41 protein-coding genes and 1 pseudogene (1 of these 42 running past the window's edge) are annotated in these 57,671 nt (G+C 61.9%); 11 read left to right on the plus strand and 31 right to left on the minus strand.

From position 1 onward, the window contains the following. Window positions 1–327: 327 nt before the first annotated feature. From MLC59_RS12605 to MLC59_RS12655, 11 genes are all read right to left on the minus strand, one after another. Window positions 328–1,410, minus strand: a complete 1,083-nt coding sequence (locus MLC59_RS12605; RefSeq protein ID WP_248234654.1) for a TRAP transporter substrate-binding protein — start codon at window positions 1,408–1,410, stop codon at window positions 328–330. 132 nt (window positions 1,411–1,542) lie between these two features. Further along, the gene (locus MLC59_RS12610) at window positions 1,543–2,523 is read right to left on the minus strand and encodes an MBL fold metallo-hydrolase (protein WP_248234655.1); all 981 of its coding nucleotides are present in this window, start codon (window positions 2,521–2,523) and stop codon (window positions 1,543–1,545) included. A gap of 68 nt (window positions 2,524–2,591) precedes the next feature. Further along, window positions 2,592–4,145 (minus strand): class I adenylate-forming enzyme family protein, encoded by a 1,554-nt coding sequence (locus tag MLC59_RS12615; protein WP_248234656.1) that lies wholly within the window; start codon window positions 4,143–4,145, stop codon window positions 2,592–2,594. Window positions 4,146–4,255: 110 nt separating this feature from the next. After that, window positions 4,256–5,695 carry a DHA2 family efflux MFS transporter permease subunit gene (locus MLC59_RS12620; protein WP_248234657.1) on the minus strand — a complete coding sequence of 480 codons (1,440 nt, stop codon included), beginning with the start codon at window positions 5,693–5,695 and terminating at the stop codon, window positions 4,256–4,258. Window positions 5,696–5,703: 8 nt separating this feature from the next. Beyond that, a complete protein-coding gene (locus tag MLC59_RS12625) occupies window positions 5,704–6,492 on the minus strand; it encodes an enoyl-CoA hydratase (protein WP_248234658.1) in 789 nt (262 codons plus the stop codon). Window positions 6,493–6,706: 214 nt separating this feature from the next. After that, complete coding sequence (locus MLC59_RS12630) at window positions 6,707–8,119, minus strand: alanine/glycine:cation symporter family protein (RefSeq protein ID WP_248234659.1); 1,413 nt, start codon at window positions 8,117–8,119, stop codon at window positions 6,707–6,709. A gap of 182 nt (window positions 8,120–8,301) precedes the next feature. Then, on the minus strand, window positions 8,302–9,939 hold the full coding sequence (locus MLC59_RS12635) for a methyl-accepting chemotaxis protein (RefSeq protein ID WP_248234660.1): 1,638 nt from the start codon (window positions 9,937–9,939) through the stop codon (window positions 8,302–8,304). A 208-nt stretch (window positions 9,940–10,147) separates the two neighbouring features. Next, window positions 10,148–10,789 carry an MBL fold metallo-hydrolase gene (locus tag MLC59_RS12640; RefSeq protein WP_248234661.1) on the minus strand — a complete coding sequence of 214 codons (642 nt, stop codon included), beginning with the start codon at window positions 10,787–10,789 and terminating at the stop codon, window positions 10,148–10,150. 74 nt (window positions 10,790–10,863) lie between these two features. After that, window positions 10,864–11,802, minus strand: coding sequence for a sensor domain-containing diguanylate cyclase (locus tag MLC59_RS19950; protein WP_282450984.1), 939 nt, complete (start codon window positions 11,800–11,802; stop codon window positions 10,864–10,866). Between the two features lie 167 nt (window positions 11,803–11,969). Further along, entirely contained in the window at window positions 11,970–12,875 is a 906-nt protein-coding gene (locus tag MLC59_RS12650) for a chemotaxis protein (RefSeq protein ID WP_248234662.1), read from the minus strand. Window positions 12,876–12,999: 124 nt separating this feature from the next. Continuing rightward, the gene (locus MLC59_RS12655) at window positions 13,000–16,221 is read right to left on the minus strand and encodes a bifunctional cytochrome P450/NADPH--P450 reductase (RefSeq protein ID WP_248234663.1); all 3,222 of its coding nucleotides are present in this window, start codon (window positions 16,219–16,221) and stop codon (window positions 13,000–13,002) included. 120 nt (window positions 16,222–16,341) lie between these two features. On the opposite strand from MLC59_RS12655, the gene MLC59_RS12660 reads away from it, so the two are divergent. Continuing rightward, window positions 16,342–16,959, plus strand: a complete 618-nt coding sequence (locus tag MLC59_RS12660; protein ID WP_248234664.1) for a TetR/AcrR family transcriptional regulator — start codon at window positions 16,342–16,344, stop codon at window positions 16,957–16,959. A gap of 30 nt (window positions 16,960–16,989) precedes the next feature. Here the strand turns inward: MLC59_RS12660 and MLC59_RS12665 are convergent, their stop codons facing one another. From MLC59_RS12665 to recC, 6 genes are all read right to left on the minus strand, one after another. Beyond that, on the minus strand, window positions 16,990–17,877 hold the full coding sequence (locus tag MLC59_RS12665; protein WP_248234665.1) for an SDR family NAD(P)-dependent oxidoreductase: 888 nt from the start codon (window positions 17,875–17,877) through the stop codon (window positions 16,990–16,992). A gap of 137 nt (window positions 17,878–18,014) precedes the next feature. Continuing rightward, window positions 18,015–19,316, minus strand: a complete 1,302-nt coding sequence (locus tag MLC59_RS12670) for a type II toxin-antitoxin system HipA family toxin (protein ID WP_248234668.1) — start codon at window positions 19,314–19,316, stop codon at window positions 18,015–18,017. Window positions 19,317–19,319: 3 nt separating this feature from the next. Further along, on the minus strand, window positions 19,320–19,568 hold the full coding sequence (locus MLC59_RS12675) for a helix-turn-helix domain-containing protein (protein ID WP_248234670.1): 249 nt from the start codon (window positions 19,566–19,568) through the stop codon (window positions 19,320–19,322). Between the two features lie 102 nt (window positions 19,569–19,670). Then, entirely contained in the window at window positions 19,671–21,914 is a 2,244-nt protein-coding gene (gene recD, locus MLC59_RS12680) for an exodeoxyribonuclease V subunit alpha (protein WP_248234671.1), read from the minus strand. Beyond that, entirely contained in the window at window positions 21,911–25,603 is a 3,693-nt protein-coding gene (gene recB / locus MLC59_RS12685; RefSeq protein ID WP_248234673.1) for an exodeoxyribonuclease V subunit beta, read from the minus strand. The genes recD and recB overlap by 4 nt, the downstream gene beginning before the upstream one ends. After that, entirely contained in the window at window positions 25,600–29,190 is a 3,591-nt protein-coding gene (gene recC / locus MLC59_RS12690; protein ID WP_248234674.1) for an exodeoxyribonuclease V subunit gamma, read from the minus strand. The genes recB and recC overlap by 4 nt, the downstream gene beginning before the upstream one ends. A 275-nt stretch (window positions 29,191–29,465) precedes the next feature. On the opposite strand from recC, the gene MLC59_RS12695 reads away from it, so the two are divergent. The 4 genes from MLC59_RS12695 to MLC59_RS12710 all read left to right on the plus strand — a co-directional run bounded on the left by MLC59_RS12695 (window position 29,466) and on the right by MLC59_RS12710 (window position 36,093). After that, window positions 29,466–31,184, plus strand: coding sequence for a VRR-NUC domain-containing protein (locus MLC59_RS12695; protein WP_248234675.1), 1,719 nt, complete (start codon window positions 29,466–29,468; stop codon window positions 31,182–31,184). Next, window positions 31,181–33,433, plus strand: a complete 2,253-nt coding sequence (locus MLC59_RS12700; RefSeq protein ID WP_248234676.1) for an ATP-dependent DNA helicase — start codon at window positions 31,181–31,183, stop codon at window positions 33,431–33,433. The genes MLC59_RS12695 and MLC59_RS12700 overlap by 4 nt, the downstream gene beginning before the upstream one ends. A 113-nt stretch (window positions 33,434–33,546) precedes the next feature. Continuing rightward, a complete protein-coding gene (locus MLC59_RS12705) occupies window positions 33,547–34,272 on the plus strand; it encodes an HNH endonuclease family protein (protein ID WP_248234677.1) in 726 nt (241 codons plus the stop codon). Window positions 34,273–34,458: 186 nt separating this feature from the next. Further along, a complete protein-coding gene (locus tag MLC59_RS12710; RefSeq protein ID WP_248234678.1) occupies window positions 34,459–36,093 on the plus strand; it encodes a long-chain-fatty-acid--CoA ligase in 1,635 nt (544 codons plus the stop codon). Between the two features lie 100 nt (window positions 36,094–36,193). Here the strand turns inward: MLC59_RS12710 and nfsA are convergent, their stop codons facing one another. The 6 genes from nfsA to MLC59_RS12740 form a co-directional block, all read right to left on the minus strand. Further along, window positions 36,194–36,925, minus strand: coding sequence for an oxygen-insensitive NADPH nitroreductase (gene nfsA, locus MLC59_RS12715; RefSeq protein ID WP_248234679.1), 732 nt, complete (start codon window positions 36,923–36,925; stop codon window positions 36,194–36,196). Window positions 36,926–37,006: 81 nt separating this feature from the next. Further along, window positions 37,007–38,587 carry a hypothetical protein gene (locus MLC59_RS12720; RefSeq protein WP_248234680.1) on the minus strand — a complete coding sequence of 527 codons (1,581 nt, stop codon included), beginning with the start codon at window positions 38,585–38,587 and terminating at the stop codon, window positions 37,007–37,009. Window positions 38,588–38,687: 100 nt separating this feature from the next. Further along, on the minus strand, window positions 38,688–39,512 hold the full coding sequence (locus tag MLC59_RS12725; protein WP_248234681.1) for an ABC transporter ATP-binding protein: 825 nt from the start codon (window positions 39,510–39,512) through the stop codon (window positions 38,688–38,690). After that, window positions 39,509–40,510 carry a FecCD family ABC transporter permease gene (locus MLC59_RS12730; RefSeq protein WP_248234682.1) on the minus strand — a complete coding sequence of 334 codons (1,002 nt, stop codon included), beginning with the start codon at window positions 40,508–40,510 and terminating at the stop codon, window positions 39,509–39,511. Before MLC59_RS12730 ends, MLC59_RS12725 begins: the two co-directional genes overlap by 4 nt. Window positions 40,511–40,517: 7 nt before the next feature. Next, entirely contained in the window at window positions 40,518–41,540 is a 1,023-nt protein-coding gene (locus MLC59_RS12735) for a FecCD family ABC transporter permease (RefSeq protein WP_248234683.1), read from the minus strand. Then, window positions 41,540–42,487, minus strand: coding sequence for an ABC transporter substrate-binding protein (locus tag MLC59_RS12740; protein ID WP_248234684.1), 948 nt, complete (start codon window positions 42,485–42,487; stop codon window positions 41,540–41,542). The genes MLC59_RS12735 and MLC59_RS12740 overlap by 1 nt, the downstream gene beginning before the upstream one ends. Window positions 42,488–42,633: 146 nt before the next feature. Between MLC59_RS12740 and MLC59_RS12745 the strand changes: the two genes are divergently transcribed. From MLC59_RS12745 to MLC59_RS12755, 3 genes are all read left to right on the plus strand, one after another. Next, window positions 42,634–43,584: a LysR family transcriptional regulator gene (locus MLC59_RS12745; protein WP_248234685.1), complete on the plus strand. Its 951-nt coding sequence runs from the start codon at window positions 42,634–42,636 to the stop codon at window positions 43,582–43,584. 94 nt (window positions 43,585–43,678) lie between these two features. Then, the gene (locus MLC59_RS12750) at window positions 43,679–45,724 is read left to right on the plus strand and encodes a TonB-dependent receptor domain-containing protein (RefSeq protein WP_248234686.1); all 2,046 of its coding nucleotides are present in this window, start codon (window positions 43,679–43,681) and stop codon (window positions 45,722–45,724) included. Between the two features lie 29 nt (window positions 45,725–45,753). Beyond that, window positions 45,754–46,620, plus strand: a complete 867-nt coding sequence (locus MLC59_RS12755; protein WP_248234687.1) for an ABC transporter substrate-binding protein — start codon at window positions 45,754–45,756, stop codon at window positions 46,618–46,620. A gap of 72 nt (window positions 46,621–46,692) precedes the next feature. On the opposite strand, the gene MLC59_RS12760 is transcribed toward MLC59_RS12755, so the two are convergent. Next, on the minus strand, window positions 46,693–47,439 hold the full coding sequence (locus tag MLC59_RS12760; RefSeq protein ID WP_248234688.1) for an SDR family oxidoreductase: 747 nt from the start codon (window positions 47,437–47,439) through the stop codon (window positions 46,693–46,695). A gap of 291 nt (window positions 47,440–47,730) precedes the next feature. Here MLC59_RS12760 and MLC59_RS12765 point away from each other — a divergent pair. Together MLC59_RS12765 and MLC59_RS12770 are read left to right on the plus strand one after the other, a co-directional pair. Next, a pseudogene (locus tag MLC59_RS12765) lies at window positions 47,731–49,254 on the plus strand (putative bifunctional diguanylate cyclase/phosphodiesterase); the annotation flags it as partial. Between the two features lie 105 nt (window positions 49,255–49,359). Then, on the plus strand, window positions 49,360–50,367 hold the full coding sequence (locus tag MLC59_RS12770) for an Ldh family oxidoreductase (protein ID WP_248234689.1): 1,008 nt from the start codon (window positions 49,360–49,362) through the stop codon (window positions 50,365–50,367). Window positions 50,368–50,376: 9 nt separating this feature from the next. Here the strand turns inward: MLC59_RS12770 and MLC59_RS12775 are convergent, their stop codons facing one another. The 7 genes from MLC59_RS12775 to MLC59_RS12805 all read right to left on the minus strand — a co-directional run bounded on the left by MLC59_RS12775 (window position 50,377) and on the right by MLC59_RS12805 (window position 57,126). Next, window positions 50,377–51,321, minus strand: a complete 945-nt coding sequence (locus MLC59_RS12775) for a branched-chain amino acid ABC transporter permease (RefSeq protein WP_248234690.1) — start codon at window positions 51,319–51,321, stop codon at window positions 50,377–50,379. Window positions 51,322–51,325: 4 nt separating this feature from the next. After that, window positions 51,326–52,216 (minus strand): branched-chain amino acid ABC transporter permease, encoded by an 891-nt coding sequence (locus MLC59_RS12780; RefSeq protein ID WP_248234705.1) that lies wholly within the window; start codon window positions 52,214–52,216, stop codon window positions 51,326–51,328. Between the two features lie 49 nt (window positions 52,217–52,265). Next, window positions 52,266–53,486, minus strand: coding sequence for an ABC transporter substrate-binding protein (locus MLC59_RS12785; protein ID WP_248234691.1), 1,221 nt, complete (start codon window positions 53,484–53,486; stop codon window positions 52,266–52,268). A 69-nt stretch (window positions 53,487–53,555) separates the two neighbouring features. Continuing rightward, a complete protein-coding gene (locus MLC59_RS12790) occupies window positions 53,556–54,275 on the minus strand; it encodes an ABC transporter ATP-binding protein (protein WP_248234692.1) in 720 nt (239 codons plus the stop codon). Continuing rightward, window positions 54,265–55,038, minus strand: a complete 774-nt coding sequence (locus MLC59_RS12795; protein ID WP_248234694.1) for an ABC transporter ATP-binding protein — start codon at window positions 55,036–55,038, stop codon at window positions 54,265–54,267. Before MLC59_RS12795 ends, MLC59_RS12790 begins: the two co-directional genes overlap by 11 nt. A gap of 543 nt (window positions 55,039–55,581) precedes the next feature. Then, window positions 55,582–55,914: a GreA/GreB family elongation factor gene (locus MLC59_RS12800; RefSeq protein WP_248234695.1), complete on the minus strand. Its 333-nt coding sequence runs from the start codon at window positions 55,912–55,914 to the stop codon at window positions 55,582–55,584. A gap of 450 nt (window positions 55,915–56,364) precedes the next feature. Then, window positions 56,365–57,126 (minus strand): SDR family oxidoreductase, encoded by a 762-nt coding sequence (locus MLC59_RS12805; RefSeq protein WP_248234696.1) that lies wholly within the window; start codon window positions 57,124–57,126, stop codon window positions 56,365–56,367. 255 nt (window positions 57,127–57,381) lie between these two features. On the opposite strand from MLC59_RS12805, the gene MLC59_RS12810 reads away from it, so the two are divergent. Beyond that, window positions 57,382–57,671, plus strand: the 5' portion of a protein-coding gene (locus MLC59_RS12810; protein WP_248234697.1) for a methyl-accepting chemotaxis protein. Its footprint extends 1,075 nt past the window's final position; the window shows 290 of its 1,365 coding nt (coding positions 1–290); its start codon is at window positions 57,382–57,384; the stop codon falls past the right edge of the window.

Here is a 57,671-nt window from a genome sequence, read left to right on the forward strand (position 1 = left end):
ACTCTATTCGGCTGGATATTGTGGATACGTTCTCGGGCCGAACTGTGATTCGACGCGGCGGGGTCACTTGCTCAAAACACTTCTGCCGCGCAGACTCCTAGCCCGTTATCAATCAGTCTGAGCCATCGCATGATGAATCCTCGTGCTCCGGGAGTACGGCCACCCGGCTTCAGGTTCCGGTTCGGGACAGGCCTGTGAAAAAAACGCCGGTAGTTTACGCGAACGCGGTGTCTTTTTCACAAACTTCCCCCACAGATAACAACGCCGGAGCTCGCGGGGAGGCTCCGGCGTCGGGCATGGCAACCTGTGCCTGCCTTGTCAGATTGCTTACTCGACTTCGGCCATGTTGTTCAGGTAGGCACGGTCAGCGATGTCGATGTAGGCGCGGGCATCCTGCAGGTATTTCTCCTGGGACTCGATGATCTTCGCGGCCAGTTCGTCACCCTCGGCGGCTTCCTGAAGCAACTTCTGGTTGGCTTCGACCATCGCCTGGAATACCTCGTCCGGGAAGTTCTTGACCTTCACGTTCGGGTGTTCTTCCTGGATAGAGGCCCACGCCTTTGCGTTTTCGTGAACGGACTGGATCATCATGTCATAGGCTGCGGTGCGCATGGCCACCCGGAGAATCTGTTGCAGGTCCTTGGGCAGCTTTTCCCAGACGTCCTTGTTGATCAGGAACTGCAGCTCGGTGGCCGGCTCGTGCCAGCCGGTGTAGTAGTACTCGGCGATCTGCTGGAACCCGAGGCGCAGGTCCAGCGCCGGGCCGACCCACTCCACCGCGTCGATGGTGCCACGCTCCAGGGCGGTGTACAGCTCACCCGGCGGAATGTTGGTGGGGTTGACGCCCACTTCCGCGAACACCTCGCCGGCAAACCCGGGGATGCGCATTTTCAGGCCTTCCAGGTCTTCCAGGGAGTTGATCTCATTACGGAACCAGCCGCCCATCTGGATGCCGGTGTTACCACCAGGGAAGGACAGCATATTGTGGGGCTCATACACTTCCTGCATCAGGTCCATGCCGTCACCGTAGTAGAACCAGGCGTACTGCTCCTGGGCGGTCATGCCGAAGGGCATGCTGGTGAAGAACAGGGTATTGGGTACCTTGCCTTTCCAGTAGTAGGAGGCGGAGTGGCCCATGTCGTACTGGCCGGCCTTGACCATGTCGAAGACGCCCAGCGGGGCCTTGTGCTTGTTGGCAGAATCGATACGGATCCGCAGGCGCCCATCGGACATCTCTTCGGCCATCTTGGCCATACTCTTGGTGGCTTCACCGAAGATGGGGAAGTTCGGCCCCCAGGTTTCTGCGAGGCGGAGGGTGAATTTTTCCTGGGCGGTGGCCAGCGGAGAAGCAATAAGGGCAGACAGTGCTACCGCCGCGGCGGCGCGTTTGAACAATGAACGACGTTTCATGGTGCGCGTTCCTCTGTTTGTTGTTGTTCAGGATTGCGAACGTGTAACCCCAACCTTGGGGCCGGGATCTTCACTCTTACGCGCTAAACGTAGCATGGATTAGGTGAAGGGTGAATTGATTCAGGGTGCTACCTAGACTTTGGTCGTAGGTGATGCCTTGAACTGTTTTGCTGACCATACAGCAATGCCCTGTGTGTTGAGGGTAATGTCCATGCCCAGGGCCTGCTCAAGGGTGTCATCATCAAAGTCGCAGCCATGCGCTGCCAGCCTGCGGACAAACAGTGCCTTGAGGTCGGAGCGGATGCCCCGGGTGTCGGGCTTTTCGGCCATGTGTCGCCGGCCAATGGCTGCATAGGCATCCAGGTCGCCGTGGAGTTGGGCGGCCAGGTCATCGATGGCGGTAATCTCACTGAAGTGGGTGAGATAAATGGCACGTGGATTCAGGGCGCAGAGCCGGTTTACCGACTCGTGGGCCTTTTCCGGATCGAACTGAACCGGAGTGGCGGCGGGGAAAATAAAAGGGCCCTTGTCGGTATCCAGTGAACGGTACGAGATGCCGAAGGTATCGCCGGAAAACACCGCACCGGCTTTACTGTCATGGATGCAGTAGTGATGCAGGGCGTGCCCCGGGGTATCGAGGAAAGACAGGGTCCGCTTGCCCAGTGGCAGGGTGTCGCCGTCGTGGACTTCCAGGGTGCGTTCGGCGGGAACCGGAATCAGGTCGCCGTAGTGTTGTTTCATGGTTTCTGTGCCGTAGACCTGGCGGGCACCTTCGTACAGGGCACTGGGGTCGATCATGTGCCTGGCACCCCGGGGATGAACAACCAGGGTGGCCGCTGGCAGGTCCTGCATGATCTGCCCGGCACCACCGGCGTGGTCCAGGTGGACGTGGGTGACGCAGACGTAGCGCACCTGGTTCCGGGTAAGCCCCAGTTTGTCGAGGGCAGCCAGCAGGACAGGGATGGAAAAGTTGCTGCCCACGTCGACAAACGCGGCTTCGCCGTTGTCGACGATAAGGTGGCTGGCATCCATCATCTGGGTGCCGGCAAATTCGGTGTCTATGGCGTAGATGCCATGGTCAAAGGGGATGATGGTCGGGGATTCAGCACTCATGGGGGGGCCTGTTTCTTGTTCTGTTGTTGGGCCTCGGCCTTTTCGGGCCGGGGCGGTAAAGCTACGGTTTATTCAATCTCAACCTGTTCTGCAACCTGCTCCCGCAGGGATTTCTTCAGAATCTTGCCAACACCGTTACGGGGCATGGCCTCCATGAAGACTACGCTGCGAGGGGTCTTGTACTTGGCCAGTCGCTCCTGGCAGAAGGCGAGCAGCTCCTCTTCGGTGATATCGGTATCCGGGTTGCGTACGACCACGGCAACGACCTCTTCACCCATACGTTCAGACGGCACGCCGACTACCGCGACCTCGGCCACGGCAGGGTGGCGGGAGATCAGTTCTTCCAGGTCCCTGGGATAAATATTGAAACCGCCACGCAGGATCAGGTCTTTCTTGCGGTCAACGATGTAGAGGTAGCCGTCTTCATCGAGGCGGGCCACGTCACCGGTATGCAGCCAGCCGTCTTTGAGGGCGGCGCGGGTGGCCTCCTCGTTGTTGTAGTAGCCGGGAGTGATATTTTCACCCCGGACCAGCAACTCACCGACCTCGCCGGTTGCCAGCGGATTGCCCTGTTCATCGGCAATGCGCAGCTCGACGCCCGGGAAGGCGCGACCCACAGAGCCGGGTTTGACGGGCTCTCCCTTGCGGTGTGCAGAAACGGTGGGCGCCGCCTCGGACAGGCCGTAGCCTTCATAGATCTCGGCGTTGAAGCGTTTGCGGAAGGCTTCGATCAGCGACACCGGCAACGGCGCGGATCCGGAGCCCACCGACTCCAGCGAGGACAGGTCGTACTCCTCGGCTTCCGGAGCGGTGGTCAGGGCGTAGATCATGGCGGGAACCGCACTGAATGCCTTTACCTGGTGTTTCTGGATGGCCTCGAACACTTCCCGCACGTCGAACTTGGGCAGGATGACCACGCTGCTGCCCCGCAGGAACAGTGTGTTGGCCATGGTAAAGCCGTAGATATGCGCCAGCGGCAAAACACCGATGGTGGTGCCGGGCTCGTCTCCCGCTTCCTCGGCCAGCTGCACAGCGGCTGCAGCATTGCTGTACAGGTTGCGGTGGGTGAGCATCACCCCCTTGGGCTGGCCGGTGGTTCCGGAGGTAAACAGGATAACGGCGATATCGTCTTCGCTGATGGGCGGTATCGTGATTTCCGGGTCAGCGGCGGCCATCAGCGAGCACAGGCTGTTGCAGGGAATACCTGCGTTGGGGCTGGGCTGGTTCTGGGCAATGCCGGCCACCACCAGGTGAGGTGGCGTCTCCATGCCGGAGGTGGCCTGTTCGATGGAGGGCAGTATCGCCTGGCTGGTGATCACCGCGCTGGCTCCGGAAGCTTGCAGGATAAAACCGATCTCGCTCGGATGGAGCACAAACATCACGGGCAGCACAATGGCACCGGCACGGAGAATGGCCTGGTAGGCGATGAACACCTCCGGACTGTTAGGCATGCACACCACCACCCGGTCACCGGGCTTGACGCCCAGGTTACGCAGGCCGTTGGCCAGGCGGTTGGCGCTGTCCTGCAGTTCCAGGTTGGTGACTTCCCGCTCGCCGGCGTACAGCATGGTGTATTCGCCAAAGCGTTCGAGGCTCTGTTCCGGCAAATCAGTGAGGATCATTATTATTGTTCCTTCGTTATTGATGAGACGAATTGTCGAGATGTTTCTCTCTGAGCGTAGGCTCACCTTACAACAAACTCTGGCGGAGACGGAACCTTTCCTGACACCTGTCAGGCAGGATGCGGCCGTTTACGCTCCTCTGCCGGTGGGGATTGCATCCGGGCCATGGGGTATAGCCCGATCAGATAGAACAGGGCCATCAGTGCGAATGCATCCTGGTAACCGGGAAATGCCTCGGGCACGCCGAACGAAGCGGTCCAGAGCGTATTTTCCTGCAGCAGGATGGCGGAAAGGCTGACCCCGAGGGAGCCGCCGAACTGGCGGGCGAAACTGATCAGGCCAGTGGCCTGGTTGATCATATCCTGGGGCACGATGCTCACAGCGCCTATGACGACCGGCGGCATGGTCATGGCCAGCCCGACCCGGCCAAGGGCCGCCATCAATGCAATCAGCGTCAATGACATGTCCACGCGGGCTTCGCTTAGCACGATGCTGGAGATGGCAAACAGCACCAGCCCCCCGGCCACCAGGATCTTCGGCAGAACCCGGTCCGTAAGGCGGCCAATGACCGGAAAGGAGAGGGCCATGGCCAGGCCGGCGGGCATCAGCAGCATACCGGCGGCCGAGGCGGACTCACCCATGGCCGTCTGGACCAGCATGGGCAACAGGTAGACCGAGCCAAACAGGCCCGCACCGGTGAGAATGGCCACGAGGAACGCGGGGGTGAAACCGCTATGGCGGAAGATGCGCAGGGCCAGCAGGGGCGAGCGGCTGCGTAGCTGATGCACGGTGAACCCGGCAAACAGCACTGCCGCCGCAGCAAGTCCCACAATCACCGGCAGGCTGCCCCAGCCAAGGTGGGGGCCCTCTGACAGGCCCCACAACAGGGCCACCATCCAGCCGGTGAGCAATAGCAAACCAATGCCGTCAAGGCGTCGATGCACTGGCGGCGCGCTGGCCGGGCGGGACAGGAACGTGCTGCCCAGCCAGAACGCGGCAATACAGAACGGTAGCACCACAAGGAAGACCGAGCGCCAGGACCACCAGTCCACCAGTACGCCGCCCACTACCGGGCCGACGGTAGGACCGAGTACCACGCCCATGGCATAGAGACCCATGGCCTGGCCCCGCTGATGCACCGGGAAGACGGCGTAGAGCATCAACATGGCCAGGGGCTGCACCATGCCGGCAATGAGCCCCTGCAGTATCCTCACCACGATCAACATACCGAAGTTCATGGCCAGGCCACCGGCTACGGCAGCTGCCACAAACACCACCAGCGCGCCCATATAGGTGGTGCGGGGACCGAAGCGGTCCACCATCCAGACGTTCAGCAACATGCCGATGGCCATACTGGCCAGGAAGGCCGTGACCAGCCACTGGCCCATGGTATGGCTGACCGAGAAGGTCTGCATGATATCGGGCAGGGCCACGTTGACGATGGTGGATGACAACGACATCGTCATGGTGCCGATCATGACCGTGATCATCACCCACCATTTATAGCGCTGTCCGTAGCGCTCCTGAAGCTGATCCATGGAGGTCGGCATGGACGGGGTTACCCTTTACGGGCGCGGCCACGTTCCATCACGGCCTGGCGACGGCGTTCGATATCGTCCGGCGTCACCTTGTCATTCTCGATGGAGGAGAACAGGGTTTCGTAGTTCAGGGCGTCGTCCATGGGCAGGTTGGCGCCATGTTCGATCAGGTGGCGGTATTTCGCCAGGAAGGGTGGCTCCACCACGGTCATGTCATCGGCCAGCGCCAGGGCCTCGTCCATCAGCTTGTCGGCCGTGACAACACGGTTCACCAGGCCCCACTGGCAGGCGGTCTCGGCATTGAGGAAGCGACCGGTAAACGACAGTTCCTTGGCCCGGGACTGGCCGATGATGCGCTGCAGCTTCTGGGACAGGCCCCAGCCTGGCATGATGCCCACGAGGGCATGGGTGTCCGCAAAGCGGGCGTTTTCTGAGGCGATAAGAATGTCGCAGGCCAGGGCAACTTCAAATCCCCCGGTAATGGCAACACCGTTAATGGCACCAACCACTGGCTTGCCGCAGCTGCGGATAGCGGTTACCGGGTTGGATTTCGGATTCTGGTCGGTGGCGGCATTCATGCCACTGGTGTCGGAGCCGAGCTCTTTCAGGTCCAGGCCTGCAGTAAAGGCTCTCTGCCCGGCACCGGTAAGGACCACGGCACGTATGCTGTCGTCTCCACGGATTTCCTGCATGACATCGTAAAGGCGCTCCCGAAGTTCACCGGAGAGGGCATTCATGGCATCGGGACGGTTGAGTGTCACCACGGCGACGCCGTTGTCCTGCTTTTCAAGAAGCACGGAATTGCTCATCGTGTCTTTCCTTATGGGTTTGTTATTGGGTTGTTGGGTATTCATTACGATGCTAAGTGGATCAGTTTGCCACTTGTGCGGCCGTTCGCAAAGTCGGGAATGCAACGAAGCGGGCGGGAGGTGGGGATCAGGCGCTGGCTGATGATCGGGATGTTGGGGGCAGGCCCGGCCATTGGAGCCGGGCTTGCCCGCAACCGTCGCCCATCATCTACAGTCAGTGCCAGATGTTACTGTCAATCTTCTCGTGCAACTCCGGATAGTCCTTTGATTTAAAATGCGGCACTTCGCCGGCCTTGCGCTGGGCAAGGTAGTCCTTGGTCAGTTTGACCACGGTGCCAGACAGCAACGCGATGGCGATCAGGTTGATCGTGGCCATCAGCCCCATCGAGGCGTCAGCCGTATTGAACACCGTCACCACTGCCTCGTAACCACCCCAGACCACCATGCCGAGGGCGGCTACCCTCAGCAGGCCGATGCCCAGGTTGTTGCCAGCTCCCAGGTAGATCACGGCGTTTTCGGCGTAGGTGTAGTTGGCCACGATCGAGGTGAAGGCAAAGAACAGGATAGCGATGGCCACGAAGTAACCCCCGGCTGCGCCGATATGGGCTTCCATGGCGGCCTGGGTAAGCCGGGTGCCGGTCAGCTCGGAGCCTGGACCCATGACACCGGAAAGCAGGATCATGACCGCGGTGGCGGTACAGATCACGATGGTATCGATAAATACACCGAATGCCTGCACCAGGCCCTGGGACGAGGGGTGGTGAGGGGCCGGTGTCGCGGTAGCAGCGATATTCGGCGCACTACCCATACCTGCCTCGTTGGAGAACAGACCCCGCTTTATGCCGTTAAGCATGGCGGCGGTGATGGAACCGGTGGCACCGCCGACGGCTTCTTCCAGGCCGAAGGCGCTTTTCACGATGGCGATCAGCACGCCGGGTACCTCGGTAATGTTCCAGGCCATGATGCCAAGGGCCACCAGCACATAGGCCCCGGCCATGAAGGGCACCACGAATTCGGCAAACCGGACAATGGACCGCAGCCCGCCAAAAATGACAATGCCTGCGAAGATGGCCACGGCGATACCCATCCACAGCTTCGGGATACCGAAGGCGCCCTGCATGGCGTCCGCGATGGAATTGGCCTGCACGGCGTTGAACACCAGTCCGAAGGACAGGATCAGGCAGATGGCAAAGATTACCGCCGCCCAGGGAGCATTCAGGCCCTTGCTGATGTAGACGGAAGGTCCGCCGCGGTATTGGCCCTTGCCGTCCCGGACCTTGTAGAGCTGGGCCAGGGTGCTTTCGGCGTAACCCGTTGCCATGCCCACCAGGGCCACCATCCACATCCAGAAAATGGCGCCGGCGCCGCCCAGGTAGAGAGCCACCGCCACGCCGGCCAGGTTGCCGGTGCCCACCCGCGACGCCAGGCTGGTGCACAGGGCCTGGAATGGCGAAATGCCATGCACATCGCTTTCCCGTGAGCCGCGAATGGCCCTGACCATCTCGTTAAAGTTGACGAACTGCAGAAAGCCCAGCCGGATCGTGAAAAAGATACCGACACCCAGAAGTCCGTAAACGAGAACGTAACTCCACAGGATGTTGTTCAGGAAATCTACAATGGCGGTCATAGAAAAGGTGCTCCGAAAGAGGTTTTACACAGGGCGTTCGGAGCAAGTGTAGCAGCGGCTGTGGAGCGGGTGTTGGTTAACCCGTGCGATTCATGGTGGCGTTGCAGTGCCGTTGGGCGGTTAAACTGACAGGCCTGGCGCCCCTCGTCGGCGCCAGGCCTAAAACTACGAGCTTAAGGCACTCAGACCCGGAAGCGGCCGACCTGGTCCGTCAGTTGCCGGGCGTAGCCGGCCATGGATTCGCTGAGGGAGTTGAGGTCTGCCGAGCGGGTGTCGCTTTCGTTGGCCAGGTCATTGATGTCGGTGATATTGCGGTTGATCTCGTCGATTACCTGGGTCTGCTCCTCGGTGGCAGAGGCGACGCTGGAGTTGACATCGGTGATGTCGCTCATGGCCTGCAGGATGGAGGACAGTTCAGTTTCCGCATCGGCGGCCAGCTTCTCGGTGGCGCCGGCCTGTTCACTGCCGGTTTCCATCACTGAAACGATATCGGATACCCCGGACTGCAGCGCCGTAATCATTTGCTGGATGTTTTCCGTGGACTGCTGGGTGCGCTGAGCCAGGGTGCGCACTTCGTCGGCTACTACCGCGAAGCCCCGACCCTGGTCGCCGGCCCTGGCAGCCTCGATGGCGGCGTTCAGTGCCAGCAGGTTGGTTTGTTCGGCGATGCCCCGGATCACATCCAGTACCGAAGTGATGTTGTCGGAATCCGCCGACAGTTTGCGGATAACCTCCACCGCCTTGTCGATCTGCTGGGCCAGTCGGCGAACCTGCTCGGCGGACTGTTCAACAATTTCGCCGCCCTTGCTGGCGTTGCCCTGGGCCGTGCGGGTAACTTCAGCCGCGCGGGAGGCATTACCTGCCACCTCTTCAACGGCGCTCTGCATCTGGTTGATGGCGGTGGCCACCATGTTGATGGATTCGGTCTGGCGGGAGACGCCGTCCCGGTTATCCGATGCTGATTGCTCAAGCTGGTTGGCGCCCGTGGAAAGCTGTTCGGACAGCCCCTGGATATTGCGGATCATGCCCTGGAGATTGGCCAGCACAGCGTTGAAGGACTCGGCCAGCTGCCCCAGGTCATCATTGTTTTCCACCGGTACCCGCTGGGTCAGGTCGCCTTCGCCCTGGGCGATATTGTCCAGTTGGTCACGCAACACGCGAATGGCGGCGATGGTAAGTTTCATGATGGCAAGGAACACCAGAGTGGCAATGATCAGGGCTGCCAGGGTAACAACGATGGTGATGGTAACCGCCTGGTTCGCCTCGCTGGAGGCTTCCCCGGCCCGGTCCTGCGCAAGCTGGTCCGCCAGCTGGCCAGTGCGGTCGAAGTAATCGCGCACGGCATCGAAATGGGCGTCGGTTTCTGCACTGATCAACTCCCGGGCGCCGTAGGTATCACCGATTTCTGCCCTTTCAAGGGCAGCCTCGGCGGAGGTGATCCATTGCTCGAAAGTGGTGTCGAAACCTTCCATCTCAGCCCCGAAACCGGTACCTGACAAGCGTTCCCGGGCGCTGAGGATGCGGGTCCGGGCCTGTTCGGCATTTTCGTGGAAGGCGGCCAGCAGGTCCTCTGCGGCCTTGTTGCTTTCGCGGGCACGGATATAGCCATTCTGCGCGACCAGCGCCTGGTACAGGTCCCGGTCACCGTTCAGGATCTCGCTGGAGGCCGGCAACAGGTTTTCTGCCAGGAAATCGGTATCAGATACCAGGTTGCGGGCAGTGATAACACTGAGGGCGCCGAGGACAACCACGGCGATGGCAGTGATGACAAAGGGGAGGGCGATCTTGGTCCGAAAGCCCAGTGCGTTACCGATAGCCATTGGTTTACTCCGGTTCTGAATACTTTTTAATAATTGTTCGAGAAGTATAACCGGAAGTGTTGATTTGGAAACTGTTCAGCGTTTGATCTATGTCTATTTTTTGTATCGGTAGGTAAACGCGGGTTATCAGCAGGCCGAACGCAACAGCCGGCGGCATCCGGTGCAGTAGTGGATGTCGATGTGGTGGCGGCGATCTTCGGACATGACATCACCCCCGATGATCGGAAACAAACGGGTTGGTCTGGCGCTCGTGTTCGAAGGTGGACATAGGACCATGGCCGGGCACGAAGCGTACCTCATCCCCCAGCGGGAAGAGCTTTTCCCGGATTGACCGGATCAGCTGGTTGTAATCACCCCTTGGAAAGTCGGTGCGGCCAATGGCGCCGTTGAACAGCACATCACCCACCTGGGCAAAACCGGTGGGGCGGTGGAAGAAAACCACGTGGCCCGGCGTGTGTCCGGGGCAGTGCAGCACTTCCAGCTCCTGGTCGCCGAAGGTGACCCGGTCGCCATCCTCCAGCCAGCGGGTGGGGGTGAACCGGTCGGCATGGGCGAAGCCGAAGCGCTGGCTCTGCATGGGCAGCCCCTCGATCCAGAACTCGTCGTCCCGGTGCGGGCCTTCTACGGGCAAGCCGGCCTGTTCCATCAGTGCCGCGACCCCACCAGCGTGGTCGATATGACCGTGGGTAACCAGGATCTTTTCCAGTTCAATGCCCTCTTCCCCGACCGCCGCCATGATCTGATCCATATCGCCGCCCGGATCAATAACCACTCCCTTGCCGGAGTCTTCGCACCAGAGCAGGGTGCAGTTCTGCTGGAATGGCGTAACTGGGATAACGCGGACTTTCATGGAATGGCCCCGAATCAGGTTTGGCGAGTAGGCGGGAGTATATAGGCTTGTGGATGGGTGGTAAAAGCTGGTCCTCAGCTGCGGCTGTCAACCCGATCCCTGCCGGCTTCCTTGGCCCTGAAAAGTGCCTTGTCTGCCTGTCGAAGCAGGTCGTCCAGGGTGAACTCCCTGCCACTGGAGGCTGCAATGCCAAAGCTTGCAGTACAGCGAACCTTGCCGCCGGTCACCGGGAATATCTGGTTGCCGAAGGCCTGCTGTAGCCGCTGGGCCAGGTAACGTGCCTTGGGCAGATCGGTGGCGGGCAGAAGGATGGCGAACTCTTCCCCGCCGAGCCGGGCAACGATATCCGACTCCCTGACGGTACGGCGCGCCGTTGCCGCCAGTCCGCGAAGCACGGTGTCGCCGGCGGCATGGCCCCAGCGATCGTTCACCTGCTTGAAATGGTCCAGGTCGAACATGATCACAGCCACTGGCTCACCGGAACGCCGGGCCTGGCTGATCACCTGGTTGCTCAGGTTGAAGAACGCGCGGCGGTTATTGAGGCCCGTGAGTTCGTCGGTGTCGGCCAGCGTTTCGGCCCGGGTCTTGGCTTCCTGTAGTGCCTGTTCCATCTCCTTGCGGTCGGTGATGTCGGTGGCGATTTCCATTCGCACCAGTCGACCGTCAATCCAGCGGATTGCCTGGTCGCGGCACTGGTACCAGCGGTTATTGGCGGTGTTCTGGAACTCCCAGACCACCGGCCCGGTCGGGCTGCCCTCAGCATCTACCAGTTGCGGGTTGGTACAAAACGCACAGGGTCCGTCCTGGTCCTTCTGTAATACTTGCCAGCACTTCTTTTGCCCGACCTTGCCCCAGAATTGCTTGCCGTAGTCGTTAAAGAAGATCAGGTCGTAGGTGTCCATGTCCGACACGTAGACCAGCGCGTCCAGGCTATTGAGTACGGTAGCTATGGCCTGGTAGCTGAGGTCTTCGGAATGCGGCACATCCACAGGGTCTGGTGAGGACGGATTCATGGTAAGGGCTTCATCGGAATTATTGAGGCTTTCCTCCCAAGTCTACCATTTTTCCGCGGCCCGGCATGTAGGTTTTATGTACAAGGCGAAGCCTTGTGGAGGCATCCAGAAACAACGGATCAGTCGTTCGGAGGGTGCCATGAACCTGTGAGACAGGCGGTGATTGCTCAGGCTTGTTCACTGACGGTTGTTGAACGACCGGCACCACGCAACATGGCGTGCAATAGCTCCTCCGCATCGAACTTGGTAAGCGCTTCGTTGGCCCCCACCTGTTGCGCGTAGCTGACGCTCATCTCACTGTTCAGTGAGGTGTGGAGGATGACATAGGGCTGGTGCATGGAGCGGTCATCCCTCAGGTGGAAGGTAAGCTCATAGCCGTCCATGCCCGGCATCTCGATATCACTCACCAGGATGTTGACCGGACTCTGCTCCTGGTTGGCCGCAACAATTTTGTCCAGGGCGGTCTGGCCGTTGCCGGTGACTTCGTAGGGGATGTTTTCCCGGTCCAGGGCCTCGGCAAGCTGGCGGCGGGCCACCTGGGAATCGTCCACCATCAGGATACGTTGTTCCCGCAGGGTTTCCCGCTCCAGGTCGGTGAGCTGGGAAGGCTTGGCTCGCATGGATTCCGGGTATACCCGCGCCAGCAGCAGCTCCACGTCCATCAGCTGCACCAGGTCGTTGTCGATCTGTAACAGTCCGGTGATAAACGCCTGGTCGCCCAGGGCCCGGGGTGGCGCCTGCACCTGTTTCCAGTTGGCCTCGACGATGCGGTCCACGCTGCGTACCAGGAAGCCGATTTCCTGGCGCTGGATATCGGTGACAATGATGGACGCGGTCTTGCGGGCCTCGGCATCCAGGGCCGGGTAGCCCACGGCAGCCGCCATATCGATCACCGGCACCGCGGAGCCCCGGAAGTTCATGGTGCCCATCACCGCCGGATGACTGTGGGGGATCTGGGTCAGCCGCTGGATGGGCATGATTTCCCGGATCTTCAGGGTACCAAGGGCCGACAGTCGGTTGCCGGCCAGGCGGAACAGCAGGAGTTTCTGGGGTACGGCACTGGCTTCGGTCATGGAGCTTCCGGTGGTTTTGCAGGTCAGTGGACTGCTATAGCGTAGCCCATAGCGATGTAACACTGCAGGCTAGGTTTGTTTCCGTTTGTACTCCCTCTGTTTTTCGGTCCCCAAGCAGGAATCTTTAGCCGTTACCGAAAATATCCTGGAGATAACGGCCGCTCTGCATCAGCCCCTGTAACCACTGTGAGGCCTCCTCCCGCGACCGGTTCCCACAGGTTTCGGCGATGCGGATCAGGCAGTCACGCACGGCCGGTGCCATACGGGCTCCCTCGCCACAGACATACACCGGGGCGCCGCTTTCCAGCAACTGCCAGACTTCCTCCCGCTGCGCCCAGAGCGCGTCCTGCACATAGCGGCGGGAGTAGTCCGCAAGGGCCGAGTAGGCCGGGTAGATGGTGACGACCCCCTGATCCTGCCAGTGGTCCATGTCGTTCGCATACAGGCGGTCATGGTCCGGATGGCGACAGCCGGTGAACAGCCAGCTACCGGCCACACGCTGCCCTTGTTCACGCTGCAGGTTCCGCTCTTCAAGGAAGGCGCGGAAGGGGGCGAGGCCGGTGCCGGCCCCGATCAGGATCATGGGTTGCGACGGATCGGCCACCGGTGCAAAGGGCGGGGTTGGCGTACGGATCTCCGCCAGAACCTCATCGCCGGGAGCCAGGTCTTTCAGCAGGCTGGTGGCTACGCCCCGGTATTCGCCCCGGCCGGACCAGGCCGGCGCTGCCACGGTACCCACGGTCAGCCGAACCTGCCTCGGATGCGCCTTGGCGCTGGAAGAAATGGAATAGAACCGGGGCCGCAGCGGCGGGCACAGGGCAGCGAAGACTTCCAGCGGCAGCTCCACCGCCGGGTAGTGTTCCAGCAGGTCCAGGACCGATTGACGCTGCCCATGAATCTCATGGTGGTAGCGATCGTGGTTTTCCGCCAGTTGCGTCAGTGAGTCCCGGGTATGGGGACAGGGGCTGTGGGCTGCCAGGACTCGCAGGTCCCGGCGGCTGGCGGGCTCCTGCAGTTCCATGAACTGGCCGAGTAATTGGCCGACGCTCAGGGTGGTGCCTGTGGGCAGGTGAGCGGGGCAATGCTGGTGGTCGGTCTGGACCAGCTCCGAGGGCGTTACCTGGAGGCGCCGGCAGGCCCGGTGAACCAGGTCCTCCCGGTTGGTGGGATAGACGGCGAGGTGGTCCCCGGTCTGGTAGTCCATGCCCTCCGGCAGCTCCAGCAGGATGTCCCTGGTCGAAGCCAGGGTCCGGGTGCCGGTGAAGTCCGGGAGTGCATCCGCGTCTTTTACCAGTTCACGGTTATGGATGACAGTCAGCCATTGCGCCCGCGCGGGTAGCACTTGAGCACGGGTATTGCGGCTGTCCACCAAGGTGATGGGCCGGGCAATGCTGGCCGGATCGCGCTGTGACGACTCTCCCAGTGTCTGCCAGAAGTCGCCGAGCCAGTCCTCGACCGCCCCGTCAAAGTCGCCGTTACCGTCAGCAGCACCCCGTTCCAGCAGGCGGGTGGCGCCCGTGGTTGCCAGGGCATCATCCACCCGACGGGGGAAGGCCTGGTAGTTGACCCACTGGGTGTTACCACAACCCAGGACCGCAAAGCGCAGCCCCGGGCGTTTTATCCCGGAAAGGCCCTTTTCATCCAGCAGGGCCTCGAAGGCCCTTGCACTGTCCGGTGCATACCCGTTGTAGGTGGCGGTGACCACCACCAGTATTCCGCTTTCCGGCAGGTGCTCCGCCAGGTCATCCAGGGGCACGCTGCGGGCGTCGAAGTCCAGGTCACCGGCCCGGTTGGCCAGCTCCTCGGCGATGTCCCGAGCGGTGCCCAGGGCGGAACCCCAGGCAACGGTGAAGGGCTCGCCTTCGCCGCTGACCCCGTGGTGTTCCGGTGTAGTGGCTTCGCTAACTGCGAAACTGGCGGTATGGGTCACCAGCCGGTCATGTTCCTTGCGGCGGCGCACCCGCAGATAGAAGTGGTCGGGCTTGAGGGTCAGGGTTTCCTTGATATCCAGCCGGTAATCGTGGGGGTCATAGAGGGCAAAGCGCTGCAGGATCATGGCCAGCGCCAGCTTGGCCTCGGTCAGGGCAAACTGCCGCCCGATGCAGGCCCGCTGGCCATTGCCGAAGGGCTTGTAGCCGTGGGGGTGGATCTTCGCCTCGTTCTCCGGCAGGAAGCGGTCGATATCGAACACATCCGGGTTGTCCCACACCTTCGGGTCCCGGTGCAGGGACGGCAGGTGAATGGAGATGCCCTGGTTGCGGGGCAGCCGGTATCGGCCGCCGATCACTTCATCCTCGTAGGGCGCCACCATGAAGGCCGGCGCGGTGGGCCACATGCGCAGGGACTCTTTCAGCACCCGTTCAATCACGTCCAGTTGTGCCAGGTGGCGGTACTCCGGAGCCGTGTCGCCGGGCAGTACCCGGTCCACTTCGGCATAGGCCCGGGCCAGCACGTGGGGGTTACGCAGCAGGAAGTAGAGCGTAAAGGTCAGCAGCCCGCTGGTGGTTTCATGGCCGGCCACCAGGAAGGTGAGCACCTGGTGGCGGATGTTCAGGTCGTCCAGGGGCTCGCCGGTCTCCGGGTCTTCCGCCTTCAGCATCAGGTTGAGCAGGTCATTGCTGTCGGTGGGGGTTTCACGGCGCTGGCGGATCACCTCGTCCACCAGTTCGTTCATGGTGTCGATATCGGCCAGGTACTCCGGCGGGTCCTTGCGAAAGCGCTCGAGCATGGGCAGGCGGGTCAGCTTGGCCATATTGGCGGCCAGTACCCGCACCATGGATCCCAGGAACGGATGCAGGTCCCGGGACTGGAAGGAGTCGAACCGGTAGTTGAAGCCGGCCAGGGAGATGGTGTCCAGGGTCAGCCGGGTCATGTCATCGGCCACCAGCAGGTCTTCGCCCTCATGGGCCTGCCAGTGATCGCAAAGTTGCCCGGCCACTTCCCGCATGGCCTCGAAATAGCCTTTCATGGACCGCTGGCTGAAGGCCGGCATCAGGATGCGATGGGCCTTGCCCCAGGCGGCTTCATCACTCTTGGCGGTGAACAGGCCGTCGCCCACAATATCCCGCAGCAGGGACAACGGTGGCCGGATCACCTTGCGGAAGCGGGTCTCGTCGCAGAGTTCCGCCACCAGGTCCGCCGAGAAGGCAAAGGGGATCCGGGTGCCGGCAAAGTCCATCTCGAAGATGCCATCGAAATCCCGGGAGACCTCCAGGAAGTACTGGGCCATGTGGTCCTTGGGGATCTGCAGCAGGTTACCGAGCAACGGTAGTCGTGGCGGGTGGGGGAACGGCTGCAGTTGCTCTGCTGACTGGGTCTGGCTGGGCGCGCCCGGGTTATGGCTCATGGTCGTTATTGTTGCCTTACACTGTAGGGTTGGTAAAAATCTACCTTACGGTGTAAGGCTGGTCAATCACTGTTGATCCGGGCATCATTGACTGCGTCCATGTAAACGAAGGAATCAGTGATGGCTCGCCCCGGTACCCGGCAGCAACGACAACCCCTGAGCCCTGAGCGGATCTATCGCGCCGCCCTGGTGCTGATTGAAGAGAACGGCGCGGATGATCTGAGCATGCGCAAGCTGGCCGGCACGCTGGGGGTGGATGCCATGTCGCTCTATCACCATGTGGAGAGCAAGCAGGCGCTGTTGCAGGGGGTGTTCCAGACCGTTCAGGAAGAACTGGACCTGCCGGAGCCCATGCCGGCGGACTGGAAGGAAGCCTTGCGGCAGTTGGGGCAGGGATTTCATCAGCTGGCCCAGCGCTATCCACGGGTGTTTCCACCCATGATCACCAGCTCCTGGGGGACCGAACGGGAGCGGGAGATTTTTCACTATATCCAGCGGGCACTGCACAAGGCCGGCGTGGCGGAACAGGACATGCCGCGAGCTACCAGCGCGCTCTATACGTTCGGTATTGGTATGGCCAATGTGGCGGCCAATGGCCTGCGGTTACGCCCCTTGTACGGCGAACCGGAACCGGTAAACGAAGAGTCGGCCCACGGTACCAGTGACGCGGATGCGCAGTTCAGTATCGAGATGATGCTGGCGGGGATTGAAAGCCTGGTTTCGGAAGGACGTCACTGACCAGGAGTCCCTGATCAGTGACGTGTGCGGTCAGCCTTTCTGCTGGCTGGCGATCAGGTTGCTGATCTCCTGCTGGCCCTGGGCGCTGCCCATGCCAGGCACCTGGTCGCCGGAGCGGTCGGAGATTTGCGCGAAGTGGGCTGCGATCTGATCGGCGGCATCCTCGTCGTCACCAATGTAGACACCCTTGGTCAGGGTGATATGGGCGGTCTCGAAGGAGCCGGCGCCAGCGGCCAGGATAGTGCGGCTGGGGGCGTCCTCGGAGCACAGGAACACCACGCCCGGAGACACGGTTTCCGGCTTCAGCTTTTCCAGCACTTCCGGAGGCATCAGGCCCTCGGTCATCTGGGTGGCAGCGGTGGGTGCCAGGGAGTTCACCCGGATGTTGTACTTGTGGCCTTCCAGGCTCAGGGTCTGCATCAGGCCCACCAGCGCCAGCTTGGCGGCGCCATAGTTGGACTGGCCAAAGTTGCCGAACAGTCCGGAAGACGACGTGGTCATCACAATACGGCCGTATTGCTGGTTACGCATGATTTCCCACACCGCCTTGGTGCAGTTCACCGACCCCATCAGGTGGACGTCCAGCACCGTTGTGAAATCGTCCAGTTCCATCTTGGCGAAGGTCTTGTCGCGCAGGATACCGGCGTTGTTTACCAGGATATCCACCCGGCCCCACTGGTCCATGACCTTGCTGACCATGGCTTCCACCGCATCGTAATCGGACACGGAACAGGCGTGGCTGATGGCTTCGCCCCCGGCTGCCCGGATCTCTTCGGCAACCGCCTCGGCCGGCTCGGCACCGAGGTCGTTAACAACAACCTTGGCACCACGGGCCGCCAGCGCCAGCGCATGGCAACGGCCCAGCCCGCCGCCAGCACCGGTAACAATGGCAACCTGGTCGTTCAGTCGGATAGTCATGGTTGGTTCTCCTGAATTGTCTGTTTATCGGATGGTCACATCGTTGAAGGTGGTCGAGTATAAATCGATCGGGGGGCGAATGTCCCTGTGATCGCATTGGTGTCAAACGGGAGAGCATGTCGTAAGATGGAGGGCCATCAGAGGCTCTGTGCGAGCACAGTCGCCTGTTGTCTTACGCCGCCAAGGATGCTTTCACTGATCGTAGAGGGGAAGTCCGTTGGTATCCTGGCCTCCACCGCCTGGACAGCCTGCTCTGCCTGCCCGATCACCTCGTGAATGAGTGACTTTGCCCGCTCCGCCGAAAAACCGACCTGTCGAGCCGTGTTGAGGAAATGCCGTGGCTGAATGCGTGCCCAATGATAATGGCGGCTCTTGCCCTTGAGTGACATAGCCATTTTGGCCCGGCTAGCTGGCAGGCTTCCCTTGGCCATCAGTGGGTAGGCAGATATGACATCGTAAAGTGGTGTCATGCGGTAGGCGGAACCGGGTTCGATGTACAGGCTGAAATTCTTGGCATGACCATCAATGGCTGCCAACAGCCAGAACAGTATCTGAGTCTTGAAGAACCTGGTCCGGTCTTCATTGGCCTGCTGAGAACCCAGCAGTAGCTCCATGCTATCGTGGATTCCGGGGCCGCCTTCATTCTCGTACTTGAGCGCAGGTGAGATACCAAGGGCCTGGCAGAAGTCCTCCTGTGGCAGGCGCAGCAGCCATGACCTGTCCGCGGACCACCGCCGGTCAAAGCGCTCCACGATCAGCACGGTATGCTGACCGAACTGCGCCAGGTCTGCGTTGGCCACTGGTAATCCGAAGGCTGCCAGAAGCTGAAGACACAGCCACTCGTTTTCGCTGCTCTCGCGCAGGTCGATATTGCTGTGCTCCAGGTAGCCGATGGGTAGTTTGAATATATGGGTGGTCGGGGTGCTGCCGCGAGGGCGTTGCCATTGATTGTTATGCCAGAGTAACGCTGTTTTTTCCTGGGCACCGGCCAGCGAGATACGGAAATCGTGCTCTTTCTCCATGCCCAGAGGCGCACGCTGATAACTTCCCAGCAGGCGCTCGATCTCCGTTTCAGAGATCGGCTCGGACGATATGGTCGTTACGTCTGGTATCTGCTGGTTTTCAGGGTATAGCTGGATTGCACCAATACAGTCCCGGCCAACGCTGGCAAGCAGGTCGAAGGGGTGGTTGGTTGGCGTCTGGAATCTGGCCTGCATGCGGGCTCGGATAGCTTCGGAATCCGGCAGCAGGTTGTCAAAAAAATTGTATACCCGTTCGCCCCTGTAGGGCCGGGACGATAACGGTAATGAGAGCGAAATGGCACGTGCCCCGGGCTGTGCTATCCAGTCCCGGCGATACTCGAAGGTCATGGCGCCTGATCTTTCCAGCGTCAGGTGACCGACCTCAATACCATTCATGGCAATGGTGAGCCTCGCCATTGCTTACCACTCCTCTTCCCAGCCGGTGTTTTCAGGCGGCTGATTACGTTCGGTAATACGCAACTCGAGGTTGAGGGCGGACAGCAGGCGGAACAGGGTCTCGACCCGGCTATTAGCCGGGTGATTTTCGAAGCTGGACACGGTGTTTTGTTTGATGCCCACCCGTTCGGCCACTGACTGCTGACTGAGTTGGTGGTCAACGCGTGCATTGCGTAAGGCCTGTGCCAGCATTTCCGGTGATGTGATTCGCATCTTTACTCCCTATAGCGGCTAGCCACAAAGTTATCCGCTATAGGGGGTAAAGTAAAGTTTATCCCCTGAAGGGGGTAGAATTTAGGCTATCCCCTGCAGAGGCTAAATATACCACAACCGCTCCGCCAGACCCGAAGCCCGCACCACCCGCTGTGCCACGCTTTCCAGCAGTACTTTTTCGTCTCCTGCAATGAGGCTGAACCAGTTGCGGGCGCGGGTGATGCCGGTGTAGACCAGCTCCCGGGTCATTACCGGGCTGAGGCGGTCCGGCAGGATCAGGCAGGTGTGGTTGAACTCCGAGCCCTGGGACTTGTGGACGGTCATGGCGTACACGGTTTCCAGCTGTTGCAGGCGGCTGGGAGAGATCCAGCGGATGTCGTTACTGCCATCGCTGGCAGGGAAGGCGACCCGGAGGGTGTCGCAGGGCTGACCGTTTTCGTGCTGGCCCCAGGGCAGGCTGAAGGTGATGCCGATGTCGCCGTTCATCAGGCCCAGGTTGTAGTCGTTGCCGGTCACCAGCACGGGCCGGCCCGGGTACCAGCCTTCGGCCTTCGGGATGAGTCCGTGGACCATCAGTTGGCGAGCGACCAGGTCATTCAGGCCTTCCACGCCCCAGGGGCCCTGACGCAGGGCACAGAGCACCTGGAAGTCGCCGAACGCCGCCAGTACCTCGCGGGCGAGGCCGTCCCAGTCTTCCCGGGGGCTGTCCGTGCCGAGCGAGTGGCCCTGCATGAGGGTGAGGTAGTGCTGATAGCCCACCGGCGGTGGCAGCGTATCGCCGTTCAGGGTCCGGTCGCGCCCTTCATTGCGGAAGGCGTCGGGGCTGCCGGTCAGCGCGTGCCGGCAGATCAGTGCCCGGGTATCTTCCGGGGTCGGTCCGCAGGGGAGCATGGTGACATCGTCGAAGTCTCCCCGGCGAAGTCCTGCCAGTGTTGTGCTGTCCAGTGTGTTGGTGTTGACCGCCTGGGCCAGCTGGCGGATGCCGCTGTCTTCGGTGAAACGGTAGCTCTTGCGCAGCATGGCCACCGCCTGGTCCATGGGCTGGCCGGCGCTGTTAACCAGCGCCTCTGGTACCTGGTCGCCGGTCATGGCAGCCAGCCATTCCGTCGTCTCAGCGGTGTAGTGAGCGGCCTGTGCGCGCCGGCAGAGCTCCCCCAGAACCGCACCGGCGTCTACTGACGCCAGTTGATCCTTGTCCCCCAGCAGGACGAGATGGGCGCTGGCGGGCAGGGCATCCATCACCGAGGCCATCAGGTCCACATCCACCATGGAGGCCTCGTCGATGACCAGTATATCCACCAGCAGCGGATTGTCCCGGTGATGGCGGAACTGCCGGGAGTCCGGGCGGCTGCCCAGCAGCCGGTGCAGGGTGGTTACCCGGGTGGGAATATCGGCCTGTTGCACATTGCCTGGTAACGCTGCCAGCGGCAGGCGACTGACCGCACCGCCGATGGATTCATTGAGTCGTGCGGCGGCCTTGCCGGTGGGTGCGGCGAGGCGGATACGGTATTTGCGGCCCTGACGCTGTGGGCACGTGCCGGCGACGGACTGGAGAGCTGCCAGCAGGTTCACCACGGTGGTGGTCTTGCCCGTGCCCGGTCCGCCGGTGATGACCGCAAAGCGGTTGCGGGCAGCCAGGGCGCAGGCCAGCTTCTGGTAGTCCACTTCGGGCTGGGGCTGGAACAGTTCCCCCAGAGCCTGGCGAAGCGTCTCGCCCTGCGGTGAGGCGGGGTCGTCCAGGTCTGACGGCTGCTCCAGGCGTTGGCGGATGCTTTCGGCAATACGTTGTTCATAGCGCCAGAACCGACGCAGGTAGAGGCGGCCGCTGTCCAGTACCAGCGGCGTGGACTGGCTGCCGTCGCTGACGGCACGGGAGTTCTCCAGTACCTGGTAACAACCCTCTGGGGTAAAACGGGCCATCAGGTCCACGGGGGTGGGCAAGGGCGTCGGCTCTGGCCCGGTGCCGGCAGCCTCCTCAGGGGGCAGGGCCAGGGTGCGGGCGGGCTCTTCCAGCAGGGTGTTCAGATGGACACACACATGGCCGCGGCCCACCTGGTGTGACGCAAGGGCCGCCAGCAGGATCAGCAAGGGTTCCGGCTGCTCCCCCTGCTCCTGGCAAAGGGTGCGAATCAGCCTGGCGAATTCCCGGTCCAGGGGGCGGATCCAGCCGGCTTCCTGCCACTGTGTCAGCAGCTCTTCCATCTGAGCGAGCCCCGAGAGGGGCGTTGCCGCATCCACTGGTGCCGGCGACACATCAGCGGCTCGCGAAGCCTGTTGTACTTCGCTGGCAGGCGCTTCGTCCAGGTCCAGCGAGAACTGCTGGTCGTGGTTCTGTTTACGGCTCATGCGGCTACCTCCCGGCTGAGGTCGCCGTCGAACAGGGCGTCCAGGGTCTCGATCAGGTCTTTCGGTGGCTTGTCAGCGAAGGCTCCACTGGCGGGGCCGTCGATACCCCGCAGAAACAGGTAGACCGCGCCGCCCATATGGGTGTCGTAGTCGTAGCCCGGCAGCCGGGCCTTGAGCAGTCGGTGCAGGGCCAGCAGGTAGAGCACATATTGCAGGTCGTAGCGCTTCTCCAGGATGGCTTCCCCCATGGCCTGGCGGGTGTAGGCCAGGTCTTCGTCACCCAGGGTGTTGGACTTGTAGTCCAGCACGTAATAGCGCCCCTGATGCTCGAATACCAGGTCAATAAAGCCCTTGATCATGCCATTGAACTGCTGCTTCTCCACCCGGGGGCGATCAGCGCCGTTCAGGGTCTGGTTGGTGACCAGGTCGTCCAGTCGGCCGGTCGGGACGTTGCGGCTCTCGAACCAGAACTCCAGCTCAGGGCGAGGATTTGTGAGTTCGGCGAGGGTGGCGGTCTGCTCGCCATCACGGTCCAGGGGGAGGGGTGTCGTCAGCACCTTCACCAGCCAGTCGGTGAGCGGCTCCACCCAGTCACCCCAGCCCCGCACCCGGCAGCGGCGGGCAAGCTGGTCCCTTAGCCGGTCCGGGTTGGCGGCAATGGTGGCCATACCCTGGGCGGTGCACCACTCCAGCACCTCGTGCAGGAAGGTGCCGGGCCCGGCGCCCCTGGGGAACTGGTGGGGCCCGGTGGCGGCCGGGCGATAGGTGTCTTCGCCTTCCTGCTGGCGACTTTCTTCCATCAGGTTCTGGGCCTCGGCGTCCTCTGCCTCGTCCACAAAGGCGATACCCGTGCCGGAGAGCGCGGTGTACTCGATGGAGGAGTAACTGGCGATCCACCAGTCCTCCCGGGCCTGCCGGTGGGAGACCAGTGCCGGCCCCAGGGTTTCCGGTGCCGGTTCCTGGTATTCCAGGGCCTCGGCTGCCGGGAGTGGCATGACGGTGATGGCGGCTTGGTCCCCGGCCAGGGTCTGCAGGCAGCGGGTCAGTTCGCCGTCGGCTTCTCCCACACCGTCAAGCAGGTATCCCAGTCCGCTCTTGTGCCAGTCCGGAATGGCCGCAGCACCCACCCAGGTGGCGTGGCGGGCCCGGGTCAGGGCCACGTAAAGCTTGCGGATATCCTCTCCCAGCCGTTCCCGGTCGGCCCGGGCGACATCCTCTGGCTCCGGATCGAAGATGGTGACCAGGCGCCCCTGATCGTCGTGGTAGCGTACGAAGGCCTTTTTCTCGTTCTCGGCCCGGAAGGCAGTGCCGAAAGGCAGGAATACCAGTGGGTATTCCAGACCCTTGGACTTGTGCACGGTGATCACCTTCACCAGCCCGGCGTCGCTTTCCAGCCGCAGGGTGCGGTGTTCGTCCTCGTCATCGGCGGCCCGCAGGACCTGGGTGTAGTGGTGCACCAGGGCGTGCTCGCCATCCAGTTGCAGGCTGTCCTGCTGCAGCAGCTCGGCAATGTGCAGGATATCGGTGAGGCGCCGCTCGCCGTCGGGCCGTTGCAGCAGCCGGCCCGGCACCTCGAAATCCATCAGGAAGCGGCGCAGGGTGGGCAGTATGCCCTGGCTTTGCCACTGCTGGTGGTAGCCGATAAAGCGGTCGATTTCCCGCTCAAGGGCAATCTCGTCGGTCAGCAGCTGGTCGAGGTAGTGCCAGGGCAGGGCCAGGGTTGGCGTCGCCAGGGCCGTGCGTGCCAGGGACAGCTGTCGGGGTTCCGCAAAGGCCTTGAGCCAGCACAGGACTTCCGCCGCTTCCGGCGAAGTGAGTACCGAGTCCCGGTCCGACAGGTACACGCTGCGGATCCGGCGTTGGCGAAGAGCGTCCCTTACCATCGCTGCTTCGGCGCGTTTGTTGACCAGGATAGCGATGTCCCCCGGCTGTACCGGCTGCAGGTCCGCCGGGTCTTCCACGCTGGCGAACCCGGCCTGGCCCTGCTGACCGGCCGTGAGCAGTTTTGCCACCTCGCTGGCGCAGGTGTCGGCCACCTGTTCGGTGGCGCGGCCCTTGGCGAGGGTGGTCGCCTCACCTTGCTTGTTTTCTTCGTCGCTCTCCAGGGTCCAGAGGGTAAGACTGGGCTGAGCCTGACCGTTAACCGTCCACTGGCGTTTGGTGCCGTTGGCCGCCACCGGCTGGAAGGGCAGTGGTGTGTTGTTGCCCTTGCCGAACAGGAAGGCACCGTCCCGGGCCTGCTGGTCGCCGTGCTGGAACACCCGGTTCACCGCCGCGACCATGGCGTCGGAGGAGCGGAAGTTGCGGCCCAGGGTCCAGGTGCGGTCCTGAACGCCCTGGCGGGCCTCCAGGTAGGTGTAGATATCCGCCCCCCGGAAGCCATAGATCGCCTGCTTGGGGTCACCGATCATCAGCAGGCAGGTGGTCGGGTCATGGTCCGCGACCCGGTAGATACGGTCGAAGATACGGTACTGAACCGGGTCTGTGTCCTGGAATTCGTCGATCAGCGCGACCGGGAACTGGCGACGGATGGTGGCCGCCAGTTGCGGACCCCGGGGGCCGTTGAGCGCCTCATCCAGGCGGGTCAGAAGATCATCGAAGCCCATCTCGGCCCGCTGCTGTTTTTCCGCTTCCAGGCGGGTGCTGATCCAGCCGCTGGCATGGCGCAGGGTGTCCGCCCGGGCATTGGGCAGGTTGGTGCTGAACTCCATCAGTTCGGCAATGGCGTCAAAGGCCGGGTGGTGGGGGACATCGCCTTTTACCTTGCTGGCAAGGCCCTCCGGAGTCTGGTTTTGCAACCCCGCCTTCTCCAGTCCTTCCGGCAGCAGGGTGCCGTCGCCGGCCCATTGCAGCAGGTTAGGCCAGGCCCTGAGCATGGCGTTGCGGCTGTTGCCGTTGAGGTTCTTGCCCAGACCCTTGAGCAGGTCTTCCACTTCGGTTTGCCACTGGCTCCATGGCAGGGACTTGAGGGCGTCTGCCTGCTCCTTCCGTTGGCGGACGGCGGCGTCGATGGCGTTATGGATGTTGCCGGAGGGCGCGGGCGGTTTTTCTGGCAGCAGGTTGCGCACGGCCTTGCGGAGGTCTGACGGGGTCTTCCAGTGATCCAGCAGTTCCTCCATCAGCTCTGCCGGGAGCGGATAGGCGAAGGTTCGCCAGTAGTCCCGTACCACCTCATCCAGCAGTTCGCTCTGATCCGTCTCCAGGGTGATCCGGAACAGGCTGCCGCTGTCGAAGGCATGCTCGCTGAGCATGCGGTTACACCAGCCGTGGATGGTGGACACGGCGGCCTCGTCCATCCACTCCGCCGCCAGCAACAGTCGCTTGCGGCATTCAGGCCAGGTGGCCGGGTCCGGGTAATCCTGGTCCCGTAGCTGGTAGATCAGGGCGGTCTCGGCGGGCGGGTTGGGGTCATCCGGGTTGTCGGAAAACACCTCTGCCGCCTGGGTCAGCCGCGCACGGATCCGGTCCCGCAATTCCTTGGTGGCGGCCTCGGTGAAGGTGACCACCAGCAGGTTGGGGGGATCAATCCCCTTGCCCAGGGGGCTGCCCTCCGGCTGGCCATGGCCCAGCACCAGGCGCACATAGAGAATGGCAATGGTAAAGGTCTTGCCGGTGCCGGCGCTGGCCTCGATCAGGGTGCTGCCGTTCAGGGGCAGGGCAAGGGGGTTGAGGGTGTTGCTACGGGTCATGACAGGCCCTCGATCTGTTCACGGGCGGACTTGCCCTGCTCGGCTTCCCACAGGGGCAGGTAGAGCTGGTGCAGCAGGCCTTCAAAGCCTTCGTTGACCAGGTCTTCCGGGACGTCAAAGGCCCGGCGAAGATAGCCCGGGTCCCGCCCGAGGGCGGTGTCGAAAGCGGTACTGGCGTCGTCGATGGCCTTGTCGTGGTCGCCCCGGTATTTCTTGCTCTGGTAGAAGCTGTAGATCCAGGCGAAGGCGGCCTCGCAATGCAACGGCAGCGCCCGGGTGGTGGCCTGCATCCAGGCGGCGAGGATAGCGTCCAGGTGCTGGCGGGCCTGTGCCGCGGGCAGGGGCGCGAAGGTGAAGCCCCGGCCTTCTTCCTTGCCCAGTATCCGGGTTTCGAAGGGCTGGTCCGTGAGCTGGCCGGCCAGGTGGATTACCCAGTCCGCCATCAGGTTGGCGTAGCGGACTTTCTTCTGGCTACCGGAACCGGACAGCAGGCTGGAGCGGGAGACTACCAGGCGGCACAACTGGCCCTCGGGGTTGCGGCGCAAGCCACCGATCAGGTCGAGCACTTCCACCGAGCCCGTGACATTGCTGAAACCGTGCTGGAAGGTGACCGGCTCCGGCAGCGCTTCCGGCCATTCCAGCAAGGCCTGCTGGTAGCGCTGGTGAAGGTCCGGCAGTCGTTCTGCCAGGTCTTCCCGCAGGCGGTATTCGGTGAGTCCCATGCCCAGGTCGCCCCGGCGGGCCATGCGAGCCAGGGTGGTGTGGATGCGATGGTGCAGTTCCTGCTCATCACCGGACTTGAGAACGGCTTCGCTGATCAGTTCCTGGTCCAGGCGCCAGCGATCCAGGCCATCCAGGTCGAAATTCTCATTGTCGGTATCGTTGTCTTCCACGCCTTCGAAGCGCACCTGCAACCGGCGCTGGAAGAAGGTTTCCACCGGCCGCTTGAGGAAGTTGGCCAGTTCCGCGAAGGTCAGGGGTTCCTCCGGAGGTTGCCAGGGCAGCGCGCCATCAACCGGGACTTCGGTGGCTTCGGTACCGTGGGCACTGCGCCACTCCTGCTCATAGGTGAACAGGTTCCGCTCCCGCAGGATCTCCGCCAGGGGCCGGGGCGGGCTGTCCGGTTCCGGTTGTTGGCTGTTGGCCCGCGGAAAATAGGCGCGGCTGAAGGGCTGCAGCGGGTGGCAGGTGGTGAAGGCTGCCGTCACCGACCGGTCCGGGTTGCCTTCCACCCGCCAGAGACTGTCCAGGTGGTCCTGTAACTGACTCACCAGTACCGAGGGCGGCCGCTCGGAGTCGTCCCGGATACTGCGCCCCACCCAGCTGATGTAGAGCTGTTCCCGGGCAGACAGCAGGGCTTCCAGGAACAGGTAACGGTCGTCTTCCCGGCGGGAGCGGTCCCCCGGTCGGTAGTCATTGGCCATCAGGTCAAAGTCCACCGGGGGGCGGGACCGGGGGTAGTCGCCGTCATTCATGCCCAACAGGCACACCACCCGGAAGGGAATGGCCCGCATGGGCATCAGGGTGGCAAAGTTGACCTTGCCGGCGAGGAAACGCTGGTTCAGGCCGCTTTCGTCAAGGCCTTCCAGTAGCACATCCCTGACGATATTCAGGGGTAGCTGTGTCTCGGCGAGGCCCGCGGCCAGGGCGTCGTCCAGCCACTGTTCCAGATGCCGCCGAAAGCGGTTGAGCAACAGCAGGTCGTGGCCTTCCAGGTCCTGGAAAAATCGGGCAAGCATGTCGGAGAACAGGGCTTCCCACTGTTCCGGGGTGCGGGGCGTCAGCAGTTCCTCCCAGAGATTCTCCAGCTGCCCCACAAAGTCGGACAGCCGCCCGGCCAGGTCTGCCTGAAGGCCGCCGACCTCGCCGTAGGGCTCCACACCGGACCAGGGTTCGTCGTCCCCCATGCCGTAACCCAGCAGCATGGCGCGAAGCCCGGACTGCCAGGTGTTGCGGGCCAGGTCGCCCGGCAGCTCCAGGCTTTCACGCTGCTGGCGATGCAGGCCCCAGCGGATATTGGCGCCTTCCACCCAGCGCCGGGCCAGGGGGATGTCCTCTTCGGTGATGCCAAAGCGCTGGCGGATGCCGGGCACTTCCAGCAGGCTGAGGATCTCGCTGACGGCAAAGCGGCTGCGGGGCAGGCCCATCAGCGTTTCCAGGGCAATCAGCACCGGTTCATGGTGACGCTGGCCCTGGTCGGAGATGGTGAAGGGAATATGCCGGGTGTTGCCGGGGGCATGGCGGCCGAATACCGCCTGGATGTGGGGCGCGTAGACGTTGATGTCCGGCACCATCACGATCACGTCCCGGGGGCGCAGGGACGTGTCGGCGTTGAAGGCGGCCAGCAGCTGGTCGTGGAGGATCTCCACCTCCCGCTGGGGGCTGTGAGCATCATGGAAGGCGAGGGAGCGGTCCGTGGCCGGGTTCAGGGTCCGGTGCTGTGCACGGATTTCCTCCAGCGGCGTCAGGTTGTAGATGTCGTCCTGCAGTTGGTGCAGAAGCCGGGGCGTTTCCGGGTCGCCGTGTTCGGAGAAGATGTCGATCCGGTTATCCGGGGTGCGGAACTGCTCGCCGTAGTCCTCCGGGTTGTCGAATTCGTCCAGCAGCCGGATATAGTCCCGCCCCTGCTTGCCCCAGGCGGCCAGCAACGGGTTGGCGTGCTGATGCAGCTGGTCCGGGTCGGCCGCAGACAGGGTGGGGTGCTGGCGGCCCCGGCGGCGCTGGGCGTTGAGCAGGTCCCGGTCGCTGATAATGTCCGCCCAGTAGAACTGACTGGGGTTGTGAACACACAGCACCACCTGGCTGAAACGGCTGAGCACATGGAGCGCTTCCAAGGCCTGGCGGGGCAGGGATGAGACCCCGAACACCACGATGCGTTTGGGCAGTTGTTGCGGGTTGGCCGGTTCGCCGGACTGCTGGCCAAGTGCCATAAAACGGGTGTGAATACGGGAGCGGCTGGTGTGTGACAGCGCGTCCACATCCTGCACCAGGGCCTGCCAGAGCCGTGGCTGCCAGAGGGTTTCCGCATCCAGCGCCTTTTCTTCGCCGCGGGCGGTGATCATGATTTCCCGGCCCTGCTCCCAGGCGCTGAGCCAGTCGGCCCGGAACACCTGGTACTGGTCGAACAGATCCGCCACCTTTTCCGCCAGCTGGAAGGCCCGCAGGTCAGGATCGCTGCCCTCCAGGAACCGGCCCAGTGGCAGGAAGGCCTCATCATCGCTGACCAGTGTTGGCAGCAGCCGGTAGAGGCGCCATACCAGCCGGCGTTTGTCGAAGGGGGAGGTTTCCGGCACCTCGCCCTCAGGCAGCACGGCCCGGTAGGCCTGCCAGATAAAACGGGCCGGGAACAGGAACTCCATACCGGCCGCAATGCCCAGGCCGCCTTCGGTGCCATCTGCGGTGGCCCTCTCGGCCAGTGCCAGTTTCAGCCACTGGGCAATCCCGTTGCTCTGAACCAGGAAGGTTTCACTCTCCAGCGGCGGCATGGGTGTCTGGCGGCACAGGTACACCACGGCCCGGCGCAGGTCTTCCAGGTGATTGGCGTGGATGGCATGGAAGCCGGGCTGGATGCGGCTGTGGTCGGTCATGGTACTCCCGGTCGGGTGGTTCGGAATGCTGCCACAAAGGTTACCGTAACTGGCAGCGGATTGCCGGTGTGATTGTCCCTGCTCCTTGCGACAAACGGGGTCGCATGCGAGGGAAAATTCGTCGATAACTGGTCAGCAAGCGGACCGTGTACGGCTGTTGCCGGTCGATATGGGTATCTGAAGTATTACAGGCGCCGTCACCGGCTTGAGGCGGGCTCCCGTCCATCGTACAGTTGGTGGCCGATGCCATTCCCTGAAGGTCATTCCCGCCACCGATGAAATCCCCTGAACCGACCGGCCAGCGCCTGCGGGCGGCGGACCTGGATAATCCGCTGTACTACCTGGAAAATATGGAAACCGTGGTGAACTGGGTACGTTATCACCACGCCGACCTGCTGATCGCTGACGAACGCGAGCGCCTGGACGGATTCGGTCGGCTGTCGGTGGCGGCCCGGGCGCTGCTCACCCGGATGGTCATGCGCACGGGCGAGCTTTTCCGGGCTGCCAGGCTACGTTATCCGGAGTTGCCAGAACCGGAGTCGGTGGCCCTGGAAGAGCTCCTGGCAACGGGTTGGGTGCGACCGGCAGGACGGGTCACCATCGATGAGCTGTTTCGCCTGTTTACCCTGGCTGAATTGCGCCCAGCCCTTGCTGGCCGGCTGACGGACCTGGGTCATTCACCTGCCATGCCCAAGGGGCGTATGAAGGCGTTACTGGCGGACCACCTGGATGAGATTGAACTCGCCGACTGGTTGCCGGATCAGGGCAACGACCTGGTACAGCTGGCACATATGCCCCTGTTTGACCGTGCCCGACTGATGTTCTTTGGTAATCTTCGCCAGAGCTGGTCGGACTTTGTACTGGTTGAGTTGGGCTACCAGCAATACGAAGAGGTGCCCTTCACACCGGAATCCCGGGCATTCCAGCGGCGAGAAGACGTGGATTGCTACCTCACCATGCATCACTGCCGTGAGTGGCTTGATGAGGGCCGGGCCGCTGAGGATGTGTGGCTGCAGGTGCCTGCAGCCACGGACAACAGCTGGCTCACCAGTCGCCGGGACCGGCTGCTGCTCGAGCTTGGCCGCCAGGCGGAGCGCCAGGGCAACCGGGAGCTGGCCCTGGAGGCGCTGGCGGAAAGCGGCCACCGGGAAGCCCGGCTCAAGCAGTTGCGTCTGCTGGAACGAATGAAGCGGTTCGACGAAGCCTGGACGATCGCTGCCAGGTGGCAGACTGCGGAGCTCAGCGATGCTGAAGCCCAGGGCCTGGCTCGCCTCCTGAAACGGCTGGCCCGCAAGGTGGGTGAGCCGGTGCCGACCCTGCCGGAAGCGCCGGCGCCTGACGAATTCCTGATAACGGTACCCTTCATTGGCGCCCCGGTAGAGCTGGCGGTCCAGCAGCACCTTTGGCAGGATCATCAGCCGGTGTTCTATGTGGAAAACACCCTGGTCAACGCCCTGTTCGGTTTGCTCTGTTGGGACGTCATCTTTGCGCCGGTGCCGGGGGCCTTCTTTCACCCGTTCCACGTGGGCCCGGCGGACCTGACCCGGGAGGATTTCGTGCCCCGGCGCCGGGCGTTGCTGGATGCGGCCCTGGCAAACCTTGAAGACGATGGCTACAGGGGGATTATTGTCGATAACTATCAACGCAAGCAGGGCCTGGCCAATCCCTTCGTGAACTGGCATGTGGTGGCCGGCGACCTGCTGGAACTGGCCCTTGACTGCATGCCGGCCCGTCATCTGCAAGCGCTGTTCCGCCGCCTCCTGAATAACCTGAAGGAGCACCGCAGTGGCTTCCCGGACCTGATCCGCTTTATGCCGGACGTGAAAGACCCGGGGCAGCGCTATGAGATGATCGAGGTCAAAGGCCCCGGCGACCGCCTGCAGGATCACCAACGCCGTTGGTTGGCTTTCTTCACGCAGCAGGGCATTGCCGCACGGGTTTGCTACGTGCGCTGGCAGGACGCCTCTGAGTCTGTCCCCGATCCCTCCCCATGAAAGTCGCCGTACGTACCCTCTGTGAATTTGCTGCCCGCAAGGGCGACCTGGATTTCCGCTATACACCGGCCCCCACGGCGGAGGAGGGTATCGCCGGTCATCAGTCAGTGCAGGCCCGGCGAGGGTATGGCTACGAAAGTGAGTACCTGCTGACCGGTGAGTGCCAGGGTTTGCAGCTCTCCGGCCGCGCGGACCTGTACAACCCGCACAAGGGGTTACTGGAGGAGATCAAGACCCACCGGGGTGACCTGTCGCGCATTCGCGAACACCAGCGAGCCCTCCACCGGGCACAGTTGCGGGCCTACGGGGCGTTGCTGTGCCGTCAGGAGCACAGAAAGAAACTCACGCTGTCACTGGTCTATTACGATGTCGGTCGGGACAAGGAGTCGGCGGTCAGGGAAACCGCCACGGCCGATGAACTATGGCAGGAGCTGGCGTCCCTGTGCCGCGACTACAAAGCCTGGGCGGAGCAGGAGGACCATCATCGCCGGCAGCGGGATGAGCACCTCGCTCGCCTGCGCTTTCCCTTTCCGGACTTCCGCGCCGGGCAGCGGCAGCTGGCGGAGACCGTCTACCGCAACTCCGTACAATCCCGTCGCCTGTTGCTGGAGGCACCGACGGGCCTGGGCAAGACCCTGGGCACCCTGTTTCCGTCACTGATGGCGCTGCCGGCGGGCGGGCAGGACCGACTGTTCTACCTCACCTGCCGTAATACCGCCCGCCAGCTGGCGGTCTCCGCCGTGGAAGCCCTGCGGGCGGCCCAGCCGGAACCAGGTCACTGGCCCCTGCGTACCCTGGAGCTTGTCTCGAAAGACGATGCCTGCGAGCACCCGGACAAGGCCTGCCACGGCGATTCCTGTCCCCTGGCAAAGGGCTTTTTCGACCGTCTGCCGGATGCCCGGGCCGAGGCAGTGCAGGTGCGCGAACCCCTGACCCGGGAGCGACTGGCCACCATTGCGGCGGGCCATGATATCTGCCCCTATTTCCTGGCCCAGGAAATGGCCCGCTGGTGCGATGTGGTGGTTGCCGACGTCAACCGGATGTTTGACCAGTCAGCCCTGCTCCATGCCCTGGTGCAGCAGAATCAGTGGCGGGCCAGCCTGCTGGTGGATGAGGCCCATAACCTGGTGGACCGGGCCCGGGGCATGTATTCGGTGCGGCTCGACCAGCAACGGCTGTTACGGGTAAAGCGAACGGCCCCGAAGGTTCTGAAAGGTCCGCTGAACCGCGCCGCCCGGGCCTGGCAGGAGCTGGTGCGGGAACAGGAGGATGCCGGTGCTCAGCCGGTGTTCCTGGAGCAGTTACCGGTCCGGCTTCTCCCGGCCCTGCAGGGGTTGATATCGGGGCTTACCGACTACCTGGCGGACAACCCACCGGACCTGTCGCTGCAGGACCTGTTGTTTGAAAGCGTGGCCTTCCTGAAACTGGCGGAGCAGTTTGGCGATCACTCCCTGTGTGAGTTCCATCGAACGGGCAGGGGGCGGGCCAGCGTCACCATCCAGAACCTGGTGCCGGCGGATTTCCTTGCCCCGCGGTTTGCCAGCCTGGCGTCCGTACTGCTGTTCTCCGCCACTCTCACGCCGGGTGTCTACCACCGGGACCTGCTGGGCCTGCCGGAGGATACCCGTTTTACGTCCCTGCCCAGTCCGTTCCGGGCGGACCAGCTACAGGTGCAGTTCACGCCCCGCATCAGCACCCGCAAGCCGGACCGCCAGGCCTCGCTGTCCCCCATTGCCTCGCTGATTGCCCGGCAGTTCCGGGAACGCCCCGGCCACTACCTGGCCTTCTTCAGCAGCTTTGATTACCTGAAACAGGTGGCGGATGCCCTGGCCACCGAAGTGTCGGACATTCCCCAGCGCCGGCAGTTGCCCGGAATGGACCAGCATGCGCGGCAGGACTTCCTGGCGGGGTTCCAGTCGCCCCGGCCAGCGGTCGCCTTCGCGGTACTGGGTGGCGTGTTCAGCGAGGGCATCGACCTGCCCGGGGACCAGCTGATCGGCGCTTTCGTGGCCACCCTGGGGTTGCCGCCCTTTGATCCCTGGCACGAGATTCTGAAGGATCGGCTGGAGCAGCGCTTCGGCGCCGGGTACGACTACACCTACCGCATCCCGGGCTTGCAGAAAGTGGCCCAGGCCGCGGGGCGGGTGATACGCACACCGGAGGACCAGGGGGTGATCTGGCTGATCGATGACCGCTTCCTGCAACCGGCCAACCGGGCCATGCTTCCGGGCTGGTGGTTTGAAACCTGATACAGAATGCGTTCGCTAAGGTGACGACTGGCGAACACGTCCGTAGAATGCCCGCCAGGATGAGGGCCAACCGCCGTTAGCCCTCCGAATTACCTGTTGTATCTGGAAAATCCATGGTTTCAGTTCGTTGTCGAAGCCTGGTGGCCGTATTCCTGTTGGGGCTGATCCCGGCGCTGGAAGCAGTCGCCACCATCAAGCAGTCTTCCTCGGGCCTGTGTCATCCGCCACACAGCCCCTGGTATGAACGCACCAGTAACTATACCCCTTACCCGGATATTGATGCCTGCCTGGCTGCCGGTGGTCGCTTGCCCGACGGTATCGGCCGCTCCGGTACCGAACCGGTCAACCAGGGCTACCAGCGTAGCCAGTTTGGCCATGGCTGGGACGACCGGGACGGCGATTGCCAGGACAGCCGTGCCGAGGCGTTGATTTCCACCTCTACCACCCAGGTTCGGTTTGCCGACAAGCGCCGTTGCCGGGTAGTTACCGGCCGCTGGATTTCACCGTTTACCGGCAATGTGCTGCAGAACGCGGGTGACGTGGATATCGACCACGTGGTGCCCCTGGCCTGGGCCTGGGAGCGGGGTGCCAGCGCCTGGTCACGGGACCGCCGAGAAACCTTTGCCAATGATCCGGTGAACCTGATGCCGGTGGAGGCCAGCCTCAATCGCAGCAAGGGCGCCCGGGGCCCGGACCAGTGGGTGCCACCGGCGGGTCGCTGCCAGTACGTGGCCAGGTTCCTGCGGATCGTAAAGGTCTACAGGCTGGAGCCGTCCAGCCGCGAAATGAATAACCTGCGCCGCCAGGTTGAACAGTGTGGAATCCGGGCCTCACGCTGAGGCCTGTGCAATACCCGTTACCAAATCAACTGCCAGTATTAGCTATTGGCTAAAAATCCATCAATAGCTGAGAAATTCAATCATCCGGGTTGCCTCCATCCAATCCGGCGCTATATCGTATCCGTACCGATAACAACAACCCGAAATAACATTCACCCTCAGAGCACAAGAATAAAGGAGAAAGCCATGCACGGCTTGATGATGAATCGCCCCCTGCTCATTTCCCAGATCCTGGAGTTCGCTGCCGGTAACTACCCGGACCAGGAGATTGTTTCCCGTACCACGGAGGGAGGCATCCATCGCTATACCTATCCGGAGATGGCGCAGCGCACCCGCCAGCTGGCCAATGCGCTCAAAAAACTGGGCGCCAGCGAGGAAGACCGGATTGGCACCATCGCCTGGAACACCTACCGGCACCTGGAAGTGTATTACGCCAGCTCCGGCATGGGCGCCATCTGTCACACCATGAACCCGCGACTGCCGGCCGACCAGCTGATCTACATCGTCAACCACGCGAAGGACAAGTTCATCTTCGTGGACCTGACTTTCCTGCCGCTGCTGGAGAAGCTCTACGAGCACTTCCCCGATGTGGAAGGCTTTGTGGTGATGACCGATGAAGCCAACATGCCGGAAACCAGCCTGCCGCGGGTCTATTGCTACGAGACCCTGATCAAGGGCGAGTCCGACCAGTTCGAGTGGCCGGAGTTTGACGAGAACACCGCCTCGTCCCTGTGCTACACCTCCGGCACCACAGGCAACCCGAAAGGCGTGCTTTACAGCCATCGCTCGAACGTGCTCCACGCCCTCTTTGTACTGAGCATTTCCGGTGTGCCCATCGACGAGAACTCCACCATCCTGCCGGTGGTACCCATGTTCCACGTCAACGCCTGGGGCACGCCCTACTTTGGCCTGATCGCCGGTGTGAAGCTGGTGTTCCCGGGACCCGCGCTGGACGGTGAGAACCTGTCCAACCTGATCGAGGACGAGAAGGTCACTGATGCCTGGGGCGTACCCACCGTATGGCTGGGGCTGCTGGCCCACAAGCGCCAGAAGGGCGAGACCTTCAGTACCCTCAAACGCACCCTGATCGGTGGTTCGGCGCTGCCCAAGGCCATGATTCAGGAGTTCAAGGAGAAACATAACGTCGAGGCCATCCAGGGCTGGGGCATGACCGAGATGAGTCCGCTGGGCACTGTGGCCACACCGCGGCCGAGCCAGCGTGGTGGTGACTGGGAGAAGGAGCTGAAACTCCGTGGCACCCAGGGCCGCCTGATGTTCGGTGTGGAAATGAAGATTGTTGACGCCGAAGGCAACGACCTGCCCCATGACGGTGAGTCCCAAGGCGAGCTGTTGGTTCGCGGCAACGCGGTCATCAATGGCTACTACGAAAACGAGGACGCCACGAAGAATGCCATCGACAAGGATGGCTGGTTCCATACCGGGGACGTGTCGGTTATCTCGCCGGATGGTTTCATGGAAATCGTGGACCGGGTGAAGGACGTGATCAAGTCCGGTGGTGAGTGGATCAGCTCCATCGACCTGGAAAACGAAGCCATCGCCCATCCCAAGCTGGCGGAAGCGGCTGTGATCGGTATCCGCCACGAGAAGTGGCAGGAACGCCCGCTGCTGGTGGCAGTGAAAGAACCCGACGTGGAAGTCACCAGGGAAGAAGTACTCCAGTTCCTGGAGGAACGGGTGGCCAAGTGGTGGTTGCCGGATGACGTGGTGTTCGTGGACGAACTGCCCCACGGTGCCACCGGCAAGCTGCAGAAGGCCAAGCTGCGGGAGAACTTCAAGGACTACAAGTTGCCCACCGAGTAAGCCGGATTGGCGGGACCTGAGGCCTCGCCAGAGCCTGCAACACAAAAAGAGCCGCCGGGTGGCCCCCGGCGGCTCTTTTTTTTTGGCTGTGGAAGCCGGCTTACTTCAGTTCAAAGCCCCGCTTGACCAGGAATTCCCGCATGTGGGGACGCAACTTGGCGTTGAACAGCGGGCTCAGCTGTTCGGACCAGTTGGTGTCCTTGGTGCCCCCTGCACGCTGACCGTAATAGGCACGCATGACGTCGTCGAACTGATCGACCGAGGTGGTGTCTTCACGGTATTCGTCTTCCATCAGGATGCTTTCCACGGATAGCCGGGGTTTGACGTCCGGATCCTGGTCCGGGTAGCCCAGACACAGCCCGAACACCGGGTAGACCTGGTCGGGCAGGTTCAGCAGGTCGCTGACTTCCGCCGGGTTATTGCGAATGCCGCCGATATAGCAGATGCCGAGGCCCTCGGACTCCGCCGCAACCACGACATTCTGGGCCACCAGGGCAGTGTCAACGCTGGCCACCAGGAACTGCTCGGTCATGCCACGAATGACGTCAGCACCGGCTCGTTCGGCGGCGTCCGTGGGGCGCTTCATATCAGCGCAGAAGACCAGGAAGTGGGAGCAGGTTTCCACGTACTTCTGGCCGCCGGCCAGTTCGGCAATCTTCGCCCGCTTCTCCGGACTGGTCACATGGATGATAGAATAGGCCTGTACGTGATTGGACGTGGCCGCGCTCTGACCAGCCCGGATCAGTTCCAGGAACGTTTCCTGCGGAATCTTCTGCTCGGTGAACTTGCGGATCGAGCGGTGTGACTTGAGTAGATCAATAGTCGCGTTCATGGCGTCTCTCTGGTTTCAGTTCGTGAGTGTACGGGTGTACGTCCTGTCACCGAAAACAGAGCATTCTACACAATTTTCCGATCAGGATTCCGGGAAAGCCGTCCAGCCTGCCAGCCAACTGCCCGGGTTTTTAGGATTGATGGCGCCAGAGAAGGTGGCGGACTCGTCAAAGAATTCGCTCTTGGGCGGTGTCGTGGCGGGCATGTCCCGGCTGGGAATACGGGGGCGGAAGTCCGGCGCGGTCAGGTGGCGTGCTGCCGGGTGCAGCACACTGCTGATGCTCAGGTAGTTACGGTTCTCCGGGCTTCTTAGCCAGGCTTCTTCGTCAAAGCCATAATCATCGTCGCCTGCGCCCTGTTCCTGTTGGCCGCTGCCCATAGTGCCGGTGGCGGCAATGATGTTATGGCTAAAGGTCAGCTCGCCGCCGGCTGCAAGGGCGCGGACTTCATCCCGGGTATCCATGGCTTCCATGGCGTAGCTGTCGATGATCATGTTGTGGAAGTGACCGCCGGTGCCTTCCCTCAGCACCATGCCGCGGTGGGCTTTCGCTCCATGGCCGGTGCCGGCAAGGGTGACGTTGTAGAACACCGGTTCCGATCGGGGTGTGGCCTCGTGCTGGTTGCCATTATTGTCGCCTTCGAAGGCGTTGTCGCCTACATCGGCGTGCTGCTGGATAATCGCGAACTGCACTCGTCCCCGCCAGCCCCAGTCCCAGTCGATGCTGTCGTCTGCAGCGCCGGACACCAGGATGTGCTTCAGGTCCACGGTGCCGCCAAACATTTCGATGCCATCGTCCAGGGCCCGGTGAACCTGCACATGGCGCACGATGGTATTGCTGCCGCAGCCACCCAGGGTCAGGCCGTTGAGCTCATTGTTCTGATAGACCTCAAAGCCGGCAAACTCGATGCGAGTGTATTCCACCACCCCGCAACTGTCATTGGCGTCCGGCCCGCCGAAACTGCCTCGCTGATCGGTGGCGGGCACACCCTCGATCTGGGCGGAGGGTTGGTTGACAGGGGCATTGCCCAGCAGGACCACACCGCCCCAGTCACCGCGGTTACGTTCACCCTCTTCCCGGGCACTGGTGAATACCACCGGCTGGTCTGGCCGGCCCCGGGAAAACAGCTGACTGCCCCGGGTTACGATCAGCGCGGAGCCGTTTTCACCCAGGATGGTGGCGCCGGCTTCGATGGTCAGGGTGGTGTTATCGACGAACACTATGTCGTCGAGTACGTAGGTCTTGCCGCCTTCCCAGGTGGTGGGCGTGGTGATGTCGTCGCTGATCCGGATGGTTTGCGGTTCCAGGGCCGTAAACCCGACCGTCAGTGCCGCGCCTGCTGCCACCAGGGGCGCCAGCCACACCAGGTGGCGGCGCTTGCGTGGGGTTGCCCTGACCGCCTCCGGTTCCGCCGCCGGTATGTGCTGCGTGTCAGTAGTGGCCATCAAGGGTGTCCCGGAGTCCTGGCCGCGGATGGCCCCGACCAGTTTACGGACTTTCTCGGAGCCGGAGGCCTCCGCCCGGCGCAGTACGTCGGCGCGATAGTTGGGTTCCCGCAACAAGTTGTTGAGGTGAACAAACTGAATGTCGGCGCACTCGCCCCGGTCCACCAGGCGTTTGAGTTGCCAGAGTTGTTCAACGAGCAGGGAGGCGTTGGCGGACATTACTGCATCTCCGAAGAAATAAATGTGGCGGTATTTATAACTTCAGGCGATTACAGGTTGATGACAGGTCCAAGCGAGAGCTGTCCTTAATTATTCGTTTTCAGAATGACTTGCGAAGGTTAACCAGCACCGGAGTGCCATCCGCCGGATCCTGCAGGATGTCGCAGTGCACTCCGTACAGCCGATGGATCAGGTCCGGGTCGAGGATGTCAGAGGGTGCACCCCGGGCCAGGATTTCACCGTCGGCCATGGCGACCAGGTGATCGGCATAGCGGCACGCGCTCACCAGGTCGTGCACTACCATCGCCACGGTTTTGCCCTGGCCGGCGAGCTGGCGGATCAGTTCGAACACTTCGATCTGGTGGCCCAGGTCCAGGGCGGAGGTGGGTTCGTCCAGAAGCAGCAGGGGAGTCTGCTGGGCAATGCTCATGGCAATCCAGGCCCGCTGCCGCTGGCCGCCGGAGAGCGTATCCAGCGGCCGGTCGGCCAGCTCTGCAAGGTCTGCGGCCGCCAGCGCCTGTTCCAGGATGGCCTGGTCCTGTTCTGTCCAGCGCCGGAGGAAGCCCTGGTGGGGCTGGCGGCCAAAGCGGATCAGGTCAGTGACGGTGAGCCCCTCCGGGGCGGTATTGTCCTGGGGCAGCAGTGCCAGCTGGCGCGCCACCTCCCGGCTGGGCAGGGTGTGGATATCCCTGCCATTCAGCAGTACCGCACCCCCGGCGGGAACGTGCACCCGGGCGAGGCCGTTGAGCAGGGTGGACTTGCCGCAACCGTTAGGTCCAACGATGGCAGTGACCTTTCCCTGTGGCAGTTCCAGGTTCAGGGTTTTGATGACCGGGTACCGCCCATGGGCCAGGGAGAGCGCCTGTGCTGCCAGGCCCGGCTGGTCAGGCACGTTGTCAGGTGTACGGGCAGATGAATGGCTCATGTCAAACTCCGTGACGACGGTTTTACAAGTATCCAGATCAGGTAGGGCGCACCCACGATGGCGGTGATCAGACCGACCGGCAGTTCCAGGGGCGCCAGCAGTAACCGGCCGACCAGGTCAGCGGTGACCATGAAGCCGGCACCGGCCAGGGCCGAGGCGGTTAGCGGCACCCTGCCGGAGCGGCACAGGGCCCGAGCCAGTTCCGGTGCCAGCAGGGCTACCATGCCCACCGGGCCGGCGACGGCCACAGCCAGGCCGGTGAGCAGCACCGCACACGCCAGGCTCAGGGCCCGGACACGCTTCAGCCGCGTGCCCAGGTTAATGGCTACCGGGTCGGAGAACTGTAGGGTATTCAGGGACCGGCCCAGTAACAGGGCTGCCATCCAGCCCGCTACCAGGCCAGCAGCGAGCACCGACACCGCTGTCGCCGAACGGGCATTCAGGCTGCCCACGGTCCATGGAAAGGCGGCGTTGGCCGCATCAATGGCCACTCGGCTGAGCATTACCTGGGTAACAGCACCCGCAATGGCGCCGATACCAAGGCCGGCGATGATAAACCGGTAACCCCGGGTACCGTTGGCCCCCGCCAGGCCAAAGGCCAGTGCGGTAGCGGTTGCTGCCCCGCCAAGGGCCATGGCGGAGGGGGCAAGGCTGATACCGGTGCCCACCACGGAAGCCACGGCAAAGGCCGTGGCGGCGTTATCAATGCCGATTATGCCAGGGGTGGCCAGGCGGTTGCGGGCCACAGTCTGCATCAGGCAGCCGGCCAGGGCAAAGGCGGCGCCGGTCAGGGCTCCGGCAAGCACCCGTGGCAGGCGCAGCTCCTGGACCACGAACCGATGCATGGCGTTACCCTGTCCGGTCAATGCATCCCACAGGCCGTCCAGCGGCACACTGACCGTTCCCAGTGCCAGGGACATGGCCATGGCCAGGGAAAGAGCGGCGACCAGGGCCAGGGTGGCGGCAATATTCCGGTGCTGTATCAGAAGTTCTGTCATGTCAGGCTCACAGGGCGGGCATGCGCCTGGAACGCACGATGATCAGCAGTACCGGGGCGCCGAGCATGGCGGTAATGACGCCGAGGGGGAGCTCCGCCGGCGCACCGATGACCCGGGCCAGGGTATCGGCCACCAGGATCATGCCCGGACCAATGGGCAGGCACAGCCACAGGGTTTTACGAATATCCGGCCCGGCCAAGGCGCGGGCAATGAACGGTACCACCAGCCCAGCAAAGACCAGTGGTCCCGCCAGGGCAGTGGCCCCTCCCACCAGTAATGCCACTGCAACGACGACCAGGGCGCGGATCCGCCCGGGTCGGTGCCCCAGCCCCATGGCGGCACGCTCGCCCAGCGACAGGGCCGCCAGCGGCGATGCCACGATCACGACGAGAACGCCCGCTACCGCCATGGATGGCAGAACGGCAACCAGGTCGGCTAACGAGGTGCCGGCGATACTGCCGGTAATCCAGAAGCGGACTTCGTCGGCGGCCCGCTGGTCGGCCAGCATCATCACCGAGGTCAGTGATAACAGCAGGCCCGTTACCGTGGCCCCGGCCAGTACCAGCCGGACCGGGTCCGCCGCCAGCCCGCGGGACCGGGTTGCCAGCATGACCAGGGCACAGCCGGCCAGGGCCCCGGCCTGGGCTACGAGCGTGGTCATGGTGGCCGAACTGGCACCCAGCAGAATGGCGAGGGTGACAGCGAAGGCGCTGCCGCCACTCACCCCAAGCAACCCAGGTTCGGCCAGCGGGTTGCGGGTCAGGGCCTGCAGCAGGGCACCGGCGATGGCCAGGGCAAGGCCAGTGGCCATGGCCGTGGCCAACCGGGGCAGGCGAAGTTCCATCACCACGAAGCGGGCTTCTTCGCTTCCCTGGCCAGTCATCACCTGCAAGGCCTCTACGGCTCCCACCGGACCGGCGCCCCACAGCAAGCTGGCCAGTGCTGCGGCAAGAACGAAAAAAACCGCCACAGGCAGTGGCGGCACAAGGGCACGGGATGCAGGCGTGCGCTGACAGGCGTAATCGGTCATCAGGGTTGCTGCGACAGGGCGTTCTCGATGTCATCAAGAATGGCCAGGGCTGCCAGCGGGCCGGACGCACTGGTCCACAGGTGGCCGTCCACCGGCACCACCCGGTCATTGCTGTGGGCCTTCAGGCGTTTGAAGGCGGGTGACTGTCGGGCGGCGTCCAGGGCTTCGCGACCGTCGTCATTAATGGTGGCCAGGAAGATCCACTCCTGGTCCATGAGCGTGAGATTTTCCTGGCTCAGGGGCTGGCTGTGGGGGCGACCTTCCTTGACGATACCGCCATCCTCGACCTCAAACCCTGCCGAGGCCAGCACGGTCGCAGAGAAGAGGCCTTCTGACATCACCAGCGGACCCTGGGGCATCCAGCGGACCAGGGAAGTATCGCGCTGCTGCTGCGGTATGCTGCCGGTCACCTGTTCGCGAACTTCTTCCGCACGGTGCCCAACCCGGGCAATGACGTCGTTAGCCTGGCCCTCCCGGCCAAGGGCCCGGGCGAAGCCGGCCAATTCCTGTTTCCAGGTGTCCTGCCGGAACAGGGGCACATCCAGCACGATGGTGGGTGCCATCTGCGACAGCAGTTCATACTGGTCCCTGCTGGTTTGTCGGGTGGCCAGGATCAGGTCCGGTTGCAAGGCCAGGACCGCCTCCAGGTTGGTCTCCCCAGGCGCACCCACAATTGCGATATCGCCGGCCGCTTCCCGGATATAGCTGGCCACATGCTGGCCGCCCCGGGTAATGATGGCACCCACGGGCTGCACGCCAACGGCAATGGCCGAGTCCAGCGCGCCTTCGTAGAGGGTCACCACGCGCTCCGGCTGGCCTTCCACAGTGACGTCACCGTAGAGGGTTTCGATGGTGCGGGTCTCGGCCAGGGCGTTCTGGCTGATCGCCAGCATGGCCAGGCCAGCGACCAGCCCCTGACGGACACAATGAATAAAGGATGTCTGCATGGTTTCTCCGTAGTGGCCACGGCGGGTGGCCTGCGATGCGATTAAAAGTATATAGCAAGCAACTCTTTTAATGATAATGATTCACATTAAATATTAAAAGATGCTAGATTGGCACGACCTGTTGCAAAAAGTGGAACGATTGCGAAATGTACGACCTCAGGGAACTGGAGGCCTTCGCCTCTGTTGTGCGCACCGGCAGCCTGACCGCTAGTTGTCGGGAGCTTGACCTGCCCAAGTCGACGCTCAGTCGCCGCATCCGCCAGCTTGAGGAAGCGGTCGGTCAGCCGCTGCTGCTTCGTCAGTCCCGGCGAATCTACCCCAATGATGCCGGCCGTCTTTTCTATCGGTACAGCCACGAAATCCTGGCCCTGCTCTCCCAGGGCCATGAGGCTCTTGATGAGCTGAGGGAAGGAGTGACCGGTGTGTTGGAGCTGAGCTGCCACGAAGCCTTCGTGCGGGGATGGTTTGCCGGGATCGTAGACACGTTCATGGCAGAACATGAGGGCCTGGAGGTTAGTATACGGACCCAGCAGCAACCACCGGACGCCATCACGGACGCCGTGTGTGTGTGGCTCGGCAGGATGCCGGAAGGTAACTTTCGCTGTGAGGTGCTCGGCCAATTGACCCAGGGGGTCTATGGGAGTCCGGCGTACTTCACCAGCCAAGGGCGCCCGGAGTCGCCTTCTGAGCTGGACCAGCACACCTGGATCGATATGCTTGGCAGTGACGACAAAGGCGTTGAGCTGAACCATCCGGTCAGTGGACCCTGGCCAATACGTCCCCGGACAGGGCGGTTCAGCGTGGACCAGTATTGCGTGCAGGGCGATGCTATTGCGGCGGGCAGAGGCGTCGGGCTGATGCCCCATTGGCTTGCGGATCGTCGGCTGGACGCGCACCCGGGTCAGTTCGAACTGTGCATGCCAGAATGGCTTGGGCCGGTGCTGCCGGTATCATTGCTTTACCCCCATGGCGTCCTGCCCCGCCGTAGCCGGATGTTTATGCAGCACCTGAGGGCCTCGGTTCCGTCGGCATGGCGCCTGGCCAACGGAACCTCCCCTATCGTTCCGGAATCCGGAACATATCATTCCGCGCAATAAAGATTGGCTTTGTGTTAATGTTCGCCGCAAATGATACTGATTCGCATTAATGGCGAGTCCACTTTTCCTGCGATCATTCACAAAGGAGATATCCATGCGTCGTCCCGTAACCCTTCTGGCGTCCTCTGTTGCCCTGGCAACCTGGGGTTCCCCCCTGCTGGCCCAGTCATCACCCATGGAGCTGGGGGAAATCGTCGTTACCGCGTCCGGTTTCGAGCAGAACATTTCCGACGCGCCGGCCAGTATCTCGGTGATTCCCGGTGAAGAGCTGCGCAAGCGGTCCTACTCGGATATCACCGATGCAGTAAAGAACATTCCAGGTGTTTTCGTGAACGGTGGCGGCAATGCGCAGGATATAACCATCCGGGGTATGACCGAGGGCTACACACTTTATCTGGTGGACGGTCGCCCGGTTTCCGCAGGGCGCAACATCAATACCAATGGCCAGGACGGTGGTAAACAGATCGCCTTGCCCCCTGTATCGGCCATTGAGCGAATTGAGGTGATTCGTGGGCCCATGTCGTCCCTGTATGGTTCAGAAGCCATGGGCGGCGTAATCAACATTATCACCAGGAAGGCGACGGAGGAATGGAATGGTTCCGTGACCACGGAATATACGAAGTCCCTGAATGACATCACGGAAGATGCCCAGCAAGTCAGCCTCTATGGCAGCGGCGGTTTGATTCCGGGATTGCTTGGCCTGCAGGTGAATGGCTCCTGGCAGGGCACCGATGAAAGTCATTACATCGGTGGTGACGACAATGCAGAAAGTACGCCAGACAGTGACCGGCGCCAGGGAGGCGCTACCCTGATTTTTACGCCAGACGACAACAATGAGGTCGAGCTGGGATATAGCCGGGCAGAACTGGAGTTTACCCATAACCCGGGCGTGAGTATTGCCGAGACCGACAGCCGAGGTAACCCGGCCGAGCCGAGCACCTATGAGTACCAGAAAGACGTCTACGTGCTGGGTCACCGCGGAACCTACGGTAACCTGACCCTCGACAGTTACCTGCAGAGGGATGAGTCAGAACGGGTGCAGGATCTCGAGAAAAAGGAAGAAATCACCACACTCAACAGCCAGGGTACCTGGCTGATGGGCCGCCACATCGTCACCTTTGGCGGCCAGTACAAATACGAAGACCTGACCGATGAAACCAACGGTCTGATGGGAACGGGTATTCCAACCGCCACCCGCAGCGTTGACCGCTGGATTGCTGCGCTGTTCGCCGAGGTGGAGTGGAGTGTACTGGATGACCTTAGCATTACCACCGGCGTTCGCTATAACGACGACGAACTGTTTGGCGGGCACTGGACGCCCCGGGTCTATGCGAACTATCAGCTGACACCGGAGTGGACCTTCAAGGGTGGTGTTTCAACAGGCTACAAGCAGCCCAGCCTGCCGGAGGCAACGGAAGGCTTTGGGCGGGGCACCGGGGGCGGTGGCTCACCCGCGCCACACCCCCGTGCACTGATTATAGGCAACGAGGACCTGGAACCGGAAACCAGCGTCAGCTATGAAGCCGGCTTTGTATTCAACAGCCTGGCGACTGACCTTGATGCCAGCGCCATGGTGTTCTACACCGAGTTCGACGACAAGATTGCCGAGGACCGTTTCTGTAACCCGGGTGGCGATCGTAACGACCCCTCCACCTGGCAGTGCCCCTATCAGGGCAACAACTATCTTTTCCTGAGTACCCGGGACAACATCGACAAAGCTTCCATGCAGGGGGTCGAACTGTCCCTTGACTACGGCATTACGCCAACCCTGACGTTCAGTTCCAGCTATACCTACACAGACTCAGAACAGAAGTCGGGTGAGTTTGAGGGTGAGCCCCTTAACAAGATTCCCGAGCATATGGCGAGCGCCGGACTGGACTGGCAGACGACTGAGCGCCTGAACCTCTGGCTGGACGGGAACTACCGGGGCGAAACTTCCGATTACCTGAGCCGGACCAGTATGGCCGACGGCACGCCCGACTATACCTTCGTCGATGTGGGCATGGTCTATGCCCTTAACGACAGCGCCCGGGTGAAGGCTGGCCTGTACAACGTGGCGGATAAGGAAGTGACCAATGACACCTATGGCGTCGTACTCGACGGGCGGCGTATTAATGTCGGCCTGACCGTCGACTTCTGACTCTAAAGTATGAACTGGAGAACATGGATATGACAATCAAATCGTTTGTTGCGGCTGCCCTTGGCACTGCTATTCTCACGGGCTGCGCCTCCTTGAGCCAGGAACCCGCCGGGCCCGACGTGATCAGCCTTGACCACGGTGCCACCGATACCCTGGTGGCCCTGGGGCTTGAAGAAAAAATCGTGGCGATTCCGAAGACCGGGTTGCCCGAGTACCTGGGCGGCCTCTCGGCCGGACGCCCCGATGCCGGCAACCTCAAAACGCCCGACCTCGATGTCGTGCGTGAGGTGGCGCCCGACCTGGTGCTGGTCACCGGCCGCCAGGCGGAGAGCCTGGAGGAATTGCAGGCCATCACCCAGGTACGGGATGTCTCACTGCTGGGGGATGACTACCGCGAAGCGGTGCAGATCCGGGTGCTTGGGCTGGCGACTCTCTATGGCCAACTGGACGAAGCGGGTGAGGAACTGGATCGGTTGTGGCGGTTCGTGGAAGAACAGCGGGACGGGCTGGCCGGTAGTGGCCCTGTGGCTGTTGTGACCCACAACCAGGGCAAGTTTTCCCTGCGGGACGAGCCGGTGCTCTCCCAGTTGCTGAATCTGGAATCACCCCGGGTTCCCGAAGGCGTGGAAACTGTGACCCGGGGTACGCGGGTATTCACACCGGTCACGCCGGCAAACCTTGCCGCCATGGCGCCGTCCCACCTGTTTGTGGTCGACCGCAGTGCGGCTATTGGGGACGAGCCGCTGGACGTCGCCCAGTTGCGGCGTGACCTGGCTGCCGCCGGTGGTACCGAAATCGACGTGACCGTGCTGGCACCGGAACTTTGGTATCTCTCCGGTGGCGGGCTGCAGAGTGTACGACTGCAGGTCGAGGAAGTCGCCGACGCGCTCCGATGACCGCTGCGGCTGGCCGGGAAATAGCGCCCGGTCAGCCAGTTTGGGTTGCCGGTTCTCTCTGTGGTCCAGGCACTACATGGCCCTGGCAAAAAGCCGGAACGGCATGGCCTTTATCAGGTAGCTCAACGGTGTCCATGGCCACCCGGGCACGTAGGCCCGGCGCTTCTCGCTGTCGATGGCCTTGACCAGTGCCCGGACTCCGGTCTCCAGGTCCACCCGGAAGGGGGCGTTCTTCACATCCCGGTTGATATCCGTGAGGATGTATCCGGGAAGTATGCTGGTGACGTTGATGGGCGTGCCCAGGGTGTCCAGTTGCAGTCCCTCTGCCAGGGACGCCACGGCAGCCTTGGTCGCCGCATAGACGTTGAACGGTCCACGGAAACCCCGCACGCCACTGACCGACGACATCAGCACCAGGTGTCCGCTGTTCTGTTCACGGAAGATTGCCATGGCCGCCTCGCACTGGGCAATGGCGGCAACGAAGTTGGTCTCCGCCGCCTGCCGGTTGGAGGCAAAGTCACCATGGCCGATGGTGGATTTGCTGCCCATGCCGGCGTTCACGATCACCCGGTCCAGGGTGCCCAGCTCCCTCCGGAATTCCCTGAAAACCTCGAATACCCGGTCATAATCACAGACATCCAGTGAGCGCACCGTTACCCGGATGCCGGGGTGCTTTTCCAGCAACTCCGCCTGTAGCTGTCCCAGTCTTTCCGCCCGCCGGGCACACAGGGCCAGGTTACAGCCCTGTGCCGCCCAGGCCCGGGCCATGCCTTCCCCAAGGCCGGTGCTGGCGCCGGTAATCAGAATGTTCTTGCGCATCGAAATTTCCTTAATGGTGAACCTGTCACTTGAATGACATGTAGCTTGCGTACTCTTGCTGCTCGGCGTCAATGTTGGAGCGCCGGAACGGGATTATGGCCAGTGGAGGGTGCGTCGTTTTTCTCCAAACCGGTTATTCAAGAGACAAGTGCCATGGCCCCTATCCAGCCGCCACCCCCGAACCATGTTCGCTACGCTACCATTCTTCTGGGTGTGCTGATTGTCGGATTCATCTGGTCGTCATTCCTCTATCAGCTGCTCAGTTTGCGGCAGGACCCTGCCTACCTTGAACTGACCAGTCGTGATATGCCGGGAATCGTTGCGCCGCTGCAGGCCTTGCAGTTCCGTCAGCTGATTCTCAACCTGCTTATGACTCTGCTGGTGACCGCCATCACCTTCTGGCTGAAGCGATCCCTGGGCAGTCAGCAGGCGGCGTTCCAGGCCCTGCAGGCCTCCCAGAGAGCCAATGCCGAGCTGATTGAGCGGCTGGAAACCGAGCATGCCCGCAGCAGCCGCGCTGCCTCCATCGATCACCTCAGTGGTCTGCTGAATCGTCGCCAGTTTATCGACCTGGCCAATGGCCTGTTGGCGGAACAGCGGCGTCAGCGCCGGCTGAGTGCAATGATCTTTATTGACCTGGACCGCTTCAAGGCCGTCAACGACTCACTGGGCCACCAGGTGGGTGACCAGTTGCTGCAGGCCGTCGCCGGCAGGATACAGAGATCTCTCAGCGAAGAAGACCTGGCCGCCCGGTTTGGCGGCGACGAGTTCGTGGTCATGCTGGCAGGTGAGCAAAGTGAGGACTCCATTGAGCAATGGGTCGTTGGCCTCAGGCAGAAGTTATCCTCCACCTATGAACTGGATGGTGTGGAGATCAACAACAGCCCCAGTATCGGTATTGCGCTCTGCCCGAGGGATGGCCAGTCCCTTGAAGAGCTGATCCAGGGCGCCGATGCTGCCATGTACTCGGCAAAGCAGGCCGGGCGGGGGCAGTACCGTTTCTTTGACCAGTCCCTGAACCCTAAAGACGTAGAGAGCTTTCTTCTGGAGCAGTCCTTCGCTGAAGGGCTGGGCAACCGGGAGTTTGTTCTTCACTACCAGCCGCAAGTGGACCTGGAAACCATGCGGGTAACCAGCGTGGAAGCCCTGGTCCGCTGGCAGCACCCGGAGTTTGGCCTGCTCTATCCGGATCGGTTTATCAGCCTGGCGGAAAAGAGCGGGTTTGTGCTGCCGCTGGGGCTGGAGGTCATTCGCCTTGCCTGCGAACAGGTGGCCGAGTGGCGGGATGCCGGCCTGGATCCGGTGCCGGTGGCTGTGAACGTATCACCCCACCAACTGGCACGCAGTGAGTTCCTGGGGCAGGTACTGGCGATCCTGGAGTCTTGCCAGGTTTCACCGGCAATGCTGGAAATCGAAATCACCGAAACGGCCATGCTGGACAAGCAGGCCGTCATCCAGCTGCATGAACTCCGGAAAGCCGGCATCCGGCTCGCGCTTGATGATTTCGGTACCGGGTACGCCGGATTTGCTCACCTGGAAGCCGTACCGGTGGATAAGCTGAAGATTGACCGCAGCCTGATCTCCACCATCTGCAACAGCCATGACGACAGTCCCATTGTGTCGTCCACCATTATCCTGGCCAAGCGCATGGCGCTTAAAGTGGTGGCAGAGGGAGTGGAAACTCGTGAGCAGGTGGTACACCTCAAGGTGGCTGGTTGCGACGTAGTGCAGGGCTACCACCTTGGCCGGCCAATGCCGGCGGCGGACCTTCCCGGTTTCCTGGAGCAGTTTCACCGGCTGGAGTCTGTTGCCTGATCGTGGCTGACTGTCGGTCTTCGGAGGAGGTGAGCCGGGCTTTTTGACAGGGGGGTGCAATCAACGCATGGTTAGCAGATTCCCAAACCGGTCAGGAGTCAGGTCATGCCCCAGGAACGCATTCCCTTCAACGAACTGGTGTCCTTGCTGGCCGAGGTCTTTCGCAAACATGGCACCTCGCAGACCGTGGCCGATGTGCTTGCCCGAAATTGCGCCAGCGCCCAGCGGGACGGCTCTGATAGCCATGGTGTGTTCCGGATACCGGGTTATCTGTCGACGCTGGCCAGTGGCTGGGTGGATGGCCGTGCCGAGCCGGTTGTCGAGGACTGCGCGCCGGGGTTTGTCGCCGTGGACGCTGGCAATGGCTTTGCCCAGCCCGCCCTTGAGGCGGGGCGTCAGCTTTTGCTGGATAAGGTGAGTAACAATGGCATCGCGCTGATGGCGATCCGTAACTCCCACCATTTTGCGGCGCTCTGGCCCGACGTGGAACCCTTCGCCCGACAGGGCCTGGTGGCGCTGACTCTGGTCAACAGCATGGCCTGTGTGGTGCCTGCCGGTGGCCGTAAGCCGCTGTTCGGCACCAACCCCATCAGCTTCGCCGCCCCCCGCACCGGCCATGATCCGCTGGTGTTCGACCTGGCCACCAGTGCCATTGCCCATGGTGATGTGCAGATTGCAGCCAGGGAGGGCAAGACCCTGCCTGAGGGCTACGGGGTGGATGCGGAGGGTAAGCCGACCTGTGACCCGGAAAAGATACTAAATGGTGGAGCCTTGCTGCCGTTTGGCGGTTACAAGGGCTCGGCCCTGTCCATGATGGTGGAGCTGATGGCAGCCGCGCTCACCGGGGGCAACTTTTCCTTTGAGTTCGACTGGTCCGGCCACCCGGGCGCCAAAACTCCCTGGACCGGGGAGCTGTTGATTGTTATTGATCCGGCCCGTGGTGCCGGCAGCAATTTCGCCGACCGGACCGAGACGCTGGTGCAGGCCATGGTGGATGCCGGCCAGACGCGCCAGCCCGGTGAACGGCGTTACCGGCAGCGGGCCGAGTCACAACGCCTGGGTGTCGCCATCGACGCTGCCGACCTGGCGTACCTGAGAGGATTGCTCGACTGAGGAAGCCCCTCAGTCATTGTCAGCGGACGCCCGGGCCGCCTTACGCTGCTCTACGAAGTGGTGGATCTCGCCAATAATGCCCCGGCGGAACACCAGCACCACCACTACAAAAATGGTGCCCAGGATCACCTGGACCCAGGAGCCGAAGGAGCCCAGCTCATGGGTGAGGGTAGCGACGGTGATGGCGCCGAGCACCGGCCCGAACACGGTCCCCATGCCGCCCACCAGGGTCATCAGGACCACCTCGCCGGACGTTTGCCAGTGGGCTGACGTTAATGAGGCAAACTGGAACACCAGTGCCTTGGTGGAACCTGCCAGTCCAGCCATGGTCGCCGACAGCACGAACGCCAGCAGCTTGAAGCGGTCCACGTCGTAGCCCAGTGAGAGGGCCCGGGACTCGTTCTCGCGGATTGCCTGTAACACCTCACCAAAGGGCGAGTGAATCGCCCGGTAGATGATGCCGAATCCGATTAGGAAGATGGCGAAAACCAGGTAATACATGGTCACTTCGTTTCGCAGGTCGATCAGCCCGAACAGCTCGCCCCGTGGGATACCCTGCAGCCCGTTCTCACCCCCCGTGAAGGGCAACTGCAGGCACAGGAAGTAGATAATCTGGGCCAGGGCCAGGGTGACCATGGCGAAATAGATACCCTGCCGGCGGATGGCGAGGAAGCCGAACACCGTACCGATCAGAAAGGCAAAGCCGGTGCCGGTAAGGATGCCGAGCAGGGGCGGGAACCCCCAGACCTTCAGAGCATGGCCGGCGATGTAGGCCGCGCCACCGAAGAACGCAGCATGGCCGAAAGATAGTAACCCGGCATAGCCCAGCAGCAGGTTGAAGGCGCAGGCGAACAGGGCGAAGCACAGCAGGTCCATGACGAACACCGGGTAGGCCAGGAAGGGCGCAACCAGGCCCGCGACCAGCATGATGGCAAACAGGACTTTATTCATCATGGGGTTACTTCTCCTTGCCAAACAGACCGGCCGGGCGGAACAGCAGCACCAGCACCATCAGGAAGAAAATCACGGTATTGGCCGCCGGCGGGTAGAACACCTTGGTCAGGCCCTCCACCAGCCCGAGGGCCAGGCCGGAGAGAATGGCCCCCATAATCGAGCCCATTCCGCCGATCACCACCACCGCGAACACCACGATGATCAGGTCAGCCCCCATCAACGGGCTGACCGAGTAGATGGGTGCCGCCAGTACCCCGGCCAACCCTGCCAGGGCAGCGCCGAAGCCGAAGGTGAGGGTAACCATCAGCGGCACATTGAGGCCGAAGGCCTGGGTCAGCTGGGGGTTTTCCACGCCGGCACGCAGGCGTGATCCGAGACGGGTGTGTTCAATCACGTACCAGGTGGCAAAGCACACCACCAGGGAAAAGACGATGGCGAACATGCGATAGGTGGGGAAGAACATGAACCCCAGGTTGAGCACGCCGCCCAGTACTTCCGGCTGGCCCGGGTAGGGGGTGCCGGAAACATTGAAGTAGTTGGCGAACAGACCTTGCAGAATCAGGGTAATACCAAAGGTCAGCAGCAGACCGTAGATATGGTCAAGGTCAGCCAGTCGCTTGAGCATGGTGCGCTCAATGACGATGCCCAGCAGGCCGACCACCAGGGGCGCCACGATCAGCGACCCCCAGAAGCCGATCTGCAGGCTGATACCGAACCATTGTTCCAGGTAGGAATAACCGATCAGTGCGATGAACGCCCCCAGCATGTACATGGCGCCGTGGGCGAAGTTGATGATATTCAGTAGCCCGAATATCACCGCCAGGCCAAGACTCAGCATGGCGTAGAACACACCTACGTTCAGCCCAAGCAGTGCCTGGGCCAGGATGACCTGCATCGACACGTCGGTTATCCCCTCTTGTTATTATTGGTGATGTTTTCCGTTGTTATTTGTTAACCAGGCCGCACTTGGTGTCTTCCATGGTGATGTAGGCCTGGTCTGCGGGAATGCGTGAAACCACGTTCAGCAAGTCCCACTCGCTCTCGGACTCGTCCGGTGATTTTACCTCCACCAGGTACATGTCGTGCAGCATGGAACCGTTGGGGGCAATCTTGCCGCCCTTCACGAAGAAGTCGTTCAGCTCCATCTCACCCAGCTTTGCCCGTACGGCATCGCTGTCATCCGTGCCGACCTCGTCCACGGCCTTCAGGTAGTTGTGCACTGCGGAGTAGACACCGGCCTGCACCATGGTGGGCATGGCGCCGTGGCGCTCGTAGAAGCGGTTGGACCACTCCAGTGCCTCTTCGTCCTGGTTCCACACGAAGGCGGTGGTGAACTGCAGGCCCTGGGCAATGTCCAGGCCCATGCTGTGCACGTCGGTGATAAACACCAGCATGCCGGCCAGTTTCTGCCCGCCCTGTACGATCTGGAACTGGTTGGCCTGTTTGATGGCATTGACCGTGTCCTGGCCCGCGTTGGCCAGGCCAATCACCTGGGCACCGGACGACTGTGCCTGTAACAGGTAGGATGAGAAGTCATTGGTGGACAGTGGATGCTGGATGCTGCCGACGACTTCACCGCCCAGGTTCTCCACCACGGCGCCGGTGTTGTCCCGCAGGGAATGGCCGAAGGCATAGTCGGCGGTGAGGAAGAACCATTTCTCGCCACCATTCTTGACCATGGCGGTGGCCGTACCCACCGGCAGGGCGTGGGTGTCGTAGACATAGTGAATGCCATAGGGCGTGCACTGTTCCTCGGTAAGTGCCGTCGTGCCGGCGCCGGTATTCATGGTGATTACCTTGCGCTCGGCCGCCAGTCCCTGCACCGCCAGGGCCACGGAGGAGTTATCCAGCGCCGTGAGCATGTCCACGTTGTCGGCATCAATCCACTCACGGGCCGTACTGGCTGCAATATCCGCCTTGTTCTGGTGGTCGGCCGAGACAATTTCGATGGATTTGCCCATGATGGAGCCGCCGAAATCCTCGACCGCCATTTCCGCCGCGATGACGGCGCCGGGACCTTCCAGGGTCTTGTAGACACCGGACATGTCACTGAGGACACCGATCTTCAGCACATCGTCAGAAAGCTCCGCGCTGGCGGCCATGGGTAGGGAAACCGCAGCGGCAGCCGCCACGGTGGTGATACCTGTCTTCCAGTTCTTGAGCATGGTTGTTACCCCTTCTTGTTGTATTTGGTGGGGCGGTGTCCCGGGTGGGCCACCGTTCCTCACCCTTGATCAGACACTCAGGTGCCTGTTCAACTGGTCTTGCTTGGCTTCCAGCTCCTCAGCGGCGATCTGCTCTACTACCTGGCCGTGCTCGATCACGTAGTGGCGGTCCGCCAGGGGCGCGGCAAAGCGGAAATTCTGCTCCACCAGGATGATGGTAAAACCCTTGGCTCGCAGCTTACGGATGACATCGTCCAGGGCCTTCAGGATGACCGGCGCCAGGCCCTCGGTGATTTCGTCCAGCAGCAGCAGGGTGGCGCCGGTGCGCAGGATACGGGCGATGGCCAGCATCTGCTGTTCGCCACCTGACAGCTTGGAACCCTGGCTTTTGCGACGCTCCTCCAGGTTGGGGAACATCTGGTAGATTTCATCTACGGACAAGCCGCCCTCGGCAATCACCGGCGGCAGAACGAGGTTTTCATCCACGTTGAGGGAGGCGTAGATACCCCGTTCCTCGGGGCAGTACCCGAGTTTGCCCACCCGGGCAATCTGGTGGGTGGGCAGGTTGATCAGCTCCGTACCATTGACCCGGATAGAGCCGGTGCGCTTGCCCACCAGCCCGAGAATGGCCTTGAGGGTGGTGCTGCGGCCGGAGCCGTTGCGCCCCAGCAACGTAATGACTTCACCCTCGTGTACGGTCAGGTCCAGGCCGTGGAGGATGTGGGACTCGCCATACCAGGCGTGGAGGTTCTCGATCTTCAGCAGTTCGCGTGCATTCTCAGGCGGCATCGGTGGTCCCCATATAGGCTTCCATCACGGCAGGGTTGGTGGAAACGGTGTCGTAGTCCCCCTCAGCTAGGACCTGGCCCCGATTGAGCACGGTGATTCGGTCCGCCAGGGTGGAGACCACGTTGAGGTTGTGCTCGACCATTACGATGGTGCGGTCCTTGACCACCTCCCGGATCAGGTCGGTAACCGTGTGCACATCCTCGGCGCTCATGCCCTGGGTGGGCTCGTCCAGCAGCATGAGCCGGGGCTTGAGGGCGATGGTGGTGGCGATCTCCAGTGCGCGCTTGCGGCCATAGGCCAGCTCCACGGCCTTGGTATCGCCGAACGCACCCAGGTCCACCTGTTCCAACAGGTGCTGGGCCTCTTCATTGAGCTGGTCAAGCACCTTGATGGAGCGCCAGAATTTATAGGAGACGCCCAGCTTGCGCTGTAGGGCGATGCGGACGTTCTCACGGGCAGAGAGATGCGGGAACACGGCAGAAATCTGGAACGAGCGGATAAGGCCATGCTGGGCAATGTCCGCCGGGCGATGGTTGGTAATGTCATCGCCGTCGTAGAGGATATTGCCCGCCGAGGGTTTGAGGAACTTGGTCAGCAGATTGAAGAACGTCGTCTTGCCTGCACCATTGGGGCCGATCAGGGCATGGATATGCCCGGTCTGCACCTTGACGTTGACGTCCTCAATCGCCTTGAAACCCCTGAAGTCCTTGGTCAGGCCCCGGGTTTCCAGAATCACGGATGAGGTAGACTGGTTTTCACTCACGGATCGTCACCCTGTCTGTCCCGCCGGTCTGGCAGCGGGTTCTTGTTATTATCTGGCCACGCCGTTGAATCACGGCACTTTTGTGACGGCCGGTTCTGAACCTGTTCTAGTAAAGATGGAACCTGACTGGGTTGTCAAGTTGCTCGCCTTAAGTATTTTTCGGCCAGTGGCCCAGCTGCCCGCCTCCGGGGCTTCGGCGTGGAAACAAGGGGGGCTCCATTGATGGCCTTGCTGGAATGGACGAGGCGAGGTCTGTCTTTTTGCGTGCCTTGATAAAAAACGCAGGACAGGTAATATCTTCAAGACACAGGACAAATCAAGGGGTGATTGAGTTGCATGATTATATTGCCGAAAAACAGGGCATTTTGACGCAATTCGGCAGCGTTAATTATTACCTCGGAGAGTTCAAGTGAGTAAGGAAAAGTTAAAGAAAAAGCCCCAGAAAACACTGAAAGAAAAAAGAAGGGAAAAAAAGGAAAAGAAACCTGAGTAAGTAAAAAAGGGGAAGGATATTCCTTCCCCCTCAAGCACGACTCCTATCTTTTAGTTTTTGTTGTCTATACGGAGAACGACCATCTTTCCTTCTTCTCCGCCCAGGCTGAAATTCACACAGTCTCCAATGCTACTGCCCAGAAGGGCAAGCCCCAGCGTTGAATCGACGGGCAAGTCGTTGTGACGTGTGCCGGGCCGCCGAACAGAATGCACCAACCGGAACATGTGTATGTGGGAATCCAGGCAGTCTATCAGGGTGATTGTGCTGCCAATGGTCGCCATATGGCCTTGCCCGATAATGCTACCTGCAGACAGACGACGTGTCTTTTGACTGAGAATCTCCAGGGTTTCAGGAGACATAAAAAAGCCGGGATCAACATTCACAACAGTACCCTCAACTGGACACTTGCTGAAATAAATAATCGGAAGGGATAGGTTTATAAGCGGGCCGGGTTTTCAGGCCCGCTTATAAATGGAAGGAAGGTTGCCTTGCGAAATATCTGAACAATTCAATGCTCCTCTATGTGCAATCGTTGACCACCATATCAGCTTTAAAAATAAAGGCAACTCGCCGGAGTTTGGTGCTTATTGTATGGCTTTATTTATTTCTGGGCAGGTGCGTCGGCATAGTGAATCGACCTGGGCGGAGAGGGGGCTCCAACGGGTGAGAGGATCGCCAGTGTAACCGGTCTCGCAGCAAGTCCAGGGTGGGTCAGGTCAGCGCGCTCCCCGGAAGCAGGGTCAGCGACGGCTGCTGGCTGTCATCGGGTGTGAACGGGTCGATTGTGCCTTGTCGTCCGGTACTGGCGCCCGGACGACGGAAGGCCCCAGAATTTACTTGTAGGCGCGGTTGAGCTTCTTCATGCCGCCGATCCAGCGGTCGTAGTTCTCCGCCTTGTTGCGGAAGTAGTTCAGCACCTGTGGGTGTGGCAGTACCAGGAAGGTCTCTTCCTCGATGGCCTTGAGGCAGGCTTCGGCCACCGGTTCCGGTTCCAGCATGCCATCGATGCTGGCAACGCCTTCCTCGTGCCCCTTGGTCATGGCAGAGCGGACCGCCTGGGGGCAGAGTACCGATACCTTGATGCCATCGTCGCCGTAGGTAAAGGCAAGCCATTCGGCCAGTGCCACGGCGGCGTGCTTGGTGACCGCATAGGGGGCAGAACCCACCTGGGAGAGCAGGCCGGCGGCGGAAGCGGTGTTCAGGAAGTAACCAAACCCACGCTCCTTCATGCGCGGTGCCAAGTGGCGGGCCGCAAAGACGTGGGACATGACGTTCACATCCCAGATTTTCTGCCAGTCCTCGTTGGAGGCTTCCGGGCCACCCGCTACCATGATGCCGGCGTTGGAGCAGAACAGGTCAATGGGGCCCAGCTCCGTTTCCACTTCGTCAATCAGGGTTTTGATTTCGTCTTCCGATGCCACGTTAATCTTTCGGGCCACGCCGTTGATCTCGGCTGCCGTGGCTTCCGCCCCTTGCTGGTCCAGGTCAGCGCAGACGACGGTTTTCGCGCCCGCTTTTGCAAAGCGAAGCGCCAGCGCCTTGCCAATGCCGCCGGCGGCGCCGGTAACGACAACGATACGATTCTGAAGATCCATATTGTGCTCCTTTTATTGTGATAAGCGTTCTTGGGGTATCTGAAAAGCACGCCTTTGATGTACAGCGGTCGATCTTACCACCCGGCCGCCGTATCGTCCTGCCCGCTGTCACCCAGGAGGGCTCAGGGCAGATTTGATATAACTCAAGTGACAGATTGATAGCGTGACAAACGGGTGCAGATAACAGATAGACTGCTAAAGATCGTCGGGTTTTCGTCGATAAGGATCTACTCTCCAGTCACGCAGGTTACCAATATGCTGTTATCCAAGTCCCGGGTGTCCGCCTGGATTCAGGCTGTAGTTGAAGACAGGGTTCCGGAGCATTACCCCGATTGGCTTGAGCCCCTGGTGCAGCAGCGCCGGGAACAGAGAAGGCACGAGCTGAATATTATTGATGCCGCGGTTGATGCCACCCGGGAGGTGACGGAGCTGGGTGAGGGCGCATTGAAATTTGAACAGCGCATCTCCCACCTGACCGAGAAGGTTCAGTTACTGGCCACGGCCATTGAGGAAATGTCAGCAAGCGCCAACGAAGTTGGCGGACT

The sequence above is a fragment of the Marinobacter bryozoorum genome (assembly GCF_023156245.1).
Taxonomy (GTDB): Bacteria; Pseudomonadota; Gammaproteobacteria; order Pseudomonadales; family Oleiphilaceae; genus Marinobacter; species Marinobacter bryozoorum.

Bases quoted from the DNA above. Each gene is read 5' to 3' on its own strand.
- MLC59_RS12655 (WP_248234663.1), bottom strand. From the start codon at position 16,221: ATGAGCCATAACCCGGGCGCGCCCAGCCAGACCCAGTCAGCAGAGCAA.
- MLC59_RS12630 (WP_248234659.1), bottom strand. From the start codon at position 8,119: ATGACCGCCATTGTAGATTTCCTGAACAACATCCTGTGGAGTTACGTT.
- nfsA (WP_248234679.1), bottom strand. From the start codon at position 36,925: ATGAACGCGACTATTGATCTACTCAAGTCACACCGCTCGATCCGCAAG.
- MLC59_RS12790 (WP_248234692.1), bottom strand. From the start codon at position 54,275: ATGCCGCCTGAGAATGCACGCGAACTGCTGAAGATCGAGAACCTCCAC.
- MLC59_RS12755 (WP_248234687.1), top strand. From the start codon at position 45,754: ATGACAATCAAATCGTTTGTTGCGGCTGCCCTTGGCACTGCTATTCTC.
- MLC59_RS12635 (WP_248234660.1), bottom strand. From the start codon at position 9,939: ATGGCTATCGGTAACGCACTGGGCTTTCGGACCAAGATCGCCCTCCCC.
- MLC59_RS12805 (WP_248234696.1), bottom strand. From the start codon at position 57,126: ATGGATCTTCAGAATCGTATCGTTGTCGTTACCGGCGCCGCCGGCGGC.
- MLC59_RS12710 (WP_248234678.1), top strand. From the start codon at position 34,459: ATGCACGGCTTGATGATGAATCGCCCCCTGCTCATTTCCCAGATCCTG.
- MLC59_RS12730 (WP_248234682.1), bottom strand. From the start codon at position 40,510: ATGACAGAACTTCTGATACAGCACCGGAATATTGCCGCCACCCTGGCC.
- MLC59_RS12650 (WP_248234662.1), bottom strand. From the start codon at position 12,875: ATGACCGAAGCCAGTGCCGTACCCCAGAAACTCCTGCTGTTCCGCCTG.
- MLC59_RS19950 (WP_282450984.1), bottom strand. From the start codon at position 11,802: ATGAATCCGTCCTCACCAGACCCTGTGGATGTGCCGCATTCCGAAGAC.
- MLC59_RS12605 (WP_248234654.1), bottom strand. From the start codon at position 1,410: ATGAAACGTCGTTCATTGTTCAAACGCGCCGCCGCGGCGGTAGCACTG.
- MLC59_RS12775 (WP_248234690.1), bottom strand. From the start codon at position 51,321: ATGATGAATAAAGTCCTGTTTGCCATCATGCTGGTCGCGGGCCTGGTT.
- recD (WP_248234671.1), bottom strand. From the start codon at position 21,914: ATGAGCCGTAAACAGAACCACGACCAGCAGTTCTCGCTGGACCTGGAC.
- MLC59_RS12610 (WP_248234655.1), bottom strand. From the start codon at position 2,523: ATGAGTGCTGAATCCCCGACCATCATCCCCTTTGACCATGGCATCTAC.
- MLC59_RS12615 (WP_248234656.1), bottom strand. From the start codon at position 4,145: ATGATCCTCACTGATTTGCCGGAACAGAGCCTCGAACGCTTTGGCGAA.
- MLC59_RS12725 (WP_248234681.1), bottom strand. From the start codon at position 39,512: ATGAGCCATTCATCTGCCCGTACACCTGACAACGTGCCTGACCAGCCG.
- MLC59_RS12700 (WP_248234676.1), top strand. From the start codon at position 31,181: ATGAAAGTCGCCGTACGTACCCTCTGTGAATTTGCTGCCCGCAAGGGC.
- MLC59_RS12620 (WP_248234657.1), bottom strand. From the start codon at position 5,695: ATGCCGACCTCCATGGATCAGCTTCAGGAGCGCTACGGACAGCGCTAT.
- MLC59_RS12665 (WP_248234665.1), bottom strand. From the start codon at position 17,877: ATGACTATCCGACTGAACGACCAGGTTGCCATTGTTACCGGTGCTGGC.
- MLC59_RS12670 (WP_248234668.1), bottom strand. From the start codon at position 19,316: ATGGCGAGGCTCACCATTGCCATGAATGGTATTGAGGTCGGTCACCTG.
- MLC59_RS12660 (WP_248234664.1), top strand. From the start codon at position 16,342: ATGGCTCGCCCCGGTACCCGGCAGCAACGACAACCCCTGAGCCCTGAG.
- MLC59_RS12780 (WP_248234705.1), bottom strand. From the start codon at position 52,216: ATGCAGGTCATCCTGGCCCAGGCACTGCTTGGGCTGAACGTAGGTGTG.
- MLC59_RS12705 (WP_248234677.1), top strand. From the start codon at position 33,547: ATGGTTTCAGTTCGTTGTCGAAGCCTGGTGGCCGTATTCCTGTTGGGG.
- MLC59_RS12770 (WP_248234689.1), top strand. From the start codon at position 49,360: ATGCCCCAGGAACGCATTCCCTTCAACGAACTGGTGTCCTTGCTGGCC.
- MLC59_RS12740 (WP_248234684.1), bottom strand. From the start codon at position 42,487: ATGCAGACATCCTTTATTCATTGTGTCCGTCAGGGGCTGGTCGCTGGC.
- MLC59_RS12695 (WP_248234675.1), top strand. From the start codon at position 29,466: ATGAAATCCCCTGAACCGACCGGCCAGCGCCTGCGGGCGGCGGACCTG.
- recC (WP_248234674.1), bottom strand. From the start codon at position 29,190: ATGACCGACCACAGCCGCATCCAGCCCGGCTTCCATGCCATCCACGCC.
- MLC59_RS12625 (WP_248234658.1), bottom strand. From the start codon at position 6,492: ATGAGCAATTCCGTGCTTCTTGAAAAGCAGGACAACGGCGTCGCCGTG.
- recB (WP_248234673.1), bottom strand. From the start codon at position 25,603: ATGACCCGTAGCAACACCCTCAACCCCCTTGCCCTGCCCCTGAACGGC.
- MLC59_RS12760 (WP_248234688.1), bottom strand. From the start codon at position 47,439: ATGCGCAAGAACATTCTGATTACCGGCGCCAGCACCGGCCTTGGGGAA.
- MLC59_RS12675 (WP_248234670.1), bottom strand. From the start codon at position 19,568: ATGCGAATCACATCACCGGAAATGCTGGCACAGGCCTTACGCAATGCA.
- MLC59_RS12745 (WP_248234685.1), top strand. From the start codon at position 42,634: ATGTACGACCTCAGGGAACTGGAGGCCTTCGCCTCTGTTGTGCGCACC.
- MLC59_RS12720 (WP_248234680.1), bottom strand. From the start codon at position 38,587: ATGTCCGCCAACGCCTCCCTGCTCGTTGAACAACTCTGGCAACTCAAA.
- MLC59_RS12640 (WP_248234661.1), bottom strand. From the start codon at position 10,789: ATGAAAGTCCGCGTTATCCCAGTTACGCCATTCCAGCAGAACTGCACC.
- MLC59_RS12785 (WP_248234691.1), bottom strand. From the start codon at position 53,486: ATGCTCAAGAACTGGAAGACAGGTATCACCACCGTGGCGGCTGCCGCT.
- MLC59_RS12735 (WP_248234683.1), bottom strand. From the start codon at position 41,540: ATGACCGATTACGCCTGTCAGCGCACGCCTGCATCCCGTGCCCTTGTG.
- MLC59_RS12750 (WP_248234686.1), top strand. From the start codon at position 43,679: ATGCGTCGTCCCGTAACCCTTCTGGCGTCCTCTGTTGCCCTGGCAACC.